Genomic DNA, 40,882 nt, shown 5'->3' with positions numbered 1-40,882 from the left:
CTTAAAACCGCTATTTTCTTCATTTCGCGGCCACACATTCCGTTATACAGCTCTAAAGGGGACTTCTCCAGCGATTTATTGACCAATAACGGAACGTCTGTCACTTTGCCGCCACTAAACTGCGAATTTCAACATAATAACGGAACGACTGACCAGCTAGTGAGTGCCATATGCATAACGGAGCCAATAAAAGTTGTTCGCACAAAAAAACTCGCTGCTTCTATAAGCGCGAGTTTTTAGCGTTAATCGTTATTTGTCATCTGCAATAATAACCTCGATGCCGGTCAAAGTTTTCAGGAATTCCGGGTCGGCGCCTGGATCTGTAATCAAGGTATCGATCTGGCTCATGTCCGCAAAGGAAGTAATGGAACGGCGGTTAAGCTTGGTATGATCAAGCAAAGCAACTACTTTGCTGACATTGGATACCATCAGCTTCTTCAGCTCGGCTTCATAGATACTGAAATCGGCAAGCCCCGCTGTCGTCGTAAAGCCGTGCGCAGAGGTGAAGAAGATGTCTGCATGGATTTGGGACAGCAAGCCCTTGCCCAGCATGCCTTCAAGCGAGCTGGAGCCTGGGCGGAGCACGCCTCCGACAACAATTACGCTAATATGCGGATTGCTTACGAGCTCCTGCGCAGTCGCAAGACCGTTAGTAATTACAGTCAAATAATCATATTGCACCAAGTGTCTGGCCAGTTCCAACGAAGTAGAGCTGGCATCAAGAATGATGCACTGGCCGTTTTGCACGAATTGGGCAGCGGCTTTTCCGATCATTCGCTTTTCTTCCTGATTGGCCATAATGCGGGATTGGAACGTATACTCAGGGATGTGCTGCTTGGGAAGGACAGCGCCGCCATGCGTTCTCTCGAGCAGACCGTCTTCTTCTAATATCTTCAAGTCATTTCTGAGCGTGCCTTCAGATACCCCTAGTTCAATCGAAACGTCTTTTACTAGAAGCTGTCTATTTTCATTTAATATTTGAATGATTCGATTTCTACGTTCAGGTGCTAACATTGTCGCATCTCCCATTGAAATAGTTATTCATTAAATTATAACAAACTAAATATCCGCAATCAACGAAATGATTGAAAAACATTCGAAAATGATAAAAAAAACAAATAAACGAAGCATATATTAGGAAGTATATGAGCGAAAATTGCCATAAATTATCATTTTGGAGTGAATCAACACCCCTTATATCTACCAAAATGAAAACAAACGACTGTAAACGATAATAAAAGTTAATAATACGTTGACATACTACAGGTGGCATGTGATAATAATGAAGAAGATCATCAGTCAAATAATAGTTGTCATTCATATTAATGAATATAGGGGGATTTTAATATGTGCAGCACTCATATTCCGGAAAAAATGAAAGCGGTTGTTGCCTACGCTCCGAATGACTACCGCATGGAAGTTGTTGATGTGCCAAAGGCTGGACCGGGCGAAATTGTTATTAAGGTAGAAGCTTGCGGGATTTGCGCGGGAGATATTAAAGCCTTTCAAGGTGCGCCCAGCTTTTGGGGAGATGAAACACAGCCTGCATATATTAAAGCGCCGATGATTCCAGGCCATGAGTTTATCGGCTTCGTAGTTGAGCTTGGCGAAGGCGTTGAAGGCTTTGAACTCGGCGACCGCGTTATATCGGAGCAAATCGTTCCCTGCTGGGAATGCCGTTTCTGTAAACGCGGCCAATACTGGATGTGCCAGAAGCATGACCTGTATGGCTTCCAAAACAATGTAAACGGCGCTATGGCCGAGTATATGAAATTTACTAAAGAAGCGATCAACTACAAGGTTCCTAAAGATTTGCCGATGGAGCAGGCTATTCTGATTGAGCCTTATGCATGCTCCTTGCACGCGGTACAACGAGCAAAAATTGAGCTTGGCGACATCGTGGTTTTATCCGGTTCTGGAACATTGGGCTTAGGGATGGTTGGAGCGATCAAGAAGTCCGGTGCGAGCAAGCTGATTGTGCTTGACCTGTTCGATGAGCGTCTGGAGATGGCTAAGCAATTCGGCGCAGATATCGTTTGGAATCCTAAAAATGTAGATGTAGTCGCCGAAATTATGAAGTTGACGGACGGCTACGGCTGCGACGTATATATTGAAGCAACCGGTCATCCGAAATCTGTAGAGCAGGGCCTTGCAATGATTCGCAAGCTTGGACGTTTTGTTGAATTCAGCGTATTCAAAGATCCTGTAAGCGTGGACTGGAGCATTATTAGCGACCGCAAGGAGCTGGACGTTCTAGGCTCGCATCTTGGACCTTATTGCTATCCGCTTGTCATTGAAGGCATCGCGAATGGAGATTTTCCTACAAAGGGTGTAGTTACGCATAAGCTTCCGCTGGATCAATATCTCGAGGGTTTTAAGCTGGTAGCTAGCGGAGTGAATTCTTTGAAGGTTGTTCTTATCCCTTAATACGATTGAAGGAGTGCACAGCATGAAAATAGCAATTGGCGCGGATGAAGCCGGATATGCGTTGAAGGAACTTATTAAAGAGCTATTGGATGAGCGTAAAATCGAGGTTGTAGATTTCGGTCTTAAGGATGCGGAAGGACAAATCGACTATCCGGATGTTGGCTTCGCAGTAGCTGAGGAAATTAGCAAAGGCAATTTTGACCGCGGTATTCTTGTTTGCGGTACAGGTATTGGCATGACGATTACAGCGGATAAGGTGCCGGGCATTCGAGCTGCGCTTTGTCATGACACGTATTCTGCTGAGCGTTCCATTAAGAGCAATAACGCTCAGGTATTGACGATGGGAGCAAGAGTTATCGGATCTGAGCTTGCGAAATCGATCGTGAAGGTTTGGCTGGAGTCTGAATTCGACGGCGGGAATTCTGAGCGCAAGGTGCAGAAAATTATTGATGGAGAGCGCCGCTTGTTCAATGGCGTAAGAGAAACGAATTCTTGCAACTAAACCAGCGAGGGGGGCAGACGGCTATGATAGTTTCAATCGCGCAGTGGAAGCAAATTTTTGCAAGTATAGCAGATCAAATTGAAATAAAAAAGGATGAGCTTTCCGAGCTTGATCGCGCAGTCGGGGACGGAGACCATGGCGTTACGATGTCTATGGGCTGGCAGGCGATTAAAGAACGGCTTGCCACTTATGAAACAGAGGATGTCGGCGCTCTATGCAAGGAGATGGGCATGACCTTCCTTGATGTAGTAGGCTCATCCGTCGGACCGCTGTATGCGACTGCTTTTATTCGTGGCGGCGGTACAGTCCGCGGCAAGTCGGAGCTTAATGAGGAAGATATCGTTCAGTTCTGGATAGCTGCAGTAGGCGGCATTGGGGAGCGCGGCAAGGCGCAGATCGGTGACAAAACGATGATGGATGCCTGGCTGCCTGCAATAGAGGCGTTGAAGCAGGCTAGAGAAGAAGGCAAAGGCCTTATTGAAAGCTTACAAGTAGCAGTTGCAGCCGGTGAAGCGGGCATGAAGTCGACGGCACAAATGCTCTCGCAAAAGGGCAGATCGAGCCGCCTTGGCGAGCGCGCTGTCGGGCATCTTGATCCGGGCGCAGTTTCCGCGCATCTTATTCTTGCTGCATTTACTGAACAAATAAGAGGAATGAGCAAATGAAGCATCTCATTTTAGATTTTTTAAAGGTGACCCAGCAAGCTGCCCTTGCTGCCAAGCCTTGGATTGGAAGAGGACAAAAAAATGAAGCGGACGGAGCAGCCACTGCTGCTATGCGCCGCATGCTCGGCAAGATGGAAATGGACGGCATAGTCGTTATTGGCGAGGGCGAAATGGATGAAGCGCCTATGCTCTATATTGGCGAAAAAGTCGGCACCGGCAGCGGTCCCAAGCTTGATATAGCTGTGGATCCGCTGGAAGGCACGATTCTTGTTGCGGGCGGCCAAGATAATTCGACCGCTGTTATTGCCGCTGCGCCGCGCGGCTGCTTGCTTCATGCGCCGGATATGTATATGGAGAAGCTCGTTGTCGGCCCTAAAGCAAGAGGGGTTATTAATTTGAATGAGCCTGTCGTTGACAATGTAAGACGGGTTGCTGCTGCAGCAGGCAAAGCGATTGATGATATTACGGTTATGATTCAATCACGCGACCGGCATGAGAAGGTTGTGCAGGAAATACGCCAGCTTGGCGCAAGAGTCAGGCTTTTTGACGAAGGCGACGTAACCTGCGCCATATCGGCTGCAATCGATGAAACAGGCATTGATTTATTTTATGGGATTGGCGGAGCGCCGGAAGGTGTCATTTCGGCAGTTGCTGTCAAATGCCTCGGTGGCGATATGCAGGCCAAGCTTTTGCCGGGAAGCGCTGCTGAATACGAGCGCTGCGTTGCGATGGGCATTACGGATCCTAATAAGCTGCTAATGCATCATGATCTAATATCCTCGGACAATTGTATTTTTGCAGCGACGGGAATAACGACAGGCTTGCTGCTGCAGGGGGTAACGACTGATGCGGGCAAGCTGGAAATAACACATTCCTTATTGACGTACGGCAATAGTAACGGCCCTCAATTTATTAGAACGATACATGAATGCGGGAGGTGCCCTGATGAGCAAAATTCGTTTGATTGTAAGTGATTTGGATGGTACATTGTTATCGGAAGATAACAATGTCACACCATCGGTAAAGGAAGCGATTGACCGCTTCACGGCAGATGGAGGCATGTTTACAATTGCGACCGGCCGGGTGGGACAATCCACGCATAAAATTGCAGAAGAGCTGAATATTGATCTTCCGTACATAACGTGCAACGGGTCTGTTATTGCCGACAAGCATAAAGTATGGGCGGAATCTGTTTTATCTGTAAAAGAGCTTGTCCCATTTTTATTAGAAGCTGATTCAGCCGGCATTTCAGTACTGTTGTTTGAAGAAAAGCGATTAGAGGCGTTTAAGTATTCTGAAGATTTGGATGAGTTCGAAATGAAGGAAGGCCTTAAATTCACAATTGTTGACCGTTCGACGGACGAGTGGACAAACAGATTCGTTCAGAAGGTGCTGCTTATTGGCGATATGGACAAAATCAAAAAGATTTGGAGCTTGTACAAGTCCAATTTCGGCACGCTGTGCTCCACGATTCAATCGGAAGACAATTTCTTTGAGCTTATTCCGCATGGCCAGAGCAAAGGAACTGCTTTGAAAAAGCTGATGGGCATGCTGAACGTCGATGCCTCAGAAACACTTTGCATAGGCAACCAAATGAATGATCTGTCTATGATTGAAATAGCGGGCGTCGGGGCAGCTGTAGCTAACAGCAGCAGCGGTCTGCTGGAAAGAGCCTCTTATGTATGCAGTAATAGCTTTGGAGAAGGCGTAGTTGAAGTTATTCATAAATTTTGCATAAATACCACTCAAATGGAGGTCAAATAAAGATGACAATTAGAGGCGTAGCACATAGAGGATATCCGGCAAAATTTCCTGAGAACACATTATCTTCTTTTAGAGCGGCATGCGAATTAGCCTTTACTCACCTGGAGCTTGATGTTCAGCTTACGAAAGATGGCGTTCCGGTTGTTTTTCATGATACATCAGTGGAACGTATGACAGATGGAACAGGCCGAATCAAAGACCTGACTTTAAAGGAAATCAAGGAACTGTCAGTCAAGGGAATCGAGCGCATCCCAACCTTGGAAGAAGCGCTTGATTTGTTGAAGGATAGACTTATCGTTGATATCGAGCTTAAGCAAGCAGGTGATTTGTACCCGGGCCTTGAGAAAACAGTTCTTGATACACTTAAGAAAAAGGATATGATCGAGCAATCCTTCTTAGCCTCTTTTGATCATTACTCGCTCGCTAAAGCAAGAGAGCTGAATGACAAGATTGGTTTGGGAATTATTAATCATGGCTCCTCACCGGCTCTGTTTCCTCTTGCAAAAGAATTGAATTGCGAATATATGTCTATCAGGTACGAGTTTATAACAGATGAGATTATCGCAAAATGCGAAGCGGAAAATATAATTATGATCCCTTACACAATTGATGATGAAAAAGATATGCAGCTTGTCGTAAAAAATCCTTCTCTTCTCATTTGTACAAATGAATTGGAGCACTGGATCAAGGTTTACAAGCAACAATAAAATAAATAAGGATAGGGAAGAACGCAAACTAGTTCTCAGCGCTGTGAGAACTAGTTTGCGTCTTTTTGTGCAGTGAATTTAATATATCGATCTTGACGACCAATCCCGGACGATCATTCCCGCGTCCTGCGATATTCATTGGGCGACATGCCTTCCTGCTTCTTAAACACCTTGCTAAAATATTTCTCGTCATTATAGCCAACCATCTCGGAAATCTGCACTATTTTGAGCTGCGGGTTGAGCAGCAGCACCTTGGCTTTTTCAATGCGAATACGGCTGATAAAGTCTGATATATTTTCATTCCGCTCTTGCTTAAAGCGCCTTGAAATATATTCTCTGCTTAAGGAGAAGCGATCTGCAATATCCTGCAGCGAAATTTCTTCATTATAATGGGTTTGAATGTAATCGGCGATATCATCAATCGCAGTCGGCTTGTCGGGCTGATGCGTCAGCAAGTAGGAAAAGGAAATTAGCAGCTCTGTAAATTCCTGCTGCCACATCGATAGAAGCAGCCTGCCGTTTTCATCGATTGGTATGATGAACGGGCTTGTGCTGTAATGCTCGTTTTGCGCTTTGTCCAACTGCTGACCGCTCAAGCAGCGGGCGCGAAACACAGTAAACTCATGCTGCCACAGATCGAGCTGCTCCTTGGATATGAAGCTCAGCTTTTTGATTTCGGCAAACCATCTGCTGACTGCAGCCTTGATCTGATCAGGATTAAAGCTTAGCAGCGCCATTCGAATATCCTCTTGATGTTTGTGAAAGTTCAGCCCATGGATGACCGGAGTGTTTTGTGCAGCATAAATATGAACCCAGCTGTCCTGCTGCAATAAATTCCGCTGTCCCAGCACCGTCAGCGCTTCTTCGTAGGTGCGCGATAAATCATATGGGAAGCTGTGAATCGCGCCGACGCCAAAATCAAAACGCACGCCATACGTTTTATAAATGCCGCCATTAATAGCTTCAACAAGAACGGGGAGCTTATCAAGCTCGGTCCAGCCAATAATAATGAGCTCATGAGCCTTGTTCCAGTTGCGAAAAGCATAGCCGGACTGACGCTGCTTTAAAAATTCATTGGCGATATTGGCAATTGAAAAGCCGAGCAGATCAAGATTGGAGGCGAATCTGTCCTTAAATTCCTTTTGCATCGTATCCAATGTAAGAATAGCTATACGGGCTTGCTTGGTGTCTGCCGCAAGGCCGAATTCTGCCGCCAGCTCCTTGCTGAAAGAACGGTAATTGTGAGGCTCCTCTAATATGGAAGAAAAAATTTTATCCCAATAAATCGGCTTTATTTGGTTGAGCTGAATGCTTTGAATATGATCCTTGCTTCGCATTTGCCTCTCAGATCGTACCGCGGCGATCGCTTTTTGCAGCGCTTCATTGAGCTGCTCCTCGTCAATCGGCTTTAAAATATAATCCATCCCGCCATATTTGATCGTATGCCGCATATAACCGAAGTCATCATGACCGCTAATCACAATCGTTTTACTGTCAGGACTGTTCTGCTGAATCCATTCCAGCAGCTCTGAACCGCTCATAATCGGCATAAGCATATCGGTAAAAATAATATCCGGGTGATGCCGTCTAATAAGCTCCACAGCAGTGGCCCCTTCCGGAGCGGTATATATGTCTGTTATCCCATAGTGCTCCCAATCAATCAACATTTGAATAGCATCTCGAACATGCTTCTCGTCGTCAACGATCAATACTTTCATGCTGGCTGATGTCTCCTTTGGCAACAGGTATTAAGAGTGTAACCTTCAAGCCCTGCGGTTGTCTTGCTGTTAAAGTAATAGAAGTATGCTGGTTAAAATATAGCTGTAAACGCGAAAGCACATTGAACAGTCCGATGCGGTTTTCTCCGCTGCCAGCGCCTTCCGAGTACAGATGATCGAGCTGGAACTGCAGGGCTTCCAGCTGCTTGTCATCAAGTCCCGAGCCGTTATCCTCCACGCTGATGGACAGCAGGTCAGGCTTGATCAGCTGGGCGGTTATGTTTACCTCACCGACATTATTTTGCTTAATAAAGCCGTGCTTGAAGCAATTTTCGACCAGCGGCTGCAAAATCATTTTGGGCACCTCGATCTCTTTCGCCTCATCCTCCGCCTCAATAAAAAAAGTCAATTTTTCATCAAAGCGTTGTGCCTGCAGCCCCAAATAGGCGTTGACATAATCGATTTCCCTGGACAGCGGGACAAGCACCTCATTCGTATTCATTTGATAGCGCATCATTTTGCCCAAAGCGGCTATTAACGAATAGATTTTTTTCTGGTTGTTTTGCAGCGCAAGCGTGCCGATCGACTGCAGCGCATTGTTCATAAAGTGCGGGTGCACCTGTGCCTGAAGCGCTTTGAGCTGATTGGTTTTGTTGGCAAGCTCCAGCCGGTATTCCTTGTTAATTAACTGGTTAAGACGCTGCATCAATTGATGAAAGCGTCTGGACAATATGCCGATCTCGTCGGTTCTCGTCGTATCTAAATCAGCCTCCATTTGTCCCGACTCAATTTTGTTGATGTATCGGATCAATTGTTTAACAGGTGATGTGAAGTGAAACGAAACATAGATTGTCCCGATTGCAGCAACGATTAAAAAAGACAGCACGATCAAGCTGTTAATCATCGTAAGCTGTTTGGCGTTTTTCGTTAAATATTCATATGGGACGCGTTTGATTAATGTTAAATCGGCAAGCGGCGTTTTTATTTTTTGATAAAGATGTATGCCTGCAAAGCCTTCTGACTTATATTCCAAATGGCCAGATTGCCTGTCCTCATTGAGAATCGGGCTGAGCCAAGGATATTCGCTTGTCGGCGCGTCCTCTGAGGAGTAAATAATTGAGCCGTCCGCGTTGAGCAAATACAGCTCTTCTTCGCCGGGTGTGTAGAGCATATCGCTTATTTCATGAATCATATTCAGTTTAATATCAATGGACAGGGTGCCGAGAATGTTATCGGTCGGCTGATTTAATATTTTGCGATGAATCGTTATGACATCCTCCGCCATTTCAAACGGAAATTTAGCTACGCCATAGTTATGGCTCATATGAGTTGATTCTATCTGAATATCATGGCCGTCTTCAAAAACAGGCTTGAACGATTGACCGGATGTATAACGCGGCAAATTGTAAGCGAAGCGGTAAGAGAGCTTAGGGTTGTCCATATACATAAATACTTGCTTGATCTCAGCCAAAGAATTAACCATGTATTGAAAATTTACGTAAAGATCCTGTTGATCGGCAAACTGTATTTCATTTTTTTCAATGATTCGATAAAGGCTTCGCTCGTTTCTGGAGTCCTGGTAAATGAGCAAGGAAGCCTGGTTTATCCGGTTCATATAGTTGAGTAAGTTAGCACCTCCTTGATAGAGCAGTGTTGTATTGTTATCAAGATATGTTTTTTTTACGTTTTCCTTTGTGTATTGATAAGTAACAAAGATGGATATCGAAATGGGAAGAACAATGGCAGCTAGAAGGAATAACACAAGCTTATTTCGCAAACTGTTTTTAAAATATGTCATTCGGCATGCCCGCCCCTCAAAGTTTGATAGCTGTAAATCGTCTATAGTGTATCAGCTTAGGTCAATATATTCCACCTCGTGCATCATCTTTATCTGTGTTCACCTCATGCGATCTGACCTATACTAAGAAAAAATTCTCCTAATCAGGAAGGGCAAGAAGGGGCGTGATTACTATGGAGAGTAAAAGAAAAAGATCATTTGCAGCGCGTATGCATCAGCTAGTGTTTATGGGTCCGGCGACGCTATTCTTTACTGTTATAGTTGTGATTCCTTTTCTGCTTAGCATCTACTACGGCTTTACGAGCTGGAACGGAGTCACCTCCTCTGTAAGCTGGGTAGGCATCGATAACTATAAAGAAATTTTAATGAACGATGACGGATTTCGAACTTCATTTTGGTTTACCGCAAAATATATGGTCGCTGCTGTGATCCTAACGAATTTGGTTGGCTTTGGGCTGGCGCTGCTGCTTACGCAGCCGCTAAAAACACGCAATATTTTACGGACGATCTTCTTTTTGCCTAACGTTATTGGCGGTTTGCTGCTCGGCTTTATTTGGTCGTTTATATTTGTAAAAGGCTTTGCTGCCGTCGGCGACATGACGAATATCGGCTTCTTCCAGCTTCCCTGGCTTGGGACTGAGGCGACAGCCTTTTGGGGCATAGTGATTGTAAGCGTGTGGCAGCTTTCAGGGTATTTGATGATTATCTATATTGCGGCGATTATTAATGTGCCAAGCGATATGGTTGAAGCCGCCAGAATTGATGGCGCATCAAGGCTGCAAATGCTGCGCAGCATCATTATTCCGCTTATTATGCCCGCTGTTACAGTATGCTTGTTCCTTACAATTTCATGGTCGTTCAAGGTGTTTGACGTCAACCTGTCGTTAACGAAGGGCGGACCTTACGGCTCGACCGAGTCGGTTGCGCTAAACATTTATCAAGAAGCGTTCCGCAACAACCGCTATGGAATAGGTACGGCAAAAGCGCTTATTTTCTTCCTGATCGTGGCGGGTATTACGATGCTGCAAGTATATTTGACTAAGAAGAAAGAGGTGGAGGCATAATGAAAACTTATTCTGCCCGCCACTTCAGCTTGGAAATATTGGGCTTCGTGCTGGCGCTGCTATTTTTAATCCCGTTCTATTTTGTCGGCGTCAATTCAGTCAAAAGCTTTGGCGATCTGCTCAGCAATGCAGCCGGCTGGCCGGAAGCGTTTGTGTGGAGCAACTATACGAAGGTATGGAGCATTATGCGTTTTCCTAGCGCATTTACTAACTCTTTTCTAATTACTGTGCTTAGCAATATTGGGCTGATCGTCATCAGCGCGATGGCTGCTTACCGCATGGTCAGAGTTCCTTCGCGCTTTAACAATTTGATGCTGTTTCTATTTGTGGCCGCGATGGTTATCCCGTTTCAATCCATCATGATTCCTTTAGTTCGCGTAGCGAGCGAGCTTCATATTATGAACAGCATTTGGGGACTGGTTATAGCTTATTTTGGCTTTGGCGTCTCCTTGAACATTTTCTTATTCCATGGCTTCATAAAATCGATTCCCAAGGAAATTGAAGAGTCTGCTGTCGTCGATGGCTGCAATACGTATGGCGTATTTTGGAAAATCATTTTTCCGCTCCTAAAGCCGATGACGGTTACGATATTAATGCTCAACACGCTTTGGATCTGGAATGACTTTCTGCTGCCGCTGCTGTTTTTATACAACCCTGAGCTTAGAACGATTCCGCTTGCAACCTATTCGTTTTTTGGCCAATATACAAAGCAGTGGGATTTGGCGCTGGCTGGGCTTGTAATGGGCATAACGCCTATTATCATATTTATGCTCGCTCTGCAGAAGCATATTATTGAAGGCATAACCGCAGGTTCTGTTAAGGGGTAAAAAAATATATTTCTGGAGGTCATTTTTATGAAAAAACTAAGTTTTTCTATCTTAATACTTGTGTTAGCAATGTCTATCGTTCTAGCTGGTTGCGGTTCTTCTAACAAGCCATCTGACAGCGAGAAAGGCAAAGATTCCGGCAAGCAGGTTACGATCAAAATGTTCCAGTTCAAGGTAGAAATTGCGGAGCAGCTGCAAAGAATGATCAAGGAATATGAATCGCTTCATCCAGGCGTGAAGATTGAAGTGGAGACGGTTGGCGGCGGGGCTGATTATGGCGCTGCGCTTAAGGCGAAATTCAACTCCAACGATAAGCCGGATATTTTCAACAACGGCGGATTTACTGATCTTGATCTTTGGATTGAGCATTTGGAGGACTTGTCGGATCAGCCTTGGGTAGAAAACTTAGTTGATGTTGCAAAAGAGCCAATGACGAAGGATGGCAAGCTGTACGGCCAAGCGTTGAACCTGGAAGGCTACGGATTTATTTATAATAAAGATTTATTTGCAAAAGCGGGCATTTCGGAAACGCCAAAAACATTAACAGAGCTGGAGGAAGCTGCCAAGAAGCTGGAAGCCGCGGGCATTACTCCTTTTGTGAACGGCTACGGCGAGTGGTGGGTGCTGGGCAATCACTTTGTGAACCTGCCGTTTGCGCACCAGGCTGACCCGGATCAATTTATTGCTGATTTGAACAGCGGCGCTGCAAAGATTACAGGCAATGAAGTATTTAAGCAGTGGACGCAGCTATTTGATCTGACGCTTAAGTATGGCGGCAAAAACCCGCTGCAAACCGATTACAATACGCAGGTTACTGATTTTGCAACAGGCAAAGCGGCGATGACACAGCAAGGCAACTGGACGCAAGTAGCTATTTCCGAGACTAGTCCGAATATCAATATTGGCTTCCTGCCGATGCCAATCAGCGATGATGCGACAGCTATGGATAAATTGCCAGTAGGTGTTCCTAACAACTGGGTTATTCATAAAAACTCCGCGGTTAAGGAAGAGGCAAAAGCATTCCTCAACTGGATGGTCAGCTCTGAGGCAGGCCAGCGTTATATTACGGAAGAGTTTAAGTTTATTCCGGCGTTCAAAAACATCGATGCTGACGAGAGTGTGCTTGGACAGCTTGCAGCTGATATTATCGCATACAGCAAGCAGGATAAGGCGTTAAGCTGGAACTGGTTCAAATTCCCTGGCGGCGAAGCTTCCAGCAACGAGTTCGGCAATGCCATGCAGGCTTACATTAGCGGTAAATCGAATCAAGATCAGCTGCTGGAGGCGTTCCAAAAAACGTGGGAAACGTTGTCTAAGAAATAAAATGCTGGATGATTAATAAAGCGGTACGATGCTCCCTTCTGGGAAGCGTTGTACCGCTTTTTGAATGTATAGGAAAGTATAAGTTTTCACGTTTTCACCTTATACCTGTTCCTATACTTCATCGGTAAACGCGCCTCCTTCGTTCAAGCGAGGGACGGCGGAGCCGTTTATCCTTGTGTGTTCCGGAGCAAAGTGATAGTTTAATTTTTGATAAAACGTTATAACGTTATTTACTTTGAAATTATACTGTGCTATTCTATGCTTGAAATTAATGGGCGAGAAAGAGTGGAGCGCGATGAAGGGTAGCTTGCTGTTAAGCAATGCCAAGCTTGTAACAGGACAAACCGTTCAAATTTTAATTGACGGCCATGGCATAATAAGCGAATTTGAATTAGCCGGCAGCAGGAATATTTCTTTTAATGAGGAAACAGCAATTATAGATTGTACGGATATGTATGTTTCCAGCGGCTGGATTGATATGCATGTGCATGCTTTTTCCGATTTTTCTCCCTATGGCGATGAGATCGACGATATTGGCGTAAAGCAAGGTGTTACGACGATTGTTGATGCCGGCAGCTGCGGCGCTGACCGGATTGGGGAGCTGGAGGCAAAAGGAAAAGCTGCGCAGACGAATCTATTGGCGTTTTTGAATATTTCCAAAATTGGGCTTAGCCGCATAGATGAACTGTCCAGCATGGATTGGCTCGACGAGCAGCTTGTACGCAATAGCTTACAGCAATATGCCAGCTTTATTGTCGGGCTAAAAGCGCGCATGAGCAAAAGCGTTGTAGGCGCCAACGGTCTTAAGCCGCTTTATGCAGCGCGGGCGATGTCGCAGGCATTCGACATGCCTTTAATGGTACATATAGGCTCAGGACCGCCAGCTGTTGCGGATATTATTTCGTTGCTCGAACGCAAAGATATTGTGACACATTATTTGAATGGCAAAAGCAATAATTTATTTGATCTTAACGGTAAACCGCTTCGAACCTTAATGGAAGCTATTAAACGCGGTGTTTGCCTGGATGTCGGGCACGGCAGCGCCAGCTTTTGTTTCCGGACTGCTGAAGCAGCCAAGCTGCACGGCATACCTTTAGGAACGATCAGTACAGATATTTATCGCAAAAACAGACTGGACGGACCGGTGTATAGCTTGGCGAATGTGCTATCCAAGTTTTTATATTTAGGCTATTCACTTCAAGAGATTATTGCTGCTGTTACAGCTCGTGCAGCAGATTGGCTGGGCAAGCCTGAACTGGGGCGAATACAGATCGGCGATCGGGCTAACTTGACGCTGTTTAGTGTAGAAAATGAGCAAATCACTTTACGAGACAGCGAAGGGGAGGAACGACTAGCAGAGCGGTCTATAATTACAAGAGGAGCGGTTGTAAATGACAATTTCATTGAATGCTAAGTATGGGCTCAAGCGAGTCATCAATGCCAGCGGGAGAATGAGTATTTTAGGCGTGTCAGCGCCAACGGACAGCGTAATGGATGCTATGAAGCACGGCGGCCAAAATTACGTGGAGATCGCTGATTTGGTCGACAAGTCTGGCGAGCATATTGCGGGTTTGGTTAAGTCTGAAGCAGCGGTTGTCGTTAATTCCGCATCCAGCGGCATTGCCCTATCTGTAGCAGCGATGATTACAGAAGGCAATTCACGCAGAAGCTTAAGGCTGCATCAGGATCCGATTGAAAAGAATGAAATTATTATGCTGAAGGGCCATAATGTCAACTACGGCGTGCCTGTTGAGACGATGATTTATTTGGGCGGCGGCAAGCTGGTCGAGGTTGGTTATGCCAATGAAGGCAAGGCCATTCATATAGAAGATGCAATTACAGAGCGGACGGCAGCTATTATATATGTCAAATCTCATCATTGTGTACAAAAAAACATGCTCTCGGAGGTTGAAGCCTGGCAGGTTGCGCAAAAAAGAAATATACCGTTTATTATCGATGCGGCGGCGGAAGAAGACTTGCAGCGTTATATACACTGCTCGGATCTTGTTATATATAGCGGTTCGAAAGCAATTGAAGGGCCTACGACTGGACTTGTATGCGGCAAGCGCAAGTATGTCGATTGGGTAAAGGTGCAGCTGCATGGTATTGGGCGCAGCATGAAGGTTGGCAAGGAAGCGATATTCGGCCTGCTGCAGGCAATGGATGAGTATATGGTGAAAGAAGACAGAAGCAGGCAGGAGAAGGAGAGGCTGCAGCAGCTTATGCCGCTGAATGAATGTAACGGTGTGCAGGTCAGCATAGTCCAGGATGAAGCGGGACGACCGATTTTTCGCGGCCGTATATCGATCGATCCGAAGCTCGCCGGAATAACGGCTGAGCAGACAGCAGCTGCGCTACAGCAAGGCGATATTGCCATTTATACACGCGATTATGGGGTGAAGCAAGGCTTCTTCGATATTGATCCACGCAGCTTGCGCGGTGATGATATAGCTATTATTGCAGCTAAAATAACAGAATTGGTCGGTGAGAACGAATGGGGAACATAAATCAGCGTTTCTATAAAGGGCGTGCGGCCCTAAATGTGCTGGCAAGCAGTGTGGAAAATGCGCAGGCAGTATTTGAAGCTGCGGAAGGGTATGTTTTAGTTGGAGTGCTGTCCAAGGATTATCCGACAGTTGAGGCGGCAGTAGCAGCTATGATCAATTACGGCCAAAAAATTGATGGCGCGGTTTCCATTGGGCTCGGCGCGGGCGACAATCGCCAGGCTGCGATCGTTGCTGAAATTGCGAAGCATTATGCAGGCAGCCATATTAATCAGGTATTTCCGGCAGTAGGCGCTACGCGTGCGAATCTTGACTCCAAGGAAAGCTGGATTAACAGCCTTGTATCGCCATCGGGCCGAGTCGGTTTTGTTGATATTTCAACAGGGCCATACAGCGCCGCAGAAGTGGAAAAGGCAATTGTGCCGGTACGTTCAGCGATTGGGCTTGTACGAGATATGGGCGGCAATGCGCTTAAGTATTTCCCGATGGGCGGACTCGAGCGCGAGCAGGAATATCGCGCAGTCGCACAGGCTTGCGGCGAAGCGCAATTTGCGCTTGAGCCGACTGGCGGCATCGATATGGATAATTTCGCCGACATACTGCAAATTGCACTGGAAGCTAAGGTGCCACAGGTGATCCCTCACGTGTACAGCTCTATTATTGATAAAGCTACCGGCAAAACTAATATTGAGAAGGTGCGTGAACTGACTAGGATCATGAAGCAGCTGGTGGATCAGTATGAGTAAAAAGATAGCATCCTTTGGCGAAGTCATGATGCGGTTGGAGGTTCCTGGCTACGGGCTGCTGTCTCAAGGAAGTACGCTTAACTATTCCTTTTCGGGAACTGGCGTTAACGTCGCCTCGGCTTTGAGCCGGTACGGCCATAGGGGCTATATGATTACTACGCTGCCCGATAACCCGCTTGGCGATGCTGCGCTAAGCTATTTGCAGAAGCTCGGCATTAATATGTCATTGGCTCAGAGGGGCGGGTGCTATATAGGCTCTTATTTTTTAGAAAATGGCTTTGGTGCAAGGCCGAGCCGCGTCACGTATACGAACAGGCTGGAAAGCAGCTTTAATACAGCGGATGGCGCTCTATACTCTTTTACGGAAATAGCGGATAAAATGGATGCGATAACCTTTTGCGGTATTACTTTGGCCATGAATGACAATGTGCGCGGTCAAATGAAGCAGCTGGCAGCAGCTGTTAAAAATAAAGGGGGAAAAGTTGTTTTTGATTGCAACTATCGCCCGTCGTTATGGGGGAAAAACGGCTATGAAGCCGCTCGGCCCCATTATGAGGAAATGCTGCAGCTGGCGGATATTGTGCTGATGAATGAAAAGGACGCTTTGCATGTGCTTGGAATGCAGAGCCAAGCAGAAGCGCGCAAGGAGCAGCTGCTAGAGCTTATTCCGCAAGTGGCAAAAGCCTATCATATCGCTGTTATAGCTGGTACTCAGCGTACGATCCATCCAGACAATACTCATTCGCTGTTAGGCTATATTTATAGGGAACAAGCTTTTTCCTTTGCAGATGCGAACCGCTTTGCTGTTTATGATAGAATTGGTGCAGGCGATGCTTTTACTAGCGGCATCGTGCATGGCGTGCTGGAGCAGCTGGCTTCCGGCGAAATTATCGCATTTGCAGTCGCAGCAGGCATGCTGGCTCATACCGTCGCGGGCGATACGCCTATGGCAAACGTACATGATATTAACCAGGCTGCAGCTTATGCTATGAACCAAACAGTAAGAGATATTGAGAGGTAATGGACGATGAAGCTGAATCAGGAAAAGGGAGCTTTATATTTGCAAATAAAAAATATTATGAAGGACCGTATTTTGCACGGTGTCTATCCGCTTCATTCGAATTTCCCTTCGGAGCCTGAGCTGGCTGAGGAATTCAAGGTGAGCCGGATCACTGTTCGCAATGCAGTCAAAGAGCTTGTGCAGGAAGGCTTTCTCGAAACGAAAAGCGGCAAGCGCACAAAAATTATTCGCAATGATGCGATTGCCGGGCGCATTAAAGGGAAGCGATTCACGGAATTGCTCGAAGAGAAAGGGCATAAGCTCGAGAAGGAATGGCTGTCGGCTTCTATCGAGCATAATGCGCAACAGTCCGAGGTGTATGAGCTATTCGGTGAGCAGAGCGTGCGAATCGAGCGGATTTATTATTTGGACGAGGCGCCGTATACACATTTTACGCATTATTTATCCGCAGATCTAAGCAGCATCGGCCTGGAGCAATTAAATAGCCAGTCCTTGTATGAGCTAATTAAAGAGCAGAATATAATGCTAATGAAATTCCAGGATCAATTCGCCGTAGAGGCAGCTCCGGCTGAGGTAGCGGCATATTTACAGGTAAGCGAGCAGACGATGCTGCTTAAGCGTCTGCGTTTTTCCTATGATGAGAACGGGGAATTAATAGAATATAGTGTGGCGTATTACAACACTATCATCATGCCCTATCATATTGATTATATTTAAATTTTTTAATAATCATATTAGAACAGGATATCTTCCTGTATAATTATGGACAGCGAATAATTTAATAGGCAAAATTACCGAAAGGTAATGACGCAAAGCTACAGGGGCTAAAGTCATTTCGACCATGCCAGCCAGTTGCCGATAGAGTGATGAAGCATGAGCTTATCTATTTGCAACTGGATAAGCTCTTTTTTTTGTGCCTATTAAGCGTTTCGCAGCAATCGCATGAAAACAATAGAGGAGATGATGTCAACATGAAAAAAATGCGTCTACTGACAAAGCTGATGATTTGCATGGTGCTAATGCTTTCCTTTGCAGGGCATAGCTTTGCGCAGGAGCAGACAGCAGAAGAGAATGAGCAGCAAAGGGATGAAATTATATTTGAATTCAGCGATTCTGCTGAGGCAAGCTGGGCTAATCAAGCCATTGGCTTTATGAAGTATAAACAAATATTGTCCGGATACGAGGATGGCAGCTTCCGTCCTAATAAGCCTGTCAGCCGTATTGAAGCTGTCGTGACAGCTGTTCGCCTGATGGGGCTGGAGGAGCAAGCGAAGGCTAAAACCGAAGGCGGAAAGCTGCTATTTGCCGATGCGCAGAAGATCGATAAACAGTACAAATGGGCAAGAGGATACATTATCGTTGCGCTTGAAAAAGGCTTGTTCGATACGTCCGAGAGCAAGCTGGACCCGGAAAAGCCGGCTAGCCGCGTATGGGTTTCTTCTTTATTAGTAAAAGCGCTTGGACTTCAGGAAGAGGCGCTTGCGCTTATGTCGGTAGAGCCGGATTTCAAAGATGTGAAGGCAATTCCGGCGGGTTCGATCGGATATGTGAATGTAGCAGTTAAGCAAGGCATTATTTCCGGTTATCCGGATGAAACGTTCAAGCCGCAACGCAGTGTGACACGCGCAGAGCTTGCTTCTTTGCTGGAGCGTACTGGTGAAAACCTGCAGGAGCAAGACGGTTCTGTAACGGTAACAGGAAAAGTTGTAAGTGTGGAAGCTGACAGTACGAATAATAAGCTTATTAAAATGGTTGTAAAAAGCTTCAACGGCGATACGCTGACTTATACAATTGCAGCAGACTTTCCTGTAGCATTCCATGATCGTTTTATTACAGCAGCAGGAATACTTGCAGGCGACAACGTAGTGCTAATGAGCAAGAATGGTGTAATATGGAAGGCCAGCATTATTAGTAAAGAATATGCAGACGAGGCGGCAGCAGGAATTAATGAGCTTGAAATAAAGCTTGTCAATGACCGCAAAACCGGCATCGAGCTGGAGTACAAGAGCAATAAAGGAAAAGTAAAAGCAGAAATTGAAATGTGGAGCAATGGCAAGAAAGAAAAGCTGAAAGGCGCTGCAGCTGTCGAGGAGCTGAAAACCTTCCTAAAGGAAGCAAATTTAACGCCTCAATTGTCTAAAGAAGAAATTCAGGCTCAAATTTTGCAGGCACTGGGTGTAAAGGACGGCAGCTATGAGCGGCTTGAGGCTGAAGTGAAGTTTTCGAATGGCAGCAAAGTCAAAATTGACTCCAAGCATAAGCAAGAATCAAATAAAGAAGAAGCGAAATATGGCATTAAAGAGTTTGAGCTTGAATTGAAGCTGAAAGACGGACTGAAGATTAAAGCTGAGTACAGCTTCGACGATGGCAAATCCAAGTCCCTGATAGAGCGCGGCTCTGAGAAGCTTTCCGCTGAAGCAGCTGAGAAGTCTTTTGCCAAACTGTTTGAACAGGCTGCATGGACGGATGGTATGAGCAAGGCAGATGCTTTGCAGGCGGTGCTGAAGCATTTTGAGGTACAGGAAGCTGATTTGACTGAGGTCGAGTTGGAAATTAAGTTTTCTAGCGGCAAAAAGATAGAGCTTGAATACGAGAAAGAACATGAGGATAGAGTTAATAGCAAGGATAAAGTAGATAAGCAAAAATAATGATTTCTTCTTAATAAAGGCTTCTCCCAATGGCGGGCAAGATTCATATCTTGCACCGCCTTTTTTCGTTTCAAACACTGATAAAAATGGCGTTTTTCTTTATATGCAGCAGTTGTTCACGAAGTTTCTAAAATTTTGTGACAGGTTTGTGACGCTTTCAAGTATCTATACAATTAATAGTAACAATAAGTTATTATATTTGAAGCAACTAAGAATGATTCTCAATATAATTTAAGATTCATTAAAATATAAGAATTTATAAGTTTAAGAGCTTATAGTGTTCTTCTGCTATTCATTACATTTTAGGCGAGAGAGGTGAAAAAGTAGTTGTCAGTTCGTGCAAGGAAGCCAGCTAATGTGATATTGGCAGCCGTCATCTGCCTTATAGCAGCTGCGGTGCTTTTTACAAAGGTTGAGGCGGCTTCTGATCTTAAAGACGGGTCATATTTGATCGATTATACCGTATTGCAAGCGGATAGTGATTCTGTATCGATCGCGAATGATTATTTCCAGAAGAAAGCGGCCTTGTTTGTTAAAGGCGGCAAAAAGTATATTGAGCTGAATGTGACGCATAGCGAGTGGGTTAAAACGCTGCAGGCTGCTGATGGAGAAGCTTTCACGGATGTAGTAATCATTAGTGAGGATAGGGAAAATGATTCGCGGCTTGTAACCTTTAAAGCCGGCGATAATTTAGCAGAGCCGGTGTTGATGCAAATGCATATTCAAATCGACTCTTTGAATTATAACCATAAGTATACGGTAAAGTTTCAATTTGACAGCTCGACGATTGAAGCAGCTGATTTGACACAATCGATTTCAAGCCTTTCAAAACCGCCAGGCTCAACAAATTACACTGCGATGGCATTAGCTGCAGTAGTGGGGGGCGTCGTTATAGCCGCAGTCATGATTGTTTTACGCAAGCGGCGGACGGGCAATTAGCTTTAAAAAATCAAAAGCAAATATCGCATACAAAAAAGGAGAAACGTTCATGAAAAAGCAAATCACAATATTTTTAACTGCATTTCTAGCATTATTTATAGCTTTGCCTGTGCTTCAAGCTGGGGCAGCTGACAGCAAGGCGGCAGATGGAGAGACGGCTATTACATTGGCTGTTCTTAAGGATAAGAGCGATGAGGCTTCTGCTACAGGTCAATACATAGACAGTGCGGCAAAATGGATCGTTGAAGACGGCAAATCCTACGTTGTAGCTACACTGAAAAGCAGCAAATGGTGGGAGTCATTTAAAGTGCAAGAGACCCAACCAGGCTCCTTCGAGGATAATAACTTTGTAGACGTTGAGGTGCTGAGCTCAGACGAGGCTGCCGATACACGTACAGTTAAATTTGCAGTTCCGGATATCAATCAAGTGCTGAATGCCAAAATTCATATCATCGTAACGGGCGTTCCAGGCGTTGGCTCTTACGATAACAGCTATGATATTCGTTTGAAATTTACTGGTGAAGACAAGGGCGAAGAGACAGGCAAGGAAGACGGCGAGAACGGCAATGGAGAAACTCCAGCTAAGCCGGCGTTGAAGGATGGCGAATATACAATCAATTTTGAAGCTTTGCATGAAAAAGAGGATAAGGCTTCCTCCATGGGCAGATATATTGCAGCACCAGCTTCACTTACCGTTAAAGATGGAAAAAATATTGTGGCTTTCACGTTGACAAACAATGAACAAATTAAACAGTTCCAGGTAGAAAAAGCAGGTGAGCTTGTTGACAGCACTGTAGTAAGTGTGGATGAAGCTGCCAATACAAGAGTTGTATCCTTTGAGGTAGAAAACTTTTCAGCGATCGTAAATGCCAAGGTTCAAGTATATGTAGCAGCACAGGATTATACAGGCAATCATATGATTAGACTTTCTTTTGATGCAAAAAGTGTAAAAGAAGTAAAAGCGCCAGTAGAGGTTGCTTTTGAAGATATTGATTCCTCCTGGGCAAAAGAGTATATCGTGTCGCTTGCTTCGCAAGGTAAAATTAAAGGGTTGTCCGACACTAAATTCAGCCCGGATACAGCGATTACTAGAGCGCAATTTACAGTTATGCTTGCTAGAGTGCTAGAGCTTCCGACCACTTCTTACGAGGGCGCATTTGCCGATGTGACAGAGAAGCTGGATTGGGCAGTATTAGAAATCGAAGCTGCACATCGCGCTGGTATCGTTCAAGGAAGCAACTCCAGCTTTAAGCCAAGCGATGCTATTTCTCGCGAGCAAATGGTAACGATGATTGTGAGAGCAATTGAAAAAGTAAATGCTGATTTGCTGAAGGATGTTCAAGGCAGCCTGGATTTTGCTGACAGCGCAGCTATTCAAGATTATGCGAAAAACAACGTTGAGCTTGCTGTAGGGTTAGGCATTATTGATGGCAAGGTTGTTAACGGAAAAACTGTATTCGCACCAAAGGATATTGCGACTCGCGCTCAAGCTTCGAAAATGATTTATCAGCTGCTAGAGACGATTAAATAGAAGGCCAACTGCACCGGCAGCATGAATTTTCGTGTTGCCGGTGTTGGCATGCTTATGCATGGACTTTCATGTGCACTAGAATGGCTTACTTTTTAATGGAGATGTGATAATGAAAAGGATTAATAAACGACTGGCTTTATTGTTTTTGTATATCGTTATAGCAGCAGCGGCGGCTTTTCCGCAGGGTGCATTTGCTGCCCGACAGTTTGAGGACGGCGAGTATTCCGTTCCGTTTGAAGTATTAAAAAGCTCCGGCAATGAAACTTCAGCTACAAATGAATATATGGTTACACCAGCCAAAATCAAGGTGGAAAAAGGTGAGCTTCATGCTATCGTAACGTTGAAAAACAGCACCTGGTGGAAGGAATTCAAAGTGGCGTCCGGAAGTTCTTACGCAGACGTGACGAAGCTCAGCGAAGATACCGAGAAGGAAACGAGGGTCGTGACGTTTAAAATAACGGATATTGAGCAGCCCCTGCCTGCCAAGCTTCATATTGTCGTTACAGGAATACCGGGCTTCGAATATGACAATAAGTACGATATCCGCTTTAAGTTTGACTACAGCAAGCTTACTGAGAAAAAAGCAGCTGCCGAACAGACGAAGCCACCTGTGACAGATTCAAAACATAATGAATCCAAACCAACTACGGATTCAAAGGCAACGACAGCTCCGCCTGTGCCTGGGTCCAAGCAGCCGCAGGCAGAAGCGACGAAAGCGCCGGCAGAGACGGCAAAGCCGTCAGCAAAGCCGCAAGAAACGGCATCTCCGTCGCCAAGCGCCGAGGTGAAGAACGAAGCTGGGGCAGGACAAACGGACGGTCAAGAGCCGCAAAAGACGCCGGAAAGCACGAGTGCACAAGGCGCAACCGGTAATGAAAGCTCGGAGGATACCGTAGTACAGGAAGTTGCGGATACGGAGCAACGCGGTTCGCAAACCGGAACCGATAATGAGGCAGCCGCGGCAGGCGGAACGAGCGCTGCAGAATCGAGCACCCAGCAGTCTGAAGAAAGCAAGTCGGCTGTCGGTATATATATTTCAGTCGCAGTTATTTTGATCGTGCTGGCCGCTGCGCTAGTGCTTATGAAATATCGAAACAGCAAGCAGCGGCAATAGATTATTAAGCCGCTGCAAGCAAGCGCTGCAAGAGGAGTTATGAATTATGAAAAAATTTATCGGCATGATAAGCCTGTTAATACTGCTGTCAGGCTGTGCGGGAGAGAGCAAGCCGGCAGAAAGCAATTCTCCGGAAAGCAAGCCAGTACAGCAAGCAGTCCAGCCGGAGGGCGATCGGATTGTCGCTACAACGGTTGCCATTACTGAAATTATGGATGCGCTTGAAATCGATTTAGTAGGAATTCCATCGAGTTATAAGGATCTGCCGGAGCGCTATAAGGGTGTTCAAGAAATAGGCAATCCGATGAGTCCGGATATGGAATTGCTGTTGTCGCTGAAGCCTACAGAAATAATGTCTGTTACTACTTTGGAATACGATTTGAAGTCATTGTTTGAGCAGCGTAGTATTACGACGAGTTATCTCGATTTTACGAGCCTCGATTCGATGCTGTCTGAAATTAAAGCGATAGGCGAGAAATATAACCGTACCGTGCAGGCTAATGCAATCGTGCAAAGCTTCGACAATAAGCTTGCTGAAATAGACAAAAAGGTTGAAGGCAAGCCATCGCCAACGGTCTTGATTCTGCTCGGCATTCCAGGAAGCTACTTGGTAGCAACTGAGCATTCCTATATTGGCGATTTGGTGAAGCGCAGCGGCGGCACAAACGTTATTTCAGGAGAAAAAGTGGAGTTTCTTGCTTCCAATACAGAGTATTTGCAGCAGGCGAATCCCGATATTATTTTGCGGGCTGCTCATGGTATGCCAGATGAGGTTATTCAAATGTTTGATGAGGAGTTCCGCACGAATAACATCTGGAAGCATTTCAACGCTGTGAAAAATGGCAGAGTATATGATCTGGAAGAAACGCTATTCGGCACAACAGGCAATTTGGCAGCGGCTGAAGCGCTTGATCAGCTGCAGCAGATGCTGTATCCGGAATGATTATGAATCAGATGAAGGGCGTCACAGAGCAATGAATAAAACAACGATCAGTTTTGTTAGTGTAGCCTTGCTGCTAGTTATCGTAACGATATACTCTGGCATGACAGGCAGCATCAAGGTTAGTGTTATAGAGTTTATTGGGGGCTTGTTCGGCGGCGATAACGATCAGATGGCCATTATTAAGGATTTGCGCTTCCCGCGTATTATAATTGCCCTATTTGCAGGTGCATGCTTGTCTGTTTCCGGTGTATTGCTGCAAGCCGTCATGCGCAACCCGCTTGCCGAGCCCGGCATTATCGGTGTCTCGGCAGGCGCCGGGTTTGTGTCTCTGCTTGCAGTATCTATATTTCCGGCCGTATTCTTTTTTGCGCCGCTGTTTGCGTTTTTAGGCGGGATGCTGGCTTTTATTTTAGTGTATACACTCTCTTGGAAATCCGGGCTTAATCCGCTGCGTATGATTTTAACGGGTATAGCTATCAATGCTTTATTTACAGGGCTGGGCCAGACGCTTGGGTTCGGTGGAAATGCGATGGTTATCTCGATGAGCCAAAATTTAACAGCATCGCTCGCTATGAAGAAATGGACCGATGTGGACAGCATCGTATTATTTGGTTCCATCGGGCTTATTCTTTCGTTATTCGTCGCGGGGTGGTGCAACTATTTGCTGCTGGAAGAGAAAACAGCGAAAAGCCTAGGCATACGCGTTAATCTGCTGCGCTGGATCATATCGCTAGCCGCGGTTCTGCTTGCTTCAATCGCGACTGCTGTAGCTGGCATATTCACCTTTGTCGGCTTGCTTGTACCGCATATTGGCAGGCTGCTGGTTGGCTCAAACTATAAAGCGTTGATTCCTTTTTCCGCTATGGCGGGAGCGTTGCTTATTCTGCTGGCCGATACGCTGGGACGCACGCTTATGCCGCCTCATGAAATCCCGGCTTCAGTCATTATAGCTATTATTGGCGGGCCCTTCTTAATATTTTTGCTGAGAAGAAGTGATCGTTATGGAAATTAACAATATAAGCTTTTCGTATTCGGGCAAAATTAAAACGCTGCATGACGTTACGGGTTCCATAGAGCTGGGCAAAGTTACGACCATTATTGGGCCTAACGGCAGCGGCAAATCGACGCTGCTCGATATTATGTCTAATCATGCAGTGCCCGACGCGGGCCAAGTTACACTGGATGGAAAGGTGCTGACCGATTTCCGGCCAAAGGAGCTTGCCAGGAGGCTGGCGATCGTGCACCAGCATAACTCGGCGCCAGCTGATTTGACGGTGGAGAAGCTGGTCAGCTACGGCAGAATTCCGCATCGCCAAATGTTTGCGCAGCAGTCAGAGCAGGATGCTGAGGCCGTGGAGCAGGCGCTGGCGCGTACCAATTTGCTGGGCAAGCGGAAGGCGAGCATTGCAGCTTTATCCGGGGGCGAGAAGCAGCGGGTATGGATTGCGGTTGCCCTGGCTCAGAGCACGCCTTATCTTTTTTTGGATGAGCCTACTACTTATCTCGATATATACTATCAATACGAAGTGCTGGAGCTGGTTAAATCGCTCAATGAACAGCACGGGATGACGATTGTGATGGTGCTGCATGACATGAATCAGTCTATCCGTTATAGCGATTGTATAATCGCGATGAAAAATGGCCGCATTCTCGCTATGGGCGCGCCGCAGGACGTCATTACAGCAGAAACAGTAAAGTCACTCTATGGCGTAGAGGTTATCATCAAAAATGATGCGGATGCAGGCATGTACATGGTGCCGATTGGGTTGTCGTAGTACGGGTTTCTAGAGGGAGTCGATTGCAATTTCTGGAGTAAGACAGCAGAGTTGTTAGCCGCAGCATCTGCAGGAAGACCGTCCATATGCCTAACTGTATTTTCTGTAGTTAGTTTTGCTCTTTTTTGGCTATTTGGCACCTTTAGATGCAAAACATGCAGCTAGATTCTCTAAAATTAAAGAAATTAAGCTATTTTGATAAAACTAGATGCAGGAAATCCCTTTAGATGCAAGGGAAATGGGGGGAATGAAGGAACTAGATACATGAAATGTACTTAGACACAACGCCTCGCCACCATGCACGTAATGCAGGCAAACCAATGAGTTTGCCGTTGTTATCTATTGAGGTTTCTCAACACGCCCGGACAAAAGTCCGGGCGTTTTTTACACCTTTAAGCCATTCTCAATTTCTAACGAATCGAGGAAGCGTTATTCGGCCGAAAAAGCCACTTTTTAAAATCTAACGAAGATAAACGATCTTATTGATGCTTAAAGACGCCTAAAACAGTAGTTTGTTCACAGATAGCGCACGTACGATTCGTTACAATTTCCAAACAGCTTATTTTAGTCCTTTAACGCTTCTAATCTTCGTTAGAAAGCAAGAAGAGGTGAGAAAGGCGGTAACGGGCGAAAAAACCATCAGCAAGTACGCATTCATCTGCAAATAACCGCCAAAGTATGCACATCGCATTCATCTGCAAATAACCGCCAAAGTATGCACATCGCTTTCATCAGCAAATAACTCCCAAAGTATGCACATCGCATTCATCAGCAAATTACTACCAAAGTGTGCACATCAGCATTCACTCAGCACATATCCACCAAGTTGAGCACATCAACTTTATTTCAGCACATAACCTTTTAATTGCTGACGCGCTTCCTTGCACAATGTGTCTTCGTCGATCATGTCGGACCAGTACTTTTTGAGCAGGCTGCGCAGCGCGTAGAAATGCACGTCGGTTAAGCCGAGATCTCGCTGCACCCGCGCTGAGCGCAAATGCTCGCGAAACATGGCATAGTGTGACGGGCGGTTAAGTGATTTGCTGTCCTGGCCAGTCTGCTCAGCGATCGGCTTATAAGCAGGAATGCTCAACGTATACTCTCTTATTTTTTGCTGTGCTCTGCGGGTGGCGAAATAACGCAGCAGCAAATTGGCTGCATGCTTATTGGGCGAGTTGGCGTTAATAGCCAAGCCAACGATAATTAAAAGTGTCGCTGGATAATCGGTATAAGGCAATGGAGCAACGTCGAATTGAATATTGGTATGCTTGAATTCATTCAAATTCAAATAGCTTGAAATAATAATAGATACGCGATCCTCAACAAACAATTGGTTGACGTCGTCATTGCTTTCAATTAAGTACCCCGGAAAAATAGTTCTGTTATTGACGAGCTGCTTCACCTGTTTTATATTATCCAGCAGCTTTGTCCCTGCCAGCTCGCATGTTTCCCCTTCCCCAGCAGGCTGAAAGGTCATGCCGCTTTGCAGCATGAAAAGAGGCCAGCGGTTTTCGGACAGCAAATGGAAGTACAGCCCATGGCGTTGTCCGGGAATCGCCAGCTTCTCCGCAGATTGCACCACATCGCTCCAGCTCCAGCTGCTGTCAGGTTCCGGCAGCTCCATTTTGCGAAAATGCTCCTTATTGTAGCAAAGCACCATAGGCGAGAAAACGACTGGCTGTACATAAAGCTTGTCCTCATAGCTGAAGGGCTTTTGTAAAAATGGATAAATGTCCGGCTGCTGCTCAACAGGCTCAAGCAGCTCGAGGCAATTATTTTCGACAAATTCCCCAAAGTACATGGGGTTCAAGGACAGTACGTCTACGATCCCATTCTCCAAAAAGTTTTTGAACGTGCTTATGTTATGATTTCCAACAGTCGGATGCCCAGAGGAAATGGGGATGGTTTTCACTTGAATTGTCGGAAACTGTGCATGGAAATCAGCTAACAGCTGCTGCAAAGCGAAGTCGCGCTCTATTGAAGGGCTGCAGCCAAGCGTCAGCACGATGCGCTCCTTGGAGCCGGTGCCAGTTACTTTATTGCCGACCCGGTTGATCTTGACGATCAGCCCTTCGTCTACGAGTGTATCCAGCCCTTTGCGGACAGATTTATTGCTCAACTGATACAGCTCGGCTAACTTCATTTCCGGGGGCAAAAATGAGCCCGGAGGATAAACGCCGTCCATAATCTGCTCGCGCAGCTTTTGGACAAAAGAGTCCAGGCGTTCCTGAAACGGCTTCCGTTTGGAAGTTGTTGTCATCGTATAAGCTCCTTTTTCATACATCAGAAAAATAATGTAATGTACGAATGAAATGTGCGAACGAGAAAAAACATGTCTATCCTGATGTATTTCAACTGATGTATTTCAACTGATGCATTGTAGTGTACATGAAACGATTGACACTAAATACACTTATTTGTATGATGGAATTGAAATTATACATCAACTAATTAGATGTGATGTATTTTATAAGTTATATTCTACACTACAAATGAATCGCTTAACAAGGGGGTGCCGCTGAAAAAGGCAAACAATATTACCGAGGTATATCAGCTTCGTTTCAGCAAATAATTGTCAGCGCTTACATTATGGATGATGGGGGTAAGGACATGAACAGGCTAAAGTTTAAAAAATTTCTTTACACAGGGTTATTGGCAGTTATCGTAGCGGCAGTAAGTCTTGCAGGGTGCTCCAGCAATAATGGGAACGGTGGACAAAGCTCGCCTTCTGTATCGCCGTCAGCTCCCACCGAATCGTCTTCGCCAGAGCCGGAAGGCGCCAAGGAAATTACATTAAACTGGCTGACGTATCAGTACGGGCCGGTGGATGACAATTCGGAAAGCAAGAAGCTGCTTGAGGAAAAGTTCAATGTAAAATTCAACATTTGGTACATGGATGCAACGAAGCGTGAAGAGCTGCTTGGCACAAAGATGGCGAGCGGACAATTCCCGGACTTTATGACTGTATATAACGGAGCCGATCTGGCGAAGTTTATTGATCAAGAGGTAGCCGTGACGTATACCGAGGAAGAGCTGAATACGTATATGCCGAATTATAAGGCGCTTGTAGATAAGTACAATCCTGAATCATGGACTTACGTAAAGCGTAACGGCGAATATATGGGTATACCTAGCTTGAATACGGACGGCGTGTATGGCTGGGCTGTGGCATGGAGAAAAGATTGGCTCGATAAAGTCGGCATTTCTAAAGTTCCCGAAACGTTAGACGAGTTAATTGATGCGATGACGAAGTTCCGCAACGGCGATCCTGACAACAATGGGAAAAAGGATACGTACGGCATGTCCAAGACAGGCATGCAAATGGTATATGGAGCGTTTGGCATTTATCCGGAATTTTGGACAGAGCGCGATGGCGAAATCGTATGGAGCGGCATAACGCCTGAAGCGAAAAAAGCGCTTGAGGTGCTGAGACAGATGAAGAAGGATGATTTGATCAGCCCGGAGTGGGTGCTGCCTAACGGAGAAAACCAGGGCGGATATTGGGCGGTATCGCATGACTTTGTAAACGGTAAAATCGGCCTTTCCAGCCATGGTGCTTATTATCATTGGGCTCCGGCCAACCCGGACAAAAATTTCCCTGGCGGGGACAATCCGAAGCTGATGGCCGAGACGAATCCGAATGCTGTTATCGCATACGGCAAGCCAGTGAAAGGACCGGACGGCAAGGCCGGAGTACCGGCGCCTGGTATGACGGGCTCGACTTATATGGCCTTCGGCAAAGAAGCTAAAGACCCAGAGGTGAAGCATCGTATTATGCAGATATGGGATGCAATCTACGGGGATTACGATCTATTTATGAAAGTTAAATTCGGCACGTTGGGTGAGACCTACGATATGGACGGCTTGATGCCTAGGATGAAGGAGCAGTTCAGTAAAACCGATGAGCAGGCAAAGCTTGGCTTGCATATTACGTTCACGCCATTTGCCAATCCTGAGTTTTTAAGCAAGTGGCAGGACCCTGCTGAAGTGGAGAAGACGAGATCGCTGTTCCTGTATCCGGACGGCTCGATCGCCAATGTGGTCAAATCACCGCTGCCTTCTGAATCCAAGTATTACAGCAATTTAGTGAAGTTCCAGCAGGATACGTTTACCGCGATTATTAACGGCGACAAGCCGCTGGATGAATTCGATAAATTCGTTGAGCAGTGGAAAAATGAAGGCGGCGATCAGCTGACGAAAGAAGCGAATGAATGGAAGCAGTCCTTGAAGTGAGTAGTTGAAAAGCGAGAAAGGCGAAAGGTTAATAGGTCGCCTTTCTCGTTCTATAAGGAGGAGAAGAGAGAACGTGCATGCAAACGAGATGAAAAGTATGCCTCCGCAACCGTCAAGATTGAAAGTATGGCTGAAGTCTTACTGGAAAAACCGCTATTTGTTCTATATGCTGCTGCCATGCCTGCTCTATTTTTTAATTTTTAAATACTTTCCTATCTATGGAATTGCTCTTGCGTTTAAGGAGTACAAAATTGTACATGGCATATTCGGAAGCCCGTGGAACGGGCTGGACAATTTTAGGGAGCTGTTCGCAGGGAGAGATTTCCCGCGCGCTTTTCGCAATACGATGATTATTAGCTTTTATAAGCTGATTTTCGGATTTCCGGCTCCGATTGTGCTGGCGATTCTATTAAATGAGCTAAGGGTCATTATTTTTAAAAGAGTCGTTCAAACCTTGAGCTATTTGCCGCATTTTTTATCATGGGTCGTATTGGCTGGCGTTTTTCTTGAAATTTTCTCGCCAACCCGCGGTGTCATCAATTATTTCATATCGAGCTTGGGCGGCGATCCGATATTTTTCTTTGGAGACAGGGATTGGTTTCGAACGCTTCTGGTCAGCACTGAGGTTTGGAAAACGGTCGGCTGGGGCTCAATTATATATCTGGCTGCCCTTAGCAACATTGATCCGACCTTATACGAAGCGGCGGTTGTTGACGGCGCAAGCCGCTGGAGACAGATGCTGCATGTGACGCTGCCATCTCTTTTGCCAGTTATTACGATCATGTTCATATTCGCGGTAGGCGGAATTATTAATGACGATTTTGACCAAATCTTCAATTTCTACAATTCATCCGTGTATGAGGTTGGGGACGTTCTGAGCACCTATACCTATCGGATCGGAATCGGCGAGATGGAGTACGGTCTGGCAACAGCGGCAGGCTTGTTCACAACGGTTATTGCCTTTGTTTTAATTCTCGTCACTAACTTTATCGTCAAGCGCTTCAGCGAATACGGAATCTGGTAAGGAGCATAGCTATGTCCATGACTATAGGAAAAAAATCGGCTGGAGAGAAAGCATTTGATATCGCCAATATTATCTTTCTTTCTCTGTTCGCTTTTTCGGCAGTATATCCATTCATTAATATTATTGTCGTATCCTTCAGCACACCCGCTGCTGCCAACCAGTACGGGTTGAAGCTGTGGCCAAAGGAAACGACGCTTGCGGCCTATGAACTTGTCTTTGCCAACAAGCTGATTTGGACCGGGTATTACAATACGATTTTTCGTACGGTAATCGGCACAGCGCTTAATGTTATATTTTCGGTGCTTTGCGCCTATCCGCTGTCCAAAAAATATTTGCCGAACCGTAATCTATATACGTCTTTAGTCGTTTTTACGATGTTTTTCAGCGGCGGATTAATCCCTAACTATTTGCTCATCAAGGAGTTGGGGCTGCTCGATAACCGGTTTTCATTAATTTTGCCGGGCTTGATCGCTGCCTTTACGATGATTATCGTTCGTAACTTCTTTATGGCTATGCCGGAGGAAATTGAGGAGTCCGCTAAAATTGACGGGGCTACAGATATTCGCGTCCTATTTAGCATCGTGCTTCCCGTGTCTATGCCCATTATTGCTACGATATCGCTATGGTATGCGGTTGCCCATTGGAACGCCTGGTTCGATTCGCTGCTGTATATAAGCAGTCCGGAGAAGACGGTGCTTGGCAACGTGCTGCGAAAAATCATTATTGAAGGCTCACCGCAGTTTCAGCAATACGATACGTATGATCCTACGAAAGCTAACAGTGTAGTTACGCCGGATATTATCCGTGCGGCAACGATTATGGTCGCGACAACACCGATCTTGCTCGTCTATCCTTTCATACAGAAATATTTTGTGAAGGGCGTCATGATAGGATCGCTAAAAGGATAGGAGGTGCACAGGATGAACGTAAAGCCGAATATCGGCCTATATCTGGAACCAAGCAATATCGAGCTTGCGAGGCAAAATTTGAAGCAGTTTGCTTGGGCGCGGCAGGCATTTGAACAGTGGAAGCGGCAATGTGAGCAGTGGCTGGAGATTAGCGAGGAGCAGATTTACGCTTGCGTGCTCGGCATGAAGGATGAGGTATTCGCATACGGCATATCGGGCTGTCCGGCTTGCGGCACTGCCTTCCCTATGGAGCCGGCAAAGCAGCACGGCATGTTTTCGTCTATTAATGAGCTGCCTGCCAAAAAAATCACATGTCCAAGCTGCCGAGCGGTTATGCCGAGCGATGCTTTTCCGGATTCAGGCGCTGGATTGGAAATCGGCTCGAAGGCTTACTATTTGATAGGCATGTGGAATTTCTATTATGCGGGAGAGCTGCTTGGCGGCGTCAGAAACCATGAAGGGCTAGTTACAAAGCTGACCTATCTTTATATGCTGACAGGCGATGCGCTTTATGCCGAAAGGGCAATCGTTATTTTAGATGCTTTTGCCGCTATTAATGAAGACTCAATCGGCCCAAGAGATTTTACGGCGTTCGGCAGCGAGTTTGAAATCGGAAGATTGCATATGCTGACCAGCATCGTGCACCGCATTAAACTGTTTTTGGCACAGGCCTATGACTGGCTCGGCGGGTTAAACGGACTATTGGATGTGCCTTCACCGGCATTAGAGCGTTTGGGCTTAGGCGGAACAATACGCAGCAATATTGAAGCTATGCTGAATGATTATATGCTGACTGAACCCGGAGGCCCTTATTACGACCTGAAGGATGGCAATCTGACCAATCTGCAAAATCATGAGTCGGATGGCGTCCGCGCCATGCTTGCGGTAGGGCTGGCGCTTGGCCGCGATGATTACTGCGAGTGGGGGCGTACTGCAGTTGAAGCATATTTCTACAATGCGCTTGGCCGTGACGGCATGTATTATGAAGGCTCATACGGCTATTCGCTGTTTACCGGCACGATTTTTCTTGATATTGCTTTACTAGCGCTGCGGGCATCAACGAAAGAGCAGCTGGAAGCTTTTCACCCTTTTGCATGTGACAGATTTTTTCGTTTTGCTGTGGAAAATCCGCTGGACATGCTTTGTCATGGCCATCTGCCCTCCTATGGCGATTGGGGCAAGGACAGCTTCGTAGGACGGACAGCTAATCCCGAATTATTGCTGGAAGCGTACAGAGCCGCTCTTTATTTCTATCAATTCGCTCCTTCCAACGAACTGCGAGATAGAGCTCGCAAGATTATGCTTCAGGTCTATCCGTCGATTCAGGAGCGGCTTGGAATCAGGGGGATCGACTTGTTCTTCCGCCATCCGCAGGAGGCGGCAGCTTTGCCGAAAACTGAATATGCATTGCCGAAGCATACTACGCTTATGGGGCAAGCGGGCATCGGCATTATTCGAGGGGCGGAGGATGCTGCCGTATTCATGCGCCTGGGGCCGAATTTAACCCATGCCCATGATGATGTGCTGGCCTGCCAGTTTTATGATTGCGGCAAGGAAATTTCGGCAGATATCGGCTACGGCATATACGGCACGAATGCGCATTTGGGCTGGGGCAGCAAAGCGATAGCGCATAATACGGTAGTCGTTAATGGCGATTCGATGCTGCGTTCAGGGCAGCTCTTCAAGCCGTTTGCCGGCGGGGAATTTACCTGGTTGCAGCAGGAGAAGCAGGTAAGCGCGATGGAAGGCCGCGCGCCTCGCCTGTACGGCATTGACGATTACAGGCGAATGCTCGCTGTTGCTTCCTTAACTAACGGCCAATCCTATGTCGTCGACTTTTTTTATGTAGAGGGCGCCGAGACGACGGATTATGCGTTTCACGCATTCCATGAGGAAAGTACGCTTCAGCTTCGCGGAACAGTAGAGAAGCCCGCTTTGCATTGGACACTGGCTGGCGTCGATTCGCAGCAAAAGCTGTATTATGATAAGCCGGGGTTAAGCTTAGGCGAGCGGCTGACTACAGGGGAGACTTTTTCCGAGCTGCTTGAAGGGGAAGAGGCGAGATTGTGGACTCCGGAGCCGAATAACGGTTACGGCTTTATTTATGGTGTGAAGGAGTACGAGGGGGCTGAACGATTCGTAGAGGCTAGCTGGGCGGCAAAGAGCGGAACAAAGCTGAGGTGGATCGGGCTATGCGAGTCGGGCGACCGCATATTTACGGGAAGCTGTCCAAGCTTGGATGGAGCGGCTCAGCATCCTATTCTGATTCAGCGAAGCAGTCAAGCGAAGAAGCTGTATGCTGCTGTGTTTTACGCATCGGATGCGGATGCGGCACAAGCCAAGGAATGCGTCAGTCAGGTAAGCGGGCTCCAAGCTGCGGGTACAATTGTAACGGCTATTGAAGTGCAGCTGGCGGACGGCTGTACAGATTATTGGGTATACAGCCCGAGCTGGCAAGCGATTACGGTAAGTGTGCGCGGCCAGGATTGGCTTATCCGGGGACGAAGCGCGTGGATGCGTTTGGATGCCGGCGGCGAGGTAATGGACGGTACCTGCTTGTGTGCAGAGTCGATGCGATACGGAAAGTACGAAAAAAACGGCAGCGCAGAGCGCTGGATGCGCATCGTTCGGGTTGATGAAAAGGAGTCTGCCATTTGGATTGAAAATGACGAAGCTGCCTTTAATCCGGGTAAGAGCTGCGCTTTTGCCAAAATACGGCCTCAAGGCTTTGATCAATCTTCCATATATCCTACTCAGCAGGTTACGCAAGACGGCGGGTTGATGAAGCTTCACCTGCGTGATTCGCTTGTACTTTCCAAAGGAGTTGTGCATAAGACGGAATCGGATATTATCCAAACCTTGTATCCGCTGCCGCTTGGTGCAGATGCTATGGAAGGCGGCGAGAGGGATACTCCGTTCCGCGGAAGATGGATGAAGGGGCAGAAGGGAGGGCTTGCTGAAATAGTTGCGATCCCAGAGCTGAAGCGGATCAGGGCGCATATATCAGTCCCTTTCGCAGATGGCGAAGCATTCGAAATATTGGAGCTGCAAACGGGCTTTGAATTGGCTTTTGTTTAATCTAACTTTCGAGGAGGATTAGGAATGAATAGGAAAGCAAGAACTTATAAGGCTCTTATTGTTTGTATTTTGGCGGCAATGTTAGGCAGTGTATTCCCCATGCAGGCATACGCGAACGCTGATGCAGGCGAGGAAAGCACGGTGAATGAGGCGGAGCCTGTTAATTTGGCGCTTAACAAAGCTGTAACGATTACTCAGCCTGATGATGTATTTGATAAAATCGCCGGCATTGGCGCATACGGAAAAGAAACGACGGATTTATCGAAGGGAGGAATGCTGACAGACGGTAAATACGGCAATTTGGGAAACTGGGAGGATACATCCAACTGGTTCGTTTTCTATCGCAAGCTGAAGCGTGAGGTCGTTGTCGATCTGGAACAGATCCATACAGTAAACCGGATTCAGATTGGCTTCGGTCAAACGAACGGTGTCGGAATTGTACCGCCTCTCAATGTCCGATATTATGTTTCAAATGATGGCACGGATTACCGGTATGTCGGAATTGCCGAGCCGGATGTTCCGCTTTATTTTGCCGATACGGCCGGAAATTCGATGCACCGCAAAATATATAAGCTTGATGAATATTTGGATGGCTCGCCCTTGAATGTGCAAGCGAGATACGTAAAGCTCGTATTTGTTATTAATACGTTTGGCTGGGCGGATGAAATTGAAGTGATAGGCCACGATGGGGTAATCGATAACGCGATCATTCCGCCTGATGTTCATGACGGGCTTCATTTCGACAGGCTGCCGGAAGCGGGAACCGGGGAAGCCGCCAATATCGAGGATCAATTTCTATGGTATTCGGGTCCGATGAGAGAGGCTGACAAAGCTTTTACAGATTGGACAAAAGAAAAGGCGCTGGCTATGCTTGGTTATCTTGATATTCATGGGGATATAAAAGACTGGTATTTCAATGATTTACTCGCTATCCCGGTCGTTGCGATGGTTACACCGTCAGGCTTTGACGGCAACGGAGCAGCCAAATTTGTCACCAAGCAGGACCTGCTAGCTTATCTCGATTTTATTTTTAAAGAGGATACGCAGTTCGGGGCGATCGACTGGGCGGCAGGGGAAGTGAATGACAAGCTTGGAACCGACAAAAAAGTAAGAATCAATATGTCGATTCCTTGGATTGTTAGCAGTTCGAATTTCGGCGATATTTATGGAGACGGCAGCAAGCTAAGCACCCTCCCGGCTGATTTTGCCGATCAGGTGGATGATCCTGGCTCCAGAGAAGGCAAACTTGAGATGAACCGCCTTGCTTTGGAAAATAAAAAGCTTGCCTTTAAATGGTATATCGATGAGGTAATAAAGCGCTTCGAGCAGGCTGGCTATAAAAATTTAACGCTGGACAGTTTCTATTGGTACCACGAACGGATTTTGGAAGCGGAAGGCGAGGTCGATGCAATTCGGTTCACTGCGGATTATTTAAAGGATAAAGATTATTTCTTTACCTGGATTCCGTACATCGGCCCAAGCTCTCCTTACGTATGGCGGGATTTGGGCTTTACGGCCGCTTCGATTCAGCCGGGCTTTGCTTTCAATGCCAGTAAAAAAAATATTTTCCCTGAAATTACAAAGCTGGCTGAACGAGTAGGAGCGTCTGTGGAAATTGAATATGATGATTACCGGACGCTGGCTCAGTATTTGAATTACGGCGAATCGCTAGGTTATATGACGTCTACTTTTAATACGTATTACATGGCTGCAATGCCGATTGTAGACGGAGCATATGCTTTTAGCCCGCTTGATCCGAAGAAAGTTCCCGATTCTTTGGCAGCTATAAGGCGAAGTGTTTATGACCGGGTGTATGAGTATAAGACGGGGCAGTATGAGCGAAGATTTACTGCTAATTTGATAACGGATATTGCCAATAAAAATAAGATGACTGCGGCGATCAAGCTGCCGCTGGCCAACCATTACGTAAGCGGTTCAATGGAAGTTTTGTACGATGCAACCAAGGTAGATTATACCGATTTTGTCGTGCCTGCATCCTCTAAAGCTAATGTTGAGATCGATCACAGTACGCCTGGCCTTTTAAAAGTTGAATTTTCAGTCGACGATCCGCAGGATGCTATTTTTGCAGATTTGATAGAGCGGCGCAATCCGCTGGCAGGGGCACCGGAGCTTGTTACCCTTCAATTTGCTATAAAACCGGGTGTTTCGGACAGCGCGATTTCAGGCAGAGACTTTGTACTGAGCTCGACTGGCTCCATGATGGATGTCGAAGGCTTGATCTATTCGAACTTTACGTCCAGTGATATCGAGCCGGGAACAGAGGCTGCCCGTTATGCATCGGCAAGCGCCGCTGTTGTCCAGGCCGAGGCGACCTTCCTGCCTCGCGATATTCAAGCAGCAAAGGCGCTAGTGAACGTACTGCCGGACGGTCCGAATAAAACACGCCTGCTGAATAGGCTTGCAGTGCTCAATTTGCCCATTGAGATCGTAAAGCTGAGTCCGGAGACGTCCTTCAAGCTGGGGGAGGAAGCGAAAGTAACAGTTAAAGCTACAGTGAGAAGCACCTCATCGGCTCAAATGACGCTGATTATGGGGCTTTATGACAAAGCGTCCAATCAGCTTGTTTCTTACAATGCAATCAGCCAATCGCTCGACAGCGGCAAATCTGTTGAAGTAACGGGCTTGATCAAGCTTCCCAAGACAGGGCAGTACGAAGTGAGATGCTTCGTCTGGGACAGCCTGGACGGAATGATTCCATTATCCGAGCCAATTCATATTGCAGTGAATGAATAAATAGACGAGGAGGCAAACCTTGTGATAAGAAAAGCAATCATCATTTGCTGCCTATTATTCGGAATATCGGTCGCTGCAGCATATGGGGAGGGACTGCAGCCTACGATACAAGTAGAAGTGACAGGCAAGCAAGTCCGCGTAACAGGTACAGTGCTGTCTGCCGGCAAGCAGGTAACGCTTTTGGTGAAGAACCCTGCTGGCCAAATCGAGCATATTAATCAGCTGGCGAGCAGCTCGGAAGCGGCATACAGCTTTCAATTTACAATTGCTGATCCGCTGAAGGGAAATTATACGGCCTATGTGGGCAGCAGCGATCTTGAAGCGCCTCTCGAGTTATTATTCAAGCTTCCGGCAGACGGGGATCAGCCCTCACAGCCGCCAGCGTCATTCCCTGTCGCTCCTTCTGCGCCCAGGCCTGATTTAATGATTGTTGACGAGAGCCTGCTTAGAACGGCTAAAAATGGCAAGATTGCGTTAGAGGTCCCTGCGGGCAAAGCAGGCGTGCTGCTGGGAGGAAAAGCGGCCGAGGCTGCAGGCGGCAATCAGCTGGATATTGCAATTGGCCATGCCATGATTAGTATTTCCCCTGAAGCCTTGCAGGTAATTTTAGAGCAAATTGAAATGGAGCAGATAGCGAATATGGGAATTTCCTTAACGGCTGCTCCATTATCTGCAAATGAAGCAACAGCTCTTATGAATAGAGCCTCTAAACTTTCTGCGGCCAATATTAAGTCAGAAGGAGAGATTATTCGAGTACAGCTTGCTATCATCGATTTGAAAACCGGCGAAGAAATAAAGATGTTACTTCTGAAGCAGCCGCTGCAAATTACTTTTATGCTGAATCGGAATGCAGACTTAACGCTTGCAGGTATTTACAGGATTTCGGATAAAAGCGAGTTGGAGTTCCGAAAAGGTGAAGCTGGCAAGGAGCCTTCATCGTTCACAACAAGGATAAGCGATCTCGGTCTGTACGGCGTGCTCACTTATGACAAGTCGTTTGTCGATGTTCCTCCTACCCATTGGGCCTATCGGGCGGTGAAGGTGTTATCTGCCAAGCATATTATTAAAGGAATCAGCGATGCTGACTATGCGCCTGCCAGGCAGGTAACACGCGCAGAAATGGCGGCGCTGCTGAATCGCACACTCGGTCTCTCCGTACAACAAAAAGCAGGCTTTGCCGATGTTGATCCTGCTGCTTGGTACGCCGATGACGTTGCGGCTTTGGCGGAGGCCGGAATTATTAAGGGCGTGTCGGAAACAATCTTCGAGCCTGACCGAATGGTAACACGTGAGGAAATGGCAGTGATGCTGGTCAGAGCATACAAGGTTAATCGCAGCGTCGCTGACGAAAGTCCGCTGGAAATCGTTTTTGAGGACCAGTCCCAAATATCTGAATGGGCAGCCGATTCTGTATTAGTCGCCTATCAGCTTGGGCTTATTCATGGCAATGAGAAGAAGCAGTTTCATCCCAAAAGCTCTGCTACGCGAGCCGAGATGGCTCAAGTTATTTATAATTTTTTGAAAAAATAAACTTAATTCCAAAAAGAGATAATGGGAAGCGGAGGAGGCAGCATGAGAAAAATAGTAGTAAGCGACGGAAGCCCGTTGATAGCCAATGGGGATGAGCCGCGTTTTGATCAAGCAAACAGAGTGCTGATTGAGGTGCGCTATTCTGCGATCAGCCCAGGTACGGAGCTCCAGCTATTGCGCAATCCGCTCGTACCGAACGGCTTCGAGCTCGGCTACAGTGCGTCCGGACAAGTGATGGAGGTGGGGGAAGGCGTCACTACGCTGAAAAAAGGGGACTATGTCGCCTGTTATGGCGGCCCTTATGTGTATCATGCCGAACGGCTTTCCGTTCCTGAAACATTATGTGTTCGTTTATCTTCTGAAAAGTGGTTGAAACCTGCTGCATTTATTGGGCCGGGCGCCGTTGCGATTCATAGCCTGCGGCGCTTGAACCTGCAGTTTGGCGAAATTGTATGGGTTGTAGGACTCGGCTTGCTTGGACAATTGATTGCCAGGCTGGCATTGAATTCTAATTATCAAGTGTTTGCAACAGATCAAAATGCAGGGCGCTGCAATCTGGCGCGAGCTATCGGGATTAGCAATGTATGCATTGCCGATGATCTGTTATCGATTGATATGGCCATTAATAAGCTGACAGACCAGCATGGGGTAGATGCGATATTGCTATGCGCGCATTCTCAAAAAGTCGGAATTATTGACTATGCGCTGGAGCGTTTGGCGTTTCGCGGCAAAATCGCCGTCGTAGGCAATATTCCAATGAACTTTTCACGCGAGTTGTTTTTCCAGAAGGAGGCTGACCTGGTCATTGCGCGAGCAGCTGGTCCCGGCAGGTATGACAAGCAGTATGAGGATGATGGGGTCGATTATCCGAAGTCCTATGTGCGCTGGACGGAAGGGAGAAATATGCAGGAGTTTGTGCGGCAATTGGAAAGCGGGCAGCTTCCTGTCCACTCCCTGATTACACACGAGTTTTCGCTTCCTGAAGCGCATAATGGCTATGCGAAGCTTGCTGCGGAGCAGGGCTCTGCGCTTGGTGTGTTAATCCGCTATGACTAGCGTGTAGTACTGTTTGAGTAGTTGTGAATAAATAAAGCATTAAGAGAAAGGGCAATAAGAAAAAGAAATAAGCAAAAGTGGAGGGCAAGCTGCCCTTGCTTTTGCTTACTTTTTTTGCTTTAGTGTTCGTGGTAGCTAAGTTACAATGGAGACTGGCAAGTGTTCGTGGCAGCTAAGTTACAATGAAGATTGGCAAGTGTTTGTGGTAGCTAAGTTACAATGGAGACTGGCAAGTGCTCGTGGTAGCTAAGATACAATGGAGACTGGCAAGTGCTCGTGGTAG

General features: G+C 46.5%; 32 protein-coding genes and 1 riboswitch. Of the genes, 28 read left to right on the top strand and 4 right to left on the bottom strand.

Going from position 1 to position 40,882, the window contains the following annotated elements:
* Positions 1-249 precede the first annotated feature (249 nt).
* Positions 250-1,014, bottom strand: a complete 765-nt coding sequence (locus ACRRU2_RS25815; RefSeq protein ID WP_331697885.1) for a DeoR/GlpR family DNA-binding transcription regulator — start codon at positions 1,012-1,014, stop codon at positions 250-252.
* A gap of 333 nt (positions 1,015-1,347) precedes the next feature.
* Between ACRRU2_RS25815 and ACRRU2_RS25810 the strand changes: the two genes are divergently transcribed.
* The 6 genes from ACRRU2_RS25810 to ACRRU2_RS25785 are packed head-to-tail and all read left to right on the top strand — an operon-like array spanning position 1,348 to position 6,065.
* A complete protein-coding gene (locus tag ACRRU2_RS25810) occupies positions 1,348-2,427 on the top strand; it encodes an MDR/zinc-dependent alcohol dehydrogenase-like family protein (protein WP_331697884.1) in 1,080 nt (359 codons plus the stop codon).
* Positions 2,428-2,449: 22 nt separating this feature from the next.
* Complete coding sequence (gene rpiB / locus ACRRU2_RS25805; RefSeq protein ID WP_432506078.1) at positions 2,450-2,929, top strand: ribose 5-phosphate isomerase B; 480 nt, start codon at positions 2,450-2,452, stop codon at positions 2,927-2,929.
* Between the two features lie 23 nt (positions 2,930-2,952).
* Positions 2,953-3,594: a dihydroxyacetone kinase subunit DhaL gene (gene dhaL, locus ACRRU2_RS25800; RefSeq protein ID WP_432506076.1), complete on the top strand. Its 642-nt coding sequence runs from the start codon at positions 2,953-2,955 to the stop codon at positions 3,592-3,594.
* A complete protein-coding gene (glpX, locus tag ACRRU2_RS25795; RefSeq protein WP_432506074.1) occupies positions 3,591-4,568 on the top strand; it encodes a class II fructose-bisphosphatase in 978 nt (325 codons plus the stop codon). The genes dhaL and glpX overlap by 4 nt, the downstream gene beginning before the upstream one ends.
* Positions 4,540-5,358, top strand: coding sequence for an HAD family hydrolase (locus tag ACRRU2_RS25790; RefSeq protein WP_331697880.1), 819 nt, complete (start codon positions 4,540-4,542; stop codon positions 5,356-5,358). Before glpX ends, ACRRU2_RS25790 begins: the two co-directional genes overlap by 29 nt.
* Positions 5,359-5,360: 2 nt before the next feature.
* Positions 5,361-6,065 (top strand): glycerophosphodiester phosphodiesterase, encoded by a 705-nt coding sequence (locus ACRRU2_RS25785; RefSeq protein ID WP_432506072.1) that lies wholly within the window; start codon positions 5,361-5,363, stop codon positions 6,063-6,065.
* A gap of 113 nt (positions 6,066-6,178) precedes the next feature.
* Here ACRRU2_RS25785 and ACRRU2_RS25780 read toward each other — a convergent pair whose 3' ends face one another.
* Together ACRRU2_RS25780 and ACRRU2_RS25775 are read right to left on the bottom strand one after the other, a co-directional pair.
* A complete protein-coding gene (locus ACRRU2_RS25780; RefSeq protein ID WP_432506070.1) occupies positions 6,179-7,783 on the bottom strand; it encodes a response regulator transcription factor in 1,605 nt (534 codons plus the stop codon).
* Entirely contained in the window at positions 7,764-9,581 is a 1,818-nt protein-coding gene (locus ACRRU2_RS25775) for a histidine kinase (protein ID WP_432506068.1), read from the bottom strand. Before ACRRU2_RS25775 ends, ACRRU2_RS25780 begins: the two co-directional genes overlap by 20 nt.
* Before the next feature lie 173 nt (positions 9,582-9,754).
* On the opposite strand from ACRRU2_RS25775, the gene ACRRU2_RS25770 reads away from it, so the two are divergent.
* The 15 genes from ACRRU2_RS25770 to ACRRU2_RS25700 all read left to right on the top strand — a co-directional run bounded on the left by ACRRU2_RS25770 (position 9,755) and on the right by ACRRU2_RS25700 (position 26,016).
* Positions 9,755-10,645: a carbohydrate ABC transporter permease gene (locus tag ACRRU2_RS25770; RefSeq protein ID WP_331697876.1), complete on the top strand. Its 891-nt coding sequence runs from the start codon at positions 9,755-9,757 to the stop codon at positions 10,643-10,645.
* The gene (locus ACRRU2_RS25765) at positions 10,645-11,472 is read left to right on the top strand and encodes a carbohydrate ABC transporter permease (RefSeq protein ID WP_331697875.1); all 828 of its coding nucleotides are present in this window, start codon (positions 10,645-10,647) and stop codon (positions 11,470-11,472) included. Before ACRRU2_RS25770 ends, ACRRU2_RS25765 begins: the two co-directional genes overlap by 1 nt.
* Before the next feature lie 27 nt (positions 11,473-11,499).
* The gene (locus ACRRU2_RS25760) at positions 11,500-12,795 is read left to right on the top strand and encodes an extracellular solute-binding protein (protein WP_432506066.1); all 1,296 of its coding nucleotides are present in this window, start codon (positions 11,500-11,502) and stop codon (positions 12,793-12,795) included.
* 295 nt (positions 12,796-13,090) lie between these two features.
* Positions 13,091-14,209, top strand: coding sequence for an amidohydrolase/deacetylase family metallohydrolase (locus ACRRU2_RS25755; RefSeq protein ID WP_432506064.1), 1,119 nt, complete (start codon positions 13,091-13,093; stop codon positions 14,207-14,209).
* Positions 14,187-15,302, top strand: a complete 1,116-nt coding sequence (locus ACRRU2_RS25750; RefSeq protein WP_432506062.1) for a DgaE family pyridoxal phosphate-dependent ammonia lyase — start codon at positions 14,187-14,189, stop codon at positions 15,300-15,302. Before ACRRU2_RS25755 ends, ACRRU2_RS25750 begins: the two co-directional genes overlap by 23 nt.
* Entirely contained in the window at positions 15,290-16,045 is a 756-nt protein-coding gene (gene dagF / locus ACRRU2_RS25745) for a 2-dehydro-3-deoxy-phosphogluconate aldolase (RefSeq protein WP_331697870.1), read from the top strand. Before ACRRU2_RS25750 ends, dagF begins: the two co-directional genes overlap by 13 nt.
* Entirely contained in the window at positions 16,038-17,066 is a 1,029-nt protein-coding gene (locus ACRRU2_RS25740; RefSeq protein ID WP_432506060.1) for a sugar kinase, read from the top strand. Before dagF ends, ACRRU2_RS25740 begins: the two co-directional genes overlap by 8 nt.
* A 6-nt stretch (positions 17,067-17,072) precedes the next feature.
* Positions 17,073-17,783: a GntR family transcriptional regulator gene (locus ACRRU2_RS25735; protein WP_432506058.1), complete on the top strand. Its 711-nt coding sequence runs from the start codon at positions 17,073-17,075 to the stop codon at positions 17,781-17,783.
* A gap of 57 nt (positions 17,784-17,840) precedes the next feature.
* Positions 17,841-17,926: riboswitch (cyclic di-GMP riboswitch) on the top strand.
* A 111-nt stretch (positions 17,927-18,037) separates the two neighbouring features.
* Complete coding sequence (locus ACRRU2_RS25730) at positions 18,038-19,714, top strand: S-layer homology domain-containing protein (protein ID WP_432506056.1); 1,677 nt, start codon at positions 18,038-18,040, stop codon at positions 19,712-19,714.
* Positions 19,715-20,041: 327 nt separating this feature from the next.
* Complete coding sequence (locus ACRRU2_RS25725) at positions 20,042-20,653, top strand: NEAT domain-containing protein (RefSeq protein WP_432506054.1); 612 nt, start codon at positions 20,042-20,044, stop codon at positions 20,651-20,653.
* A gap of 49 nt (positions 20,654-20,702) precedes the next feature.
* The gene (locus ACRRU2_RS25720; protein WP_432506052.1) at positions 20,703-22,184 is read left to right on the top strand and encodes an NEAT domain-containing protein; all 1,482 of its coding nucleotides are present in this window, start codon (positions 20,703-20,705) and stop codon (positions 22,182-22,184) included.
* A 109-nt stretch (positions 22,185-22,293) separates the two neighbouring features.
* On the top strand, positions 22,294-23,298 hold the full coding sequence (locus ACRRU2_RS25715; RefSeq protein WP_331697863.1) for an NEAT domain-containing protein: 1,005 nt from the start codon (positions 22,294-22,296) through the stop codon (positions 23,296-23,298).
* 46 nt (positions 23,299-23,344) lie between these two features.
* The gene (gene isdE / locus ACRRU2_RS25710) at positions 23,345-24,241 is read left to right on the top strand and encodes a heme ABC transporter substrate-binding protein IsdE (protein WP_432506050.1); all 897 of its coding nucleotides are present in this window, start codon (positions 23,345-23,347) and stop codon (positions 24,239-24,241) included.
* 31 nt (positions 24,242-24,272) lie between these two features.
* Complete coding sequence (locus tag ACRRU2_RS25705; RefSeq protein ID WP_432506048.1) at positions 24,273-25,253, top strand: FecCD family ABC transporter permease; 981 nt, start codon at positions 24,273-24,275, stop codon at positions 25,251-25,253.
* Positions 25,243-26,016 (top strand): ABC transporter ATP-binding protein, encoded by a 774-nt coding sequence (locus tag ACRRU2_RS25700; RefSeq protein ID WP_432506046.1) that lies wholly within the window; start codon positions 25,243-25,245, stop codon positions 26,014-26,016. Before ACRRU2_RS25705 ends, ACRRU2_RS25700 begins: the two co-directional genes overlap by 11 nt.
* Positions 26,017-26,857: 841 nt before the next feature.
* Here the strand turns inward: ACRRU2_RS25700 and ACRRU2_RS25695 are convergent.
* A complete protein-coding gene (locus tag ACRRU2_RS25695; RefSeq protein WP_432506044.1) occupies positions 26,858-28,276 on the bottom strand; it encodes an extracellular solute-binding protein in 1,419 nt (472 codons plus the stop codon).
* A 350-nt stretch (positions 28,277-28,626) separates the two neighbouring features.
* Here ACRRU2_RS25695 and ACRRU2_RS25690 point away from each other — a divergent pair, with 350 nt between their 5' ends.
* The 7 genes from ACRRU2_RS25690 to ACRRU2_RS25660 all read left to right on the top strand — a co-directional run bounded on the left by ACRRU2_RS25690 (position 28,627) and on the right by ACRRU2_RS25660 (position 40,599).
* Positions 28,627-30,249: an ABC transporter substrate-binding protein gene (locus tag ACRRU2_RS25690; protein ID WP_432506042.1), complete on the top strand. Its 1,623-nt coding sequence runs from the start codon at positions 28,627-28,629 to the stop codon at positions 30,247-30,249.
* Positions 30,250-30,322: 73 nt separating this feature from the next.
* Complete coding sequence (locus ACRRU2_RS25685) at positions 30,323-31,273, top strand: ABC transporter permease (RefSeq protein ID WP_432506040.1); 951 nt, start codon at positions 30,323-30,325, stop codon at positions 31,271-31,273.
* An 11-nt stretch (positions 31,274-31,284) separates the two neighbouring features.
* Positions 31,285-32,181, top strand: a complete 897-nt coding sequence (locus tag ACRRU2_RS25680) for a carbohydrate ABC transporter permease (RefSeq protein ID WP_331700718.1) — start codon at positions 31,285-31,287, stop codon at positions 32,179-32,181.
* Positions 32,182-32,193: 12 nt separating this feature from the next.
* On the top strand, positions 32,194-35,259 hold the full coding sequence (locus ACRRU2_RS25675) for a heparinase II/III domain-containing protein (protein WP_432506038.1): 3,066 nt from the start codon (positions 32,194-32,196) through the stop codon (positions 35,257-35,259).
* 24 nt (positions 35,260-35,283) lie between these two features.
* A complete protein-coding gene (locus ACRRU2_RS25670) occupies positions 35,284-38,013 on the top strand; it encodes a DUF4855 domain-containing protein (protein ID WP_432506036.1) in 2,730 nt (909 codons plus the stop codon).
* A 21-nt stretch (positions 38,014-38,034) separates the two neighbouring features.
* Positions 38,035-39,543, top strand: coding sequence for an S-layer homology domain-containing protein (locus ACRRU2_RS25665; protein ID WP_432506034.1), 1,509 nt, complete (start codon positions 38,035-38,037; stop codon positions 39,541-39,543).
* Positions 39,544-39,585: 42 nt separating this feature from the next.
* Positions 39,586-40,599 (top strand): zinc-dependent alcohol dehydrogenase, encoded by a 1,014-nt coding sequence (locus ACRRU2_RS25660; protein ID WP_331700714.1) that lies wholly within the window; start codon positions 39,586-39,588, stop codon positions 40,597-40,599.
* The last annotated feature ends 283 nt before the right edge of the window (positions 40,600-40,882 follow it).

Source organism: Paenibacillus sp. GXUN7292 (assembly GCF_050864975.1).
Lineage (GTDB): Bacteria > Bacillota > Bacilli > Paenibacillales > Paenibacillaceae > Pristimantibacillus.
The sequence above is the reverse complement of the archived record's forward strand: the minus strand, read 5'-3'. Positions and strand labels throughout refer to the sequence as shown.

Coding starts and splice junctions, on each gene's coding strand:
- ACRRU2_RS25815 (WP_331697885.1), bottom strand. CDS start 1,014: ATGTTAGCACCTGAACGTAGAAATCGAATCATTCAAATATTAAATGAA.
- ACRRU2_RS25810 (WP_331697884.1), top strand. CDS start 1,348: ATGTGCAGCACTCATATTCCGGAAAAAATGAAAGCGGTTGTTGCCTAC.
- rpiB (WP_432506078.1), top strand. CDS start 2,450: ATGAAAATAGCAATTGGCGCGGATGAAGCCGGATATGCGTTGAAGGAA.
- dhaL (WP_432506076.1), top strand. CDS start 2,953: ATGATAGTTTCAATCGCGCAGTGGAAGCAAATTTTTGCAAGTATAGCA.
- glpX (WP_432506074.1), top strand. CDS start 3,591: ATGAAGCATCTCATTTTAGATTTTTTAAAGGTGACCCAGCAAGCTGCC.
- ACRRU2_RS25790 (WP_331697880.1), top strand. CDS start 4,540: ATGAGCAAAATTCGTTTGATTGTAAGTGATTTGGATGGTACATTGTTA.
- ACRRU2_RS25785 (WP_432506072.1), top strand. CDS start 5,361: ATGACAATTAGAGGCGTAGCACATAGAGGATATCCGGCAAAATTTCCT.
- ACRRU2_RS25780 (WP_432506070.1), bottom strand. CDS start 7,783: ATGAAAGTATTGATCGTTGACGACGAGAAGCATGTTCGAGATGCTATT.
- ACRRU2_RS25775 (WP_432506068.1), bottom strand. CDS start 9,581: ATGACATATTTTAAAAACAGTTTGCGAAATAAGCTTGTGTTATTCCTT.
- ACRRU2_RS25770 (WP_331697876.1), top strand. CDS start 9,755: ATGGAGAGTAAAAGAAAAAGATCATTTGCAGCGCGTATGCATCAGCTA.
- ACRRU2_RS25765 (WP_331697875.1), top strand. CDS start 10,645: ATGAAAACTTATTCTGCCCGCCACTTCAGCTTGGAAATATTGGGCTTC.
- ACRRU2_RS25760 (WP_432506066.1), top strand. CDS start 11,500: ATGAAAAAACTAAGTTTTTCTATCTTAATACTTGTGTTAGCAATGTCT.
- ACRRU2_RS25755 (WP_432506064.1), top strand. CDS start 13,091: ATGAAGGGTAGCTTGCTGTTAAGCAATGCCAAGCTTGTAACAGGACAA.
- ACRRU2_RS25750 (WP_432506062.1), top strand. CDS start 14,187: ATGACAATTTCATTGAATGCTAAGTATGGGCTCAAGCGAGTCATCAAT.
- dagF (WP_331697870.1), top strand. CDS start 15,290: ATGGGGAACATAAATCAGCGTTTCTATAAAGGGCGTGCGGCCCTAAAT.
- ACRRU2_RS25740 (WP_432506060.1), top strand. CDS start 16,038: ATGAGTAAAAAGATAGCATCCTTTGGCGAAGTCATGATGCGGTTGGAG.
- ACRRU2_RS25735 (WP_432506058.1), top strand. CDS start 17,073: ATGAAGCTGAATCAGGAAAAGGGAGCTTTATATTTGCAAATAAAAAAT.
- ACRRU2_RS25730 (WP_432506056.1), top strand. CDS start 18,038: ATGAAAAAAATGCGTCTACTGACAAAGCTGATGATTTGCATGGTGCTA.
- ACRRU2_RS25720 (WP_432506052.1), top strand. CDS start 20,703: ATGAAAAAGCAAATCACAATATTTTTAACTGCATTTCTAGCATTATTT.
- ACRRU2_RS25715 (WP_331697863.1), top strand. CDS start 22,294: ATGAAAAGGATTAATAAACGACTGGCTTTATTGTTTTTGTATATCGTT.
- isdE (WP_432506050.1), top strand. CDS start 23,345: ATGAAAAAATTTATCGGCATGATAAGCCTGTTAATACTGCTGTCAGGC.
- ACRRU2_RS25705 (WP_432506048.1), top strand. CDS start 24,273: ATGAATAAAACAACGATCAGTTTTGTTAGTGTAGCCTTGCTGCTAGTT.
- ACRRU2_RS25700 (WP_432506046.1), top strand. CDS start 25,243: ATGGAAATTAACAATATAAGCTTTTCGTATTCGGGCAAAATTAAAACG.
- ACRRU2_RS25695 (WP_432506044.1), bottom strand. CDS start 28,276: ATGACAACAACTTCCAAACGGAAGCCGTTTCAGGAACGCCTGGACTCT.
- ACRRU2_RS25690 (WP_432506042.1), top strand. CDS start 28,627: ATGAACAGGCTAAAGTTTAAAAAATTTCTTTACACAGGGTTATTGGCA.
- ACRRU2_RS25680 (WP_331700718.1), top strand. CDS start 31,285: ATGTCCATGACTATAGGAAAAAAATCGGCTGGAGAGAAAGCATTTGAT.
- ACRRU2_RS25675 (WP_432506038.1), top strand. CDS start 32,194: ATGAACGTAAAGCCGAATATCGGCCTATATCTGGAACCAAGCAATATC.
- ACRRU2_RS25670 (WP_432506036.1), top strand. CDS start 35,284: ATGAATAGGAAAGCAAGAACTTATAAGGCTCTTATTGTTTGTATTTTG.
- ACRRU2_RS25660 (WP_331700714.1), top strand. CDS start 39,586: ATGAGAAAAATAGTAGTAAGCGACGGAAGCCCGTTGATAGCCAATGGG.